50 protein-coding genes and 1 tRNA gene (1 of these 51 running past the window's edge) are annotated in these 57,671 nt (G+C 36.0%); 26 read left to right on the forward strand and 25 right to left on the reverse strand.

Annotation, left to right across the window (positions count from 1 at the left end; all coding sequences use genetic code 11):
- Positions 1 to 87 precede the first annotated feature (87 nt).
- Positions 88 to 1,302: a S41 family peptidase gene (locus IIF7_RS18135; RefSeq protein WP_084843101.1), complete on the reverse strand. Its 1,215-nt coding sequence runs from the start codon at positions 1,300 to 1,302 to the stop codon at positions 88 to 90.
- 233 nt (positions 1,303 to 1,535) lie between these two features.
- On the opposite strand from IIF7_RS18135, the gene IIF7_RS18140 reads away from it, so the two are divergent.
- Positions 1,536 to 1,928: a YkvA family protein gene (locus IIF7_RS18140; protein WP_084843102.1), complete on the forward strand. Its 393-nt coding sequence runs from the start codon at positions 1,536 to 1,538 to the stop codon at positions 1,926 to 1,928.
- 115 nt (positions 1,929 to 2,043) lie between these two features.
- Here IIF7_RS18140 and IIF7_RS18145 read toward each other — a convergent pair whose 3' ends face one another.
- The 4 genes from IIF7_RS18145 to IIF7_RS18160 all read right to left on the reverse strand — a co-directional run bounded on the left by IIF7_RS18145 (position 2,044) and on the right by IIF7_RS18160 (position 5,834).
- Entirely contained in the window at positions 2,044 to 3,048 is a 1,005-nt protein-coding gene (locus tag IIF7_RS18145) for an acyl-ACP desaturase (RefSeq protein WP_084843103.1), read from the reverse strand.
- Positions 3,049 to 3,213: 165 nt separating this feature from the next.
- Complete coding sequence (locus tag IIF7_RS18150) at positions 3,214 to 3,945, reverse strand: metallophosphoesterase (RefSeq protein WP_084843104.1); 732 nt, start codon at positions 3,943 to 3,945, stop codon at positions 3,214 to 3,216.
- A gap of 1 nt (position 3,946) precedes the next feature.
- Complete coding sequence (locus IIF7_RS18155) at positions 3,947 to 5,083, reverse strand: ATP-binding protein (protein WP_084843105.1); 1,137 nt, start codon at positions 5,081 to 5,083, stop codon at positions 3,947 to 3,949.
- Position 5,084: 1 nt separating this feature from the next.
- Entirely contained in the window at positions 5,085 to 5,834 is a 750-nt protein-coding gene (locus tag IIF7_RS18160; protein ID WP_084843106.1) for an SDR family NAD(P)-dependent oxidoreductase, read from the reverse strand.
- Positions 5,835 to 5,998: 164 nt separating this feature from the next.
- On the opposite strand from IIF7_RS18160, the gene IIF7_RS18165 reads away from it, so the two are divergent.
- The 12 genes from IIF7_RS18165 to can all read left to right on the forward strand — a co-directional run bounded on the left by IIF7_RS18165 (position 5,999) and on the right by can (position 19,052).
- Positions 5,999 to 6,808 carry a DUF4382 domain-containing protein gene (locus tag IIF7_RS18165; protein WP_084843107.1) on the forward strand — a complete coding sequence of 270 codons (810 nt, stop codon included), beginning with the start codon at positions 5,999 to 6,001 and terminating at the stop codon, positions 6,806 to 6,808.
- Between the two features lie 371 nt (positions 6,809 to 7,179).
- Positions 7,180 to 8,184, forward strand: a complete 1,005-nt coding sequence (locus IIF7_RS18170; RefSeq protein WP_084843108.1) for an AAA family ATPase — start codon at positions 7,180 to 7,182, stop codon at positions 8,182 to 8,184.
- A gap of 87 nt (positions 8,185 to 8,271) precedes the next feature.
- Positions 8,272 to 9,138, forward strand: a complete 867-nt coding sequence (locus IIF7_RS18175; protein ID WP_084843109.1) for a DUF58 domain-containing protein — start codon at positions 8,272 to 8,274, stop codon at positions 9,136 to 9,138.
- 10 nt (positions 9,139 to 9,148) lie between these two features.
- A complete protein-coding gene (locus tag IIF7_RS18180; protein WP_084843110.1) occupies positions 9,149 to 10,807 on the forward strand; it encodes a DUF4381 family protein in 1,659 nt (552 codons plus the stop codon).
- The gene (locus IIF7_RS18185) at positions 10,807 to 11,811 is read left to right on the forward strand and encodes a vWA domain-containing protein (RefSeq protein ID WP_084843111.1); all 1,005 of its coding nucleotides are present in this window, start codon (positions 10,807 to 10,809) and stop codon (positions 11,809 to 11,811) included. Before IIF7_RS18180 ends, IIF7_RS18185 begins: the two co-directional genes overlap by 1 nt.
- Positions 11,812 to 11,819: 8 nt before the next feature.
- Positions 11,820 to 12,863, forward strand: coding sequence for a VWA domain-containing protein (locus tag IIF7_RS18190; RefSeq protein ID WP_084843112.1), 1,044 nt, complete (start codon positions 11,820 to 11,822; stop codon positions 12,861 to 12,863).
- Position 12,864: 1 nt separating this feature from the next.
- Positions 12,865 to 13,779, forward strand: coding sequence for a tetratricopeptide repeat protein (locus tag IIF7_RS18195; RefSeq protein WP_084843113.1), 915 nt, complete (start codon positions 12,865 to 12,867; stop codon positions 13,777 to 13,779).
- A gap of 48 nt (positions 13,780 to 13,827) precedes the next feature.
- Positions 13,828 to 15,612: a BatD family protein gene (locus IIF7_RS18200; RefSeq protein ID WP_084843114.1), complete on the forward strand. Its 1,785-nt coding sequence runs from the start codon at positions 13,828 to 13,830 to the stop codon at positions 15,610 to 15,612.
- A 2-nt stretch (positions 15,613 to 15,614) separates the two neighbouring features.
- Complete coding sequence (locus tag IIF7_RS18205) at positions 15,615 to 16,364, forward strand: tetratricopeptide repeat protein (protein ID WP_084843115.1); 750 nt, start codon at positions 15,615 to 15,617, stop codon at positions 16,362 to 16,364.
- Positions 16,365 to 16,440: 76 nt separating this feature from the next.
- A complete protein-coding gene (locus tag IIF7_RS18210; RefSeq protein WP_084843116.1) occupies positions 16,441 to 16,728 on the forward strand; it encodes a hypothetical protein in 288 nt (95 codons plus the stop codon).
- Positions 16,729 to 16,829: 101 nt separating this feature from the next.
- Entirely contained in the window at positions 16,830 to 18,401 is a 1,572-nt protein-coding gene (locus tag IIF7_RS18215; protein ID WP_084843117.1) for a SulP family inorganic anion transporter, read from the forward strand.
- Between the two features lie 18 nt (positions 18,402 to 18,419).
- On the forward strand, positions 18,420 to 19,052 hold the full coding sequence (gene can, locus IIF7_RS18220; protein ID WP_084843118.1) for a carbonate dehydratase: 633 nt from the start codon (positions 18,420 to 18,422) through the stop codon (positions 19,050 to 19,052).
- A 53-nt stretch (positions 19,053 to 19,105) separates the two neighbouring features.
- Here the strand turns inward: can and IIF7_RS18225 are convergent, their stop codons facing one another.
- Both IIF7_RS18225 and IIF7_RS18230 read right to left on the reverse strand, forming a co-directional pair.
- Entirely contained in the window at positions 19,106 to 19,648 is a 543-nt protein-coding gene (locus tag IIF7_RS18225) for a CvpA family protein (RefSeq protein ID WP_084843119.1), read from the reverse strand.
- Positions 19,649 to 19,679: 31 nt separating this feature from the next.
- A complete protein-coding gene (locus IIF7_RS18230) occupies positions 19,680 to 20,117 on the reverse strand; it encodes an RDD family protein (protein WP_084843120.1) in 438 nt (145 codons plus the stop codon).
- 56 nt (positions 20,118 to 20,173) lie between these two features.
- Here IIF7_RS18230 and IIF7_RS18235 point away from each other — a divergent pair, with 56 nt between their 5' ends.
- The 5 genes from IIF7_RS18235 to IIF7_RS18255 all read left to right on the forward strand — a co-directional run bounded on the left by IIF7_RS18235 (position 20,174) and on the right by IIF7_RS18255 (position 23,002).
- Positions 20,174 to 20,530, forward strand: coding sequence for a hypothetical protein (locus IIF7_RS18235; RefSeq protein WP_084843121.1), 357 nt, complete (start codon positions 20,174 to 20,176; stop codon positions 20,528 to 20,530).
- Entirely contained in the window at positions 20,531 to 21,223 is a 693-nt protein-coding gene (locus IIF7_RS18240; protein WP_084843122.1) for a hypothetical protein, read from the forward strand. It begins immediately after the preceding gene.
- Positions 21,224 to 21,312: 89 nt separating this feature from the next.
- Positions 21,313 to 22,332 carry a phenylalanine--tRNA ligase subunit alpha gene (pheS, locus tag IIF7_RS18245; protein WP_084843123.1) on the forward strand — a complete coding sequence of 340 codons (1,020 nt, stop codon included), beginning with the start codon at positions 21,313 to 21,315 and terminating at the stop codon, positions 22,330 to 22,332.
- A 79-nt stretch (positions 22,333 to 22,411) separates the two neighbouring features.
- Complete coding sequence (locus IIF7_RS18250; RefSeq protein ID WP_084843124.1) at positions 22,412 to 22,594, forward strand: hypothetical protein; 183 nt, start codon at positions 22,412 to 22,414, stop codon at positions 22,592 to 22,594.
- A 12-nt stretch (positions 22,595 to 22,606) separates the two neighbouring features.
- Positions 22,607 to 23,002 carry a hypothetical protein gene (locus IIF7_RS18255; protein ID WP_084843125.1) on the forward strand — a complete coding sequence of 132 codons (396 nt, stop codon included), beginning with the start codon at positions 22,607 to 22,609 and terminating at the stop codon, positions 23,000 to 23,002.
- 156 nt (positions 23,003 to 23,158) lie between these two features.
- On the opposite strand, the gene IIF7_RS18260 is transcribed toward IIF7_RS18255, so the two are convergent.
- The 6 genes from IIF7_RS18260 to IIF7_RS18285 all read right to left on the reverse strand — a co-directional run bounded on the left by IIF7_RS18260 (position 23,159) and on the right by IIF7_RS18285 (position 29,363).
- A complete protein-coding gene (locus tag IIF7_RS18260; RefSeq protein ID WP_084843126.1) occupies positions 23,159 to 24,826 on the reverse strand; it encodes an LVIVD repeat-containing protein in 1,668 nt (555 codons plus the stop codon).
- Positions 24,827 to 24,935: 109 nt separating this feature from the next.
- Positions 24,936 to 25,931: an NAD(P)H-dependent glycerol-3-phosphate dehydrogenase gene (locus tag IIF7_RS18265; protein WP_084843127.1), complete on the reverse strand. Its 996-nt coding sequence runs from the start codon at positions 25,929 to 25,931 to the stop codon at positions 24,936 to 24,938.
- A 303-nt stretch (positions 25,932 to 26,234) separates the two neighbouring features.
- The gene (gene nadD / locus IIF7_RS18270) at positions 26,235 to 26,819 is read right to left on the reverse strand and encodes a nicotinate (nicotinamide) nucleotide adenylyltransferase (protein WP_084843128.1); all 585 of its coding nucleotides are present in this window, start codon (positions 26,817 to 26,819) and stop codon (positions 26,235 to 26,237) included.
- Between the two features lies 1 nt (position 26,820).
- On the reverse strand, positions 26,821 to 27,393 hold the full coding sequence (gmk, locus tag IIF7_RS18275) for a guanylate kinase (protein ID WP_084843129.1): 573 nt from the start codon (positions 27,391 to 27,393) through the stop codon (positions 26,821 to 26,823).
- Positions 27,394 to 27,422: 29 nt separating this feature from the next.
- Positions 27,423 to 28,295, reverse strand: a complete 873-nt coding sequence (locus IIF7_RS18280; RefSeq protein ID WP_084843130.1) for a YicC/YloC family endoribonuclease — start codon at positions 28,293 to 28,295, stop codon at positions 27,423 to 27,425.
- A 105-nt stretch (positions 28,296 to 28,400) separates the two neighbouring features.
- The gene (locus IIF7_RS18285) at positions 28,401 to 29,363 is read right to left on the reverse strand and encodes a YheT family hydrolase (protein ID WP_084843131.1); all 963 of its coding nucleotides are present in this window, start codon (positions 29,361 to 29,363) and stop codon (positions 28,401 to 28,403) included.
- A 165-nt stretch (positions 29,364 to 29,528) separates the two neighbouring features.
- Between IIF7_RS18285 and IIF7_RS18290 the strand changes: the two genes are divergently transcribed.
- A complete protein-coding gene (locus tag IIF7_RS18290; protein ID WP_084843132.1) occupies positions 29,529 to 30,020 on the forward strand; it encodes an acyl-CoA thioesterase in 492 nt (163 codons plus the stop codon).
- A gap of 46 nt (positions 30,021 to 30,066) precedes the next feature.
- Here IIF7_RS18290 and IIF7_RS18295 read toward each other — a convergent pair whose 3' ends face one another.
- The 3 genes from IIF7_RS18295 to IIF7_RS18305 form a co-directional block, all read right to left on the reverse strand.
- A complete protein-coding gene (locus IIF7_RS18295; RefSeq protein WP_084843133.1) occupies positions 30,067 to 30,963 on the reverse strand; it encodes a DMT family transporter in 897 nt (298 codons plus the stop codon).
- Positions 30,956 to 31,309, reverse strand: a complete 354-nt coding sequence (locus tag IIF7_RS18300) for an arsenate reductase family protein (RefSeq protein WP_084843134.1) — start codon at positions 31,307 to 31,309, stop codon at positions 30,956 to 30,958. The genes IIF7_RS18295 and IIF7_RS18300 overlap by 8 nt, the downstream gene beginning before the upstream one ends.
- A gap of 66 nt (positions 31,310 to 31,375) precedes the next feature.
- Positions 31,376 to 32,146 (reverse strand): DUF3298 and DUF4163 domain-containing protein, encoded by a 771-nt coding sequence (locus tag IIF7_RS18305; protein WP_084843135.1) that lies wholly within the window; start codon positions 32,144 to 32,146, stop codon positions 31,376 to 31,378.
- Between the two features lie 155 nt (positions 32,147 to 32,301).
- Here IIF7_RS18305 and IIF7_RS18310 point away from each other — a divergent pair, with 155 nt between their 5' ends.
- Positions 32,302 to 33,444 (forward strand): cystathionine gamma-synthase, encoded by a 1,143-nt coding sequence (locus IIF7_RS18310; RefSeq protein ID WP_084843136.1) that lies wholly within the window; start codon positions 32,302 to 32,304, stop codon positions 33,442 to 33,444.
- A 255-nt stretch (positions 33,445 to 33,699) separates the two neighbouring features.
- Here IIF7_RS18310 and IIF7_RS18315 read toward each other — a convergent pair whose 3' ends face one another.
- Positions 33,700 to 34,923: a cysteine desulfurase-like protein gene (locus tag IIF7_RS18315; protein WP_084843137.1), complete on the reverse strand. Its 1,224-nt coding sequence runs from the start codon at positions 34,921 to 34,923 to the stop codon at positions 33,700 to 33,702.
- A 5-nt stretch (positions 34,924 to 34,928) separates the two neighbouring features.
- Entirely contained in the window at positions 34,929 to 37,310 is a 2,382-nt protein-coding gene (locus tag IIF7_RS18320; RefSeq protein WP_084843138.1) for a S9 family peptidase, read from the reverse strand.
- A gap of 242 nt (positions 37,311 to 37,552) precedes the next feature.
- Here IIF7_RS18320 and IIF7_RS18325 point away from each other — a divergent pair, with 242 nt between their 5' ends.
- A complete protein-coding gene (locus IIF7_RS18325; RefSeq protein ID WP_084843139.1) occupies positions 37,553 to 39,106 on the forward strand; it encodes a M20/M25/M40 family metallo-hydrolase in 1,554 nt (517 codons plus the stop codon).
- Between the two features lie 109 nt (positions 39,107 to 39,215).
- Here IIF7_RS18325 and IIF7_RS18330 read toward each other — a convergent pair whose 3' ends face one another.
- From IIF7_RS18330 to IIF7_RS18340, 3 genes are all read right to left on the reverse strand, one after another.
- Positions 39,216 to 40,364 carry a DUF3095 family protein gene (locus IIF7_RS18330; RefSeq protein ID WP_084843140.1) on the reverse strand — a complete coding sequence of 383 codons (1,149 nt, stop codon included), beginning with the start codon at positions 40,362 to 40,364 and terminating at the stop codon, positions 39,216 to 39,218.
- 106 nt (positions 40,365 to 40,470) lie between these two features.
- Entirely contained in the window at positions 40,471 to 41,421 is a 951-nt protein-coding gene (locus tag IIF7_RS18335) for a DUF1028 domain-containing protein (RefSeq protein ID WP_245801673.1), read from the reverse strand.
- Between the two features lie 243 nt (positions 41,422 to 41,664).
- Complete coding sequence (locus tag IIF7_RS18340) at positions 41,665 to 41,964, reverse strand: hypothetical protein (protein ID WP_084843142.1); 300 nt, start codon at positions 41,962 to 41,964, stop codon at positions 41,665 to 41,667.
- Positions 41,965 to 42,093: 129 nt separating this feature from the next.
- Here IIF7_RS18340 and IIF7_RS18345 point away from each other — a divergent pair.
- Positions 42,094 to 42,165: transfer RNA gene (locus tag IIF7_RS18345), tRNA-Arg, on the forward strand.
- A 232-nt stretch (positions 42,166 to 42,397) separates the two neighbouring features.
- Positions 42,398 to 43,630 carry a site-specific integrase gene (locus IIF7_RS18350; protein WP_084843143.1) on the forward strand — a complete coding sequence of 411 codons (1,233 nt, stop codon included), beginning with the start codon at positions 42,398 to 42,400 and terminating at the stop codon, positions 43,628 to 43,630.
- Positions 43,631 to 44,255: 625 nt separating this feature from the next.
- Here the strand turns inward: IIF7_RS18350 and IIF7_RS18355 are convergent.
- The 4 genes from IIF7_RS18355 to IIF7_RS18375 all read right to left on the reverse strand — a co-directional run bounded on the left by IIF7_RS18355 (position 44,256) and on the right by IIF7_RS18375 (position 49,731).
- Complete coding sequence (locus IIF7_RS18355; protein ID WP_217806693.1) at positions 44,256 to 44,855, reverse strand: hypothetical protein; 600 nt, start codon at positions 44,853 to 44,855, stop codon at positions 44,256 to 44,258.
- Positions 44,845 to 47,907: an HsdM family class I SAM-dependent methyltransferase gene (locus IIF7_RS18360; RefSeq protein ID WP_084843145.1), complete on the reverse strand. Its 3,063-nt coding sequence runs from the start codon at positions 47,905 to 47,907 to the stop codon at positions 44,845 to 44,847. The genes IIF7_RS18355 and IIF7_RS18360 overlap by 11 nt, the downstream gene beginning before the upstream one ends.
- A 568-nt stretch (positions 47,908 to 48,475) precedes the next feature.
- Positions 48,476 to 48,691, reverse strand: a complete 216-nt coding sequence (locus tag IIF7_RS20905; RefSeq protein ID WP_176218998.1) for a hypothetical protein — start codon at positions 48,689 to 48,691, stop codon at positions 48,476 to 48,478.
- 443 nt (positions 48,692 to 49,134) lie between these two features.
- Positions 49,135 to 49,731, reverse strand: a complete 597-nt coding sequence (locus IIF7_RS18375) for a hypothetical protein (RefSeq protein WP_084843146.1) — start codon at positions 49,729 to 49,731, stop codon at positions 49,135 to 49,137.
- A gap of 951 nt (positions 49,732 to 50,682) precedes the next feature.
- Between IIF7_RS18375 and IIF7_RS18380 the strand changes: the two genes are divergently transcribed.
- The 3 genes from IIF7_RS18380 to IIF7_RS18390 all read left to right on the forward strand — a co-directional run.
- Complete coding sequence (locus IIF7_RS18380) at positions 50,683 to 53,712, forward strand: SusC/RagA family TonB-linked outer membrane protein (RefSeq protein WP_084843147.1); 3,030 nt, start codon at positions 50,683 to 50,685, stop codon at positions 53,710 to 53,712.
- Between the two features lie 9 nt (positions 53,713 to 53,721).
- On the forward strand, positions 53,722 to 55,110 hold the full coding sequence (locus IIF7_RS18385; RefSeq protein ID WP_084843148.1) for a RagB/SusD family nutrient uptake outer membrane protein: 1,389 nt from the start codon (positions 53,722 to 53,724) through the stop codon (positions 55,108 to 55,110).
- A gap of 169 nt (positions 55,111 to 55,279) precedes the next feature.
- A protein-coding gene (locus tag IIF7_RS18390; RefSeq protein WP_176218999.1) for a M16 family metallopeptidase crosses the window boundary here: on the forward strand, positions 55,280 to 57,671 show its 5' portion. The gene runs 287 nt beyond the window's last position; the window shows 2,392 of its 2,679 coding nt (coding positions 1–2,392); the start codon lies at positions 55,280 to 55,282; its stop codon lies beyond the right edge, outside the window.

Raw genomic sequence — 57,671 nt, forward strand, 5'->3', positions numbered from 1 at the left:
TGCTTTTCTCGATAATTGAGATTGTAAATTCTAAGCATTGCCTCGAATTATGGACTAATTTTCTAATGAATATTTCTTGGATTTGCTTTAAGGTAGTTTGTTAAATTCCACGATCTGGTCGATCCAATTCGAAGTGTTTTGCAAGTAAAGATCTGGCGTGATTCCCTTGGTTTCATATTCGTGTAAATTATTGTTTTCATGTTTGGTTGAAAAACTAACATTAAAGCCTAAACAGTCTGTTTTTGCTGAAAAAGATTTATTTCCATAGCCATATTCCAACATACCGCGAGAATTTTCGCCTGCAATGATGCTTCTTTTATCTTTTTTTAGCTGAAGAGCAACAAGCTCGGCTGCACTGGCAGTTTTAAAATTGATAAGCACAAATATATGTTTGATATTATCGTTTTTTTGAAGTGATTTTATAAGTGGTTCTGCCTGTTTTATAGCACCACCACCATTGTTTCTTAAATCGATGATCAGGTTTTCTTTGTTTAGATTTTTAAGATGATCTTCGTAAAAAACCTGTGCTTCTTTCATCAAATTTCGGGTTCTGCTTAGAGTTTTGATGCCTATATAATCAAAGTCGGTATTTATTGATCTAAAATTGAAATTCTGTTCGTGATTTACATGAAAAAAGTATTGATTTGCTCTGTTCCAAAAAGTACCCTGAATTCGTCCATTTTCGATTTTGATGTTATTTTGATACGAAAGAATTCCGTTTGCGAAAAACTCGAAGATTTCGAAGCTTCCATCTTCGGTTTTGTTGATTTTCAGCCTTATTTTTCCTTTTTTCCATCCTTCCGAAGCCGATTTTAAAGTGATGCCAAGCCATAAACTATCGCTTTCTTTTTTAAGGAAAATTTTATCGCTGCCGGCATGATAAATTCCGGAGATATTATCTTCAATTTTGGTAGTGTCGATGCTCTTTTTGTAAGTCGGGATATTTTCAGCAAGATCTTCTAGAAACTTATAAACCTGGTTGTGGCGATCTTTGATAAATGAGACATATTTTTGCAAATACCCGGCACAAAAGTATTCGCTAAGCTCATCTTGTTTAATTTTAGCTATAATTTTTTCTTTCCATTGCTGAAATTCTTGTTCTCTATCTTCTTTTTTAATCTGAATTTTATAGCTTTTTGAATGCTGAATTAATTCTGAAACCTCTTCTAATGCTGAAATACAGTTGCAAGCCGAGTTTTGCCCAAAAGCGCTAAAACTTCCGAAGAAAAATAGCATGAGAATTAAAGATTTTTGAATGTTTTTTGAAAAATGAATATTCTGGATATTGATTGATAATGCCATAATGATGTACTTAATAATGAAGTCTAAAAATATCGAATAATGACTTTTGGTTGGCGTAAATAAATCTAACGGGTGATTTTATAGGATGAAATTGGTGTTTTTTACAACCAATTTTTAAAAAGCCTGATTAAAAAGCTAGGATTTTAGATTTTACGGAGTCTTAAAACAATGATAACTTCTGTACTCATCTGCTATAATTTTTATAATTTGGAGCTTCAATTAAAAAATCAACAATGAGCATTTTCAGTAAAGATACTATCGAAGAAGAACATAAAAAGAAACAGGAAGATTTTCAGGAAGAGGATGTAGAAACGGTTCTTGAAGAAGAGGAGAAAATTAAATCGAAATTTGAGAGTAAAAATGCTTTAAGACGATATTTTGATGATGCGCAATTATTGTTTAATCTGGTAAGAGATTATGCAAGCGGTGAGTATCGTGACATTCCGTTTAATATTGTTGCGGCGGTAGGTGCTGCTTTATTGTATGTGTTGTCGCCAATCGATTTAATTCCAGATTTTATTCCAGTAATTGGATATTTAGATGATGCTGCGGTAATTGCTTTTTGCCTTAGTTTGATCGAGAGAGATCTTGCGGCCTATAAAGTGTGGAAAGATTCGAGATCCTAGAAAATAAAAAGTGTTCAAAAAATAAGAAAGTCCGCTGCGAAGCGGACTTTTATTTTTACTCGATTATCGAGATTAATTTCTAATGGTTTTTCCAAAGTTTGTTTTTGCTCTGTAATTAGATAATTCCGTTTGGTTCTACCCATTTAAATTGATATTCGTCTTTTGGGATTGCAATACGGTCTGCAACTCTCGTCATTCTATCTGGTAATTTCATCAAGTAATCACGAGCTTTTTCAGCTTCATCTGTAAGTGCTCTCATTTTATCGATCTCCCAGTATGCATTTAGTTTTTTAAGAATTTCGATATAATCGTAAGTGGTATAAACGCCAAGACGTTGCGCTGCATTCGAGAAATTCTCGAAAGCCTGAGCAATACCTTCTCCACTTTCTCTTAAGAACTGTGCTGGCATAACGATCTTTTTCTTCATCATATCGTGAAACGCCAACATCATTTCGCTAGGATCGTGCTCAAAAATAGTTTTCACGAATTCGCGATAAGCCATATAATGGCGCATCTCGTCTCCTGCGATGATATTGCACATTTTTCCCAGCATTTTATTTCCTTTTTTCTTAGCTAACTGTCCCACGCGCTTGTGAGAAATATTTGTTGCTAATTCCTGAAAACTGGTATAGACAAAGTTTTTATAAGGATCTCTACCGGTACCAATGTCAAAACCATCATTAATTAAGTGCTGAGTGGTTTTTTCGATCTCGCGCATATTTACACGGCCAGATAAGTAAAGATATTTGTTAAGTGTATCACCGTGACGGTTTTCTTCACCCGTCCAGTGTCTTACCCATTTAGACCAAGGGTTTTGTTCACCATCGGCACGGCGTTGCTGGTCTACACCTTCTACATCCATAAGCCAGCTTTCGTAAGTAGGCAGGGCTTCTTCAGTAACCATATCTGCAACCAACACTACCCAGAAATCATAACCTAATTCTTTCGCTTCTTCACGTATTTGTTTTACGTGCTCTAATCCTTCTTCCCCTTGTAGATTAGGCAAAAGATCTGTTGGTTGCCAAATATCATCGACGGGAATCAGATATTCGTCAATAAAACCATCTACTTTACTTTCGATAGTTTTCATCACTTCAAGTCTTATGTTTTCTAGGGCCATTATTTTTGTATGTTACTGTAAATTAAGAATTTTTATCTTATTTACAGAGTTGTTAGCAATATAAAATGCAATAATCATGCTAGTAATTAATCTACTAATACACGGTTTGCAAATTAAAGGGAAATACATTGAATTACAAAGTGCTAAATGTTTTGAGCTATTAGTTTAATTTCTACCGTTCTCATTTGGATATAAAGTATGCACAGGATCACTTTGCCAAACCTCTTTTGTATCTACTTCTAGAGCAGAGATGCATCCTTTAAAAGCTGCACCGGTATCTACATTCCAGATGCTGGCCTTATTTACCGGTAAAGTCTTACCAATCCTGGTAACCGGTGTGTGGCCAATAAAAATTTCATCAAAAATTTGTAGTCGTTTTGGGTAAAAATCACTGTCTTTTTTTATTGCAGGATCTAAAGCAATTACCATTTCCCACAACGTACGATCCCAGTAAAATCCGGTGTCATAATATTCATTTTCGGGTCCGTGTAAATTAGTAAAGCCCGCATGCACAAATAATCGATTTTGGTCATCTACGTAATAATTTTGCATTTCAGTAAAGAAAAGCATGTGTTGTTTTATTTCTTCAGAAGATAATTTTGCGTAGCCATCGATGCTGCTTTGCCCTCCGTGAATAATCCAGCGATCTGTCATCGTTCCGTTTTTAAGGTACTGATGCGTAAGATCGTCGTGATTGCCTCGCATAAAAATACAATTGAAATTTTTATTAAGTGCTATTAAATAGGAAACCACATTTGCTGAATCGCTCCAACCATCTACATAATCTCCCAGGAAAATGATTGTATCTTCTGCAGTTATTTTAACCTTTTCGTGTAGTAATTGTTTTAATGCTTTTAATCCCCCGTGTATATCGCCAATGGCTAGCGTTCTACCCATGCTAACTGTATTTTACTTTTCTTAAAATTCGTGTACTTTCTTTATAATAATGATAGGCCTCGCTACTGTATTTTTTTAGGAATGGTTTTGCCTCTTCTAATTTTTCCATCGCTTCGCCGAAGCCGTTAAGGTAACAAAGCAAATAGGTTGAAGGTAAGTTTTTAACATCCTTTCGCTGGTTTTTAGTAAGTGGTAACAGTTTTTTTAGACGCTCTAAAAGCATGTTATTACTATTGTAGATATGATAAAGCGTATTTTTATCAAATTGTGGCGGCTCGAATACTAATTCACTTTGGATCTCGTAAGTAGCGTTATCTTTAAAGTGAATGGTGACTTCTTCTAAAGGATAATAGCGATAGCTATTGGGAACACCAAGATGAACATACTCTAAGATTTTAAAACTGTTAGCATCTGAAGAGATACTTACTTCATCTAAATCTGAATAAAATAATTTTACCTGCTCGTTTATTAAAGCAATATCTACCCGGCTAAAATAAACCTCACCTTTTGCATATTTTTTCTTTCCTGCCCAGCAAACCACAAAATATTCTTTAAAAACCTGATAGGTTGGATTTAGTTTTTTGTGATGATTTATAAAATCGAAAACGCCGTTTAAGGTTAATTCGATGTTGTTTTGTGCGTGTTTTTCAATCGAGGCAACAACTTCAGAATTTTCATCTTCAATTTTAATATCAAAATCTTTGGGCATACTTATGCTGCCGTCTCTAAGAAAGATCGATCCCCCGTAATACTTCCATATATTTTTCCGCAGGGAACATATTTTTCCATTATTTGGGCGAATAGTAACTAACCCAACCACCAAATGATCTGGAAGATGAGGAAACGGAATATTCTCGTACATCACTTTGGGTGGATTGCTTAAATAGGCATTAATTAGATTTTGGATTTTGCTATCATCAAAAAAATCGATTCCAATAATCTGGTTATCCTCATCTTTAACCCCAATAACAATGTAGGAGTTGTTTTTGGGGTTAGAGTTTGCCAGTGCGCAGATATGCTTTAGAAACTTTGCCTTCCCTTCTTTTTCGCTAATGTTAAGTTGCAGCTTTTTATCATAAAAACTGTTTTCGTCATTATGCGCCAAAAGGTTTTTAATAAGAAGGCGTTTGTTAATCATATCATTGCTTATCTACAATAGTGCTGCTGGCCTGCGCGGTGCACATCACCATTAAATCTGCAATATTAACATGGTAAGGCCTTGTAACCACAAATCGAATAATATCTGCAATATCTTCTGGACGTAAAGCTTCAAAACCCTGATATACTTTTTTTGCTTTCTCGCTATCTCCTTTAAACCTAACTTCACTAAATTCGGTTTCTACCAATCCGGGGTTAATTGCGCCAACGCGAATTCCCTTTCCGTTAAGATCGATTCGCATCCCTTGGTTAATGGCATCTACGGCATGTTTGCTGGCGCAATACACATTTCCGTTAGGATACACTTCTTTACCAGCGGTAGAACCTATGTTTATAATATGTCCAGATTTTCTTTCGATCATTCCCGGGATTACCGCTTTGCTTACATATAGCAAGCCTTTTACATTAATGTCTATCATCGCTTCCCAATCTTCTATGGCTCCGTCTTGGATTGGATCTAAACCATGTGCATTTCCGGCATTGTTAATTAGAATATCGATATTAGAGAAATCTGGAGGTAAATTTTCGATCTTTTTAAAGACTTCTTCTTTGTCACGAACATCAAAGCTTAGGCATAATACTTCAGTTTTTTTACCAAGCTCTTCTTTAAGTTCATTTAAACGTCCTTCTCTTCTTCCGCAGAGAATTAAACGATAAGCTTCACCGGCTAAAGCTCTGGCCGTTTCTTTTCCTATTCCACTTGTTACTCCTGTTATTAAGGCAGTTTTCATTACAAAAATTTTTGAAGTCTAATTTAAGAAAGTATTTACAAGTTTGGGGGTAAAGTATAGCAATAAGACTTATAATCTTGTTAAAATGAGTTAAGGAATATTAAAGTTGAAAATGAAATAAAATTCGCGCCGTTATTTAGCCTGAATAAACCAAATCTATTTTTATGAGAAAGCAATTTTTTAATTTGAAATTTTTATGTCTGGCTGTTTTTACGGGGCTTACCTTAAGCTCGTGTAGTGATGATGAATCTGGAGCGGCCGAAGGGGATGCCAGAATTTCGGTAAGAATGGTAGATGCGCCAGGTGATTATGATGCTGTTTATATCGATGTTGAAGAAGTTAGAGTACAAACAGGTACTGAGGTTGAAGGCGACGAAGACGAAGGATGGGTAACTTTAGATACTGAAGCCGGAATTTATAACCTACTTGAACTTACTGGTGGAGTATCACAATTATTAGCAGACGAAGAAATTGAAGCCGGATACGCTGGGCAAATTCGTCTAATTTTAGGAAACGATAACAGTGTTGTTGTAGATGGTAACGAGTATCCACTGGCAACACCAAGCGCACAACAATCTGGTTTAAAACTAAATATTAACGAACAGCTAGAACCTGGAGAAGAGTATTTTTATATTCTAGATTTCGATGTAGATGAATCGATCGTGACTCAGGGTAATGGCGGGTTTAGTCTAAAACCTGTAATTAGATTATCTGTAGAAGACGATGCAGGAATGATCGTTGGAGAAGTTCATCCTTCAGAATTTAGAAGTTTAGTAACCGCAACAAATGCTTCTTATAGTATTTCTGCTTACACAAATGAGAATGGTGAATTTGCACTTTACGGAGTGCCAGAAGGAACTTACCAGATAACTGTTGTAGCAGATCCAATCTCTGGTTTAGATCCAATTACAATGGATAATGTGGTGGTAGACGACGATGAAACAACAGATATAGAGACTTTGTTTCTGGAATAATGAAACATCTTAGGTAAAAATGCTTATTAAAAAGGCGCTCTAAGAGCGCCTTTTTTTATTTTTTTTGAATTCATGTTATTTTGAAAGTTTCATAAAGAAGCACAGTGAGTGGTGTGCTTTTTGAATGATTTTGGTCGATTTTAGATGTTTTTTGAAAGAATTTTTAAAGAAAATAGAAATTTTACAAATTGGTAAAATTTTACTTTTAAAAAATATTAATCACTGATACACAATAGAATTTACTGCATTCCGTTAAATTTATGCTTAAAACAAATAACGTAGATTGTTGAATACCCGAAAGTTTAATAATATTGAATTTGCTACGACCGCAGTATGGTTGTATATTCACGTTTTAAAATCTAATTAGAATAATGACAGATAATCAATCTTCTTTAGATATCGCCAGTCTAAATGAAAAAATTGAAAGAGAAAGTGCTTTCATAGATGTGCTAACGGCAGAGATGAATAAGGTGATCGTAGGGCAAAAGCACATGGTAGAGCGTTTACTAATAGGTTTATTGGGGCAGGGACATATTTTATTAGAAGGTGTTCCCGGGCTTGCAAAAACCTTAGCAATTAATACGTTATCTCAGGCTGTTCATGGGTCTTTTAGTCGTGTTCAGTTTACACCAGATTTACTTCCCGCAGATGTTATAGGTACACTTATTTATAACATGAAGATAAATGACTTCAGTATAAAAAAGGGGCCTATTTTCGCTAATTTCGTCCTAGCAGATGAGATTAACCGTGCACCTGCAAAAGTACAATCGGCTTTACTGGAAGCCATGCAGGAAAAGCAGGTAACTATTGGTGACGAAACTTTTAAATTAGATAAGCCGTTTTTAGTAATGGCAACGCAAAACCCGGTAGAACAGGAAGGAACTTATCCTTTACCAGAAGCCCAGGTAGACCGTTTTATGCTAAAAACCGTGATCAAATATCCACAATTAGAGGAAGAGCAATTAATTATTCGTGCTAACCTTAAAGGAAGTTTTGAGAAGGTAAACCAGGTGGTTAATATAGAGCAAATCTTAAGAGCTCAACAAACGGTAAGAGAAGTTTATATGGACGAGAAGATCGAGAAGTATATTCTTGATATTATTTTCGCAACTCGTACTCCAGAGAAATACCGTTTAGAAGATTTAAAACCCTTAATTAGCTTTGGAGCTTCACCTCGTGGTAGTATTAACCTGGCAACTGCTGCAAAATGTTATGCATTTATAAAGCGTAGGGGATATGTGATTCCTGAAGACGTTAGAGCCGTTGTTTACGATGTTTTACGCCACAGGATAGGAATTACCTACGAAGCTGAAGCCGAGAATATAACTTCTGAAGATATTATTGGTAAGATTGTAAACGAGATCGAAGTGCCTTAAAGAAACACTCCCGCTTTTGCCGGGAATTTCTTTTTTAAAAGCCTGAAGTCTAATCCCGTTTTTGGTCATTTTTCAATACCATAATTAATGGATACCAAAGAGTTACTTAAGAAAGTTCGTAAGATCGAAATAAAAACCCGTCGCCTTAGTGATCATATCTTTGGCGGTGAGTATCATTCTACCTTTAAAGGAAGGGGAATGACCTTTAGCGAAGTGAGACAATACCAATTTGGCGACGATGTTCGTAATATCGATTGGAATGTTACGGCACGTTATAGCGAGCCTTTCGTTAAAGTTTTTGAAGAAGAGCGAGAGCTTACCATGATGTTGGTGGTAGACGTTTCAGGGTCTGAATTTTTCGGAACTCAAAGTCAGTTTAAAAAAGAAGTGATTACTGAAATTGCGGCGACCTTGGCATTTTCAGCAACGCAAAATAACGACAAGATTGGTTTGTTAATGTTTTCAGACCAGGTAGAGAATTATATTCCGCCTAAAAAAGGAAAATCTCACGTTCTTCGAATTATAAGAGAATTATTAGAGTTTCAGCCCAAAAGCAAAAAAACTGATATAGGATTAGGTTTAAAATACCTATCTAATGTAATGAAGAAGAAAGCCATTGTTTTTGTGCTTTCAGATTTTATGGGAGATGATTATCAGCAAACTTTAAAAATTACCGGGAATAAGCACGATCTTACAGGAATTAGAGTTTACGACCAACGAGAGAAGGAAATTCCTAATATTGGATTGGTACAAATGTTGGATGAAGAAACCAACGAATATATTACCGTAAATACAGGTAGCAAAGCGGTTAGAAGAAGTTATACTGAATATTATCTGGATCGAGTAAGATATTTTGAAGAAAGCTTTGCCCTTAGTGGAGCAGGAGTTATTAATACCAGGGTAGACGAAAGTTATGTAAAGAAACTTTTAGGGTATTTTAAAAGAAGAGGCTAAGCATTTAAAGATGAAGAAAAATCAATTGTTAGATTCTATTTATAAAAAACATACTTTAAAAAAGCAATTACAGGCAATAATGATTATTGCAGTGGCTTTTTTTGCTTTTCCTGTAATGGCACAGGAAGCTCAGGTTTCAGCAAGTATCGATACCGCCAGGATCAAAATTGGTGAGCAGATTCTATATAAAATTAATGTGGAAACAGATTCTATCAATCTGGTAGTTTTTCCTGAGGGGAATACTTTTTCACCATTAGAAGTTGTAGAATCATTAGGAGCAGATACTTCCAGAGTTCAAAATAGATTTCAGCTTTTTAAGGAATATACACTTACACAGTTCGATTCTGGTTCGTATACCATTCCGCAGCAAAGAATCATTATTAACAATAAGCCTTTTTTAACCGATTCTATGCGTGTTGAGGTGGCCGATGTTGCTGTAGATACTACCCAACAGGAAATGTATCCCATAAAACCATCTGTAGAAGTGCCAAAAAGTTTTGCTATCCCTGCCTGGGTTTGGTGGCTTTTACTCATTTTGGTGATATTGGGCATTTTAGCCTTCTTTTTTATAAAACGAAGAAAAGAAAAAGCGCTGGAAAATAAATTGCCGCCATACGAGCAGGCGATGAAAGATCTGGAAGACCTGGATAAAAGTACGCTAATTGAAAACCGAGAAGTTAAAGAATATTATTCAAGGTTAACCTATGCAGTTAGGCGTTATTTAGATGAAAAAGTTTATGATCGCGCTATGGAAAGTACCACAACCGAGTTGATAAGCTTTCTTGAAATGCAACAAAAATCTGGAGTGCTTCATCTACACGGTAAAACTTTAGAGAATTTAAAGCAAATATTGCAAAGAGCCGATTTGGCGAAATTTGCCGGTTCGCGCCCAGATGTGATCACCGCAAAAGAAGATCGTAACAAAACCCGAATGATTATTAACGATGTTAAATCGTCGATGCCAGAGCCTACCGAGGAAGAGCTAATGCTAGACGAAGAATATCGCCAAAATAAACTTTCTAAAAAGCGTAAGAAAAGATTGATTTTGGGTGTTTCAGGTGGTGTTTTAGTGATTTTTATTGCCTTAGCGGTTTTAATTAGTTCTAAAGGTTTGGATTATGTGATCGATACCTACTGGGGGCATCCAACTAAAGAATTATTAGAAGGTGAATGGATTAGAAGTGAATATGGCGCTCCCGCTGTAGCGATTACCACTCCAGAAGTTCTGATAAGACAGGAAATGGAGTTAAGCGAAGATGCTACCCAAACCTATGCAGATGCACAAATGTTTGCTTTTGGTAGTTTGGTGAGCAATTTTTACACCAGTTTAAGTACCAGAATTTTTACAAAGCAAGATCAATTTGATCTTAAGACGGGTGTAGATGGTGTGTATAAAGAATTAGAAAATCAGGGAGCTCAAAACATTGTGATGAAACAGGAAGAGTTTACCACCATAAATGGCGCTAAAGGGGTAAAGGTGTTTGGAACTTTAGAAATGAAGAATCCTGTAAATGATGAAATTCAGCCTAAAAAATATAGTATCCTGAATTTTGCTGAAAACGGTGGTTTCCAACAAATCACTGTAATTTACGATGCAGAAGATAGCTATGCTGAAGAAATCTCTGGAAGGATCATCAATTCAGTAGAACTTATAAAATTGACTAATTAATGTTTGCGAATTTCACTTTCGAAAATCCTGAGTTTTTCTGGTTGTTTATTTTACTTCCGGTGGTGATCGCATGGTATTTCTGGAAAAGAAATCTGCAAACTCCGGCATTAAGAATGTCGAGTATTCAGGGATTTAAAGCTAAATCCAGTATTTTAGCGAAGTTAAGGCCTGTTCTTTTTGTGTTAAGAGTTTTGGCGCTCGCTTTGCTTATTATAGCATTGGCAAGACCAAGAACAGTAGATGTTTCTACGCGTACAAATAGCACTCAGGGGATTGATATTGTTATGGCAATAGATGTTTCGGCCAGTATGTTGGCAAGAGACCTTCAGCCAAACCGTTTAGAAGCCTTAAAATCTGTAGGAGAAGAATTTATCGAAGATCGTCCTTCAGATCGTATAGGATTAGTGCTTTATTCAGGAGAAAGTTTTACCAAAACACCAATTACCAGTGATAAATCTGTGGTGTTACGTGCGCTTGGCGATATCGAGTTCAATGAGATTTTAGAAAGCGGTACGGCAATAGGTTCTGGTTTAGCGACTTCAGTTAACCGTTTAAAAGATAGTAAAGCTGAAAGTAAAGTGATCATTTTACTTACAGATGGGGTAAATAATTCGGGTTTTATCGATCCAAAAGTGGCTAGTGAACTGGCAAAAGAGTTTAATATTAAAGTTTATACCATTGGGGTTGGTACTAATGGAATGGCTTTAACTCCAGTTGGGATAGCGCCAAATGGAGGTTTTAGATTTGGTAACCGCCAGGTAGAGATCGATGAAGATTTGTTACAGCAAATTGCAGACGAAACAGGAGGTAAATACTTTAGAGCTACCGATAACGAGAAGCTTAAAGAAATTTATGATGAGATCGATCAATTAGAAAAAACCGAAATCGAAGAATTTAAGTATACCAATTACGACGAGAAGTTTCGCCCATTTGCATTATTAGCAGGTGCGTTGCTGTTATTTGAATTGTTATTAAGATATACCGTATTTAGAAGTTTTATATAAAGCTTAGGATGTTAGTATTTGAAGAAGAAATATATTTTTGGCTGTTTTTAGTCATTCCGGTAGTTTTACTACTTTTCGTTTTCCTATTATTCTGGAAACGAAAAGCGCGTAAGAGTTTTGCCAGCGATGAGCTTTTACAAAAATTAGCTCCAAATAAGTCGAATTTTAAGCCTATTCTTAAAGTTATTTTGGCTTGTATGGCTTTGGCCTGTTTAGTGGTTGCTTTGGTGAATCCCAAAATGGGAACTACGATGGAAACTGTAAAGCGTGAAGGTGTAGATATCGTTTTTGCGATCGACGTTTCTAAAAGTATGGATGCTGAAGATATTGCTCCAAGCCGAATTGAGAAGTCGAAACAGCTGGTAAGGCAGATCCTAAATGGATTGGGAAGCGATCGTGTTGGGATTATTGCTTATGCCGGTAGTGCTTTTCCGCAGTTACCAATTACTACAGATTATGCCGCTGCAAAAATGTTCCTTCAGGCTTTAAATACAGATATGATTAGTTCACAGGGAACCGCCATTAGTGATGCGATCGACCTGGCAACTACTTATTATGATGACGACAATCAAACAAACAGAGTGTTGTTTATTATAAGTGATGGTGAAGATCACGAAGGAAATGTAGAATCTATTGCAGATGAAGCTGCAGAGCAGGGAATTAGAATTTACACCATTGGAGTAGGAACCGAGAAAGGTGGCCCAATTCCTATAAAAAGAAATGGAGTAATTCAGAATTATAAAAAAGATCAAAACGGGGAAACTGTAATTACAAAACTTAATCCGGCTACACTTCAGGAAATAGCTTCAGAAGCTAATGGAGAATATATAGAGGGAAATGTAACTGCCAACGTAACTGAAACGGTACAGGATTTGTTACAGAACATAGAGAAAACAGAATTTGAAGCAAAACAATTTGCTGATTACCAATCACATTTTCAGTGGTTTTTGGCGCTTTGTTTTATCTTTTTGTTTTTAGATGTATTTCTATTAGAGAGAAGTACTGCATGGATTAAAAAGCTTAATTTGTTTAACGAAACAAAAAAGGATTAATATGAGGACTGCTAAATTGACATTTGCGCCAAGCTCGTTTTTCCTGATTTTAGCTTTGCTTTTTTCTGTTGCTATGAATGCGCAACAGGCAGATGAGGAAGAACGATTAAAGAAAGAAGCAAATGCTTACATGAATGAAGCCGAGGAAGCTTTAGGTGAAAACGATTTTGCAAGTGCAGAAGCTGCGTATAGAAAGGCCATTGCTAAAGATCCTTCAAATACCACGGCTAAATATAATATGGGAAATCTTTATTATAATCGTGAAAAATCTGGCGAATCGCAATCCAGATTTGTAGAAGCAAATAAGGTTTCTGAAAGTAAGGAAGATCGCCATAGGATAAATCATAATCTAGGTAATTCTTTTATGAAGCAAAAAAAGTATAAAGAAGCTGTAGAAGCTTATAAAAATGCTTTAAGAAACAATCCCACAGATGATGAGACACGTTATAACCTGGCCTTAGCCAAGAAAAAGCTGGAAGAAGAACAGCAACAAAACCAGGATAATCAGGATAATCAAGACAACCAAGATAATAAAGATCAAAACGAAGATCAGAAAGATCAGGATCAGGATAACCAGGGAGATAAAGGAGAAGATCAGGATCAGGATGGTAAGCCAGAAGATAAAGGCGATAACGAAAAGCAAGATCCAAAGGACGGAGAAGGAGATCAGGATAATGAAAAGCCCCAGGATCAAAATCCTAACGAACAAAATAAAGGAGAACAGGATCAAAAAGATCAAAAAGGAAACCCCGATCAGCAAAAACAGCAACAGCCTCAACCTGCACAAGGACAGCTTTCGCCACAACAGATTAAGAATCTGCTTGAAGCTATGAATAACCAGGAGGAAAAGACACAGGATAAAATGAATGCTGAAAAAGCTAAAGCGGTAAAAACCCGATCAGATAAGGACTGGTAGACTCCTAAATTTTACTAATTAGATCTAGATTAGAATTAAGGTTTACAAATGAAATTAAAGTTAATAGTATTAAGTCTGTTTCTATTTACTACCTCACTTCTTTCTGCGCAGGTAAAATTTACCGCAGAAGTTAGCCGGGAGCAGATTGGAATCAACGAGCGTTTACGTGTTGATTTCAACATGAATAAAGACGGTGACAATTTTACCCCACCATCTTTTACCGGTTTTAAAGTAGTTGGTGGTCCCAATCAGCAGGTTAGTAATAGTTGGGTAAATGGGAAAAGTACTTTTTCTAAAACCTATAGTTATTACCTGGAGCCAAGCGCTAAAGGAACAAAAACCATTGGTCAGGCCGAGGTTACTGTAGAGGGTACGGTTTATAAAACATCACCGGTTACGGTAGAAGTTGGGGATGCCGTAGAACGTCCCCAGGATGGTAATAATGCTGCTATAGTTCCAGAAGATAATCTTCACTTTGTAGCAGAAGTCTCTAAACCAAACCCGTATCTTAATGAAGCTGTAACAGTAACCTATAAGCTTTATGTAAGTGAGCGAATAGGGATAAGTAATTTTAGAATGTTGGATAATCCAACGTTTCCAGATTTTTGGAGTCAGGCTTTAAATATGAATAGTTATAGGTTCGAGCAGGGAACATATCGCGGGGAGCCTTATCGCTATGCAGTAGTCTATAAAACATTGTTATATCCTCAAAAGACAGGAAAGTTAGAGATAGATCCTGTTGCTATTTCAGTAGCTGTAGATGTTCCCAGCCAGCGAAGAAGCATTTTTGGAGGTGTTATTTATCAAACCGTCGAAAAACGCGTAACTTCTCCAAGTAGAGAAATCGATGTGAAGCCGTTACCAAGCCAGGGGAAACCTGCAAATTTCACCGGTGCTGTTGGTAGTTTTGAGTTTAGTGTAGATCCTAGTAAAACAACTTTGGATGCGGGCGAATCGCTTACAGCTTCAGTAAAAGTTAGAGGTCGCGGTAATTTGATGCTTTTTGATTTACCAGACCTTACTGTCCCAAGTTCTTTGGAGATTTATGAGCCAGAACGTAAAGAGAATTTCAGTTCAACATTAAATGGAACTCAGGGAAGTCTTACCGAAGATTATACGATAGTACCAACACGTAAAGGAAAATATCCAATACCGGGATTAAACTTCTCGTATTTTGATCCAAGATCTGAAACTTATAAAAGTATAAGTACAGATGATATTGTGATCGATGTAGAAAACGGTCCTGTAGGAACACCTGCAACATCTGGAAGTACTACTAATAGTGATAGCGGCGTAGTATCTAGTAATAAGCAGCCGGTAACACTTAGTGGTGACCAATTTAGATATATAAAGCTAGATGCTAATTTAAAGCCCATAAATTCGGCTTCATTTTTTGGTTCCTTGTTGTTTTGGGCGCTGTTAATTCTGCCGCTTTTAATTATTCCGTTAGTGATTATTTTTGGTAAAAAACGAGAAGCCAGAGCTAATGACGTTACAGGAAACCGAATTAGAAAAGCTGATAAACTTGCCAGAAAATATCTATCTGAAGCCAGAAAAAACCTTGGTGAGCAACAACAATTTTATATTGCTCTAGAGCGTGCAATGCATAATTACCTTAAAGCAAAATTGCATATCCAAACCGGGGAGATGAGTAAAGAAAGAATTAGTGAAATTCTTTCTGAAAAAGGAGTAGACCAGGAAACAACAGCTCAGTTTATCGAGATTCTAAAAAGTTGCGAATTTGCAAGATATACGCCGGCATCTATGGTAACCATGAAGCAGGATTATGATAAGGCAGCCAATGTAATATCAACCTTAGATAAACAATTGTAATTATGAAAAAGATCTTTTTAATCATACTGGTTTTTTGCACTACAATTGGTTTTGGGCAAAATGAAACACTTTTTGAAGATGCAAATAAAGCCTATGCAGATGGTAATTATGAAGAAGCTATTACCAGTTATGAGAACATACTGAATAAGGGTGAAGCTTCTGTTTCTTTATACTATAATTTAGCGAACGCTCATTATAAATTAAATCATATTGCGCCAAGTATTTATTATTACGAAAAAGCACTTCAGCTGGCACCAAACGATTCAGATGTAAAGAATAATATTCAGTTTGCCAGGAATATGGCGATGGATGATATACAAAGCGTAGAACGCACCGGGATTTCTAAAACTATAGACAATTTAATTGCAACCTTTAGTTTTGATACTTGGGCTATGTTCGCAATTGGTTTTATGTTAATATTCGTTATTTTATTCCTCTTTTATTACTACGGAAGAAGTACACTTGTAAAACGTATTTTCTTTATTGGATCCATGCTTTCAATTTTACTTTGTATAGCCTCAATAATATTTGCATTTAGCCAGCAAAACATTCAGTTAAATAATAATTATGCGATTGTTTTTGCTGAAGAAGCCGGTGTTAGAAGCGAGCCGAACTTACGGGGAGAACCTTCTTTTTTACTTCATGAAGGTACCAAAGCTAAACTTTTAGAGAACTATCAGGAATGGTATAAAATTGAAATTGCTGATGGTAAACAAGGCTGGACTTTAAAAGAAAACCTTAAAGAATTATAAGATTCGATCTTTTTGGGCTAATTTATTTTTTAACAAAGTAAATACAGCCAGTTGCAAAATTTCATACTTTTATAGTATGAAAGTGATCGCATATATCTTTGCCCTAGTATTCCTGGGGTTTATTGCTATACCTTCTATTGTAGCAATTGTGGACGATGATTTAAATTGTTCACAGGTTTATACCGTTAATGAGGAAGAGAATAAAAGCGAAATTAACTTTCAGCTTAAATTTACCCAGCACGAAGAATCAGATTTCTTAGTAGCAAATTTTCTGTTTGGCGTTGATGATACTGTGTATGATTCCCGCCAGAATTATCACAATATTTTTATTGATGTAACCTCCCCACCTCCCAAATACCTATAAATTTTGAGGTCGAATTTTATCGAAAATCGACAAATTAAAGGAAGATTTAAAAACGGTCTTTTCAAGAAAATTAGTTTCTAAGATCATCAAAATTAAGGTATATGTTCAAGAATTTAAATAAAGATTTACCGGCAAGTCTTGTGGTATTTTTTGTGGCTTTACCACTTTGTTTAGGTATTGCCTTAGCAAGTGGAGCACCAGCATTTTCTGGGCTTATTGCCGGGATTATAGGGGGAGTTGTTGTAGGATCTATTAGTGGATCGCAGCTTGGTGTAAGTGGGCCAGCAGCAGGTTTGGCTGTAATTGTATTGGGGGCAATTGCTTCGTTAGGTTTCGAGAGTTTTTTAGTAGCGGTAGTTATTGGTGGAGCAATCCAGATTCTATTAGGAATTTTAAGAGCCGGAGTTATTGGATATTATTTTCCATCTTCAGTAATTAAAGGAATGCTTGCCGGAATTGGAATTATTATTTTTCTCAAACAAATTCCGCATGCGTTTGGATATGATTCTGGGCGGGAAGGAGATTTTTCTTTTTTTCAGCCAGGAGGAGAAAATCTTTTATCAGAATTATTAAATATGTTAGATCATATTTCTCCAGGTGCGATTATAGTAACTTTGATTTCCTTGGCTATTTTGTTGGTATGGGAAAATGTACTGATAAATAAGAACAGAATGTTTACCATTGTTCCAGGACCTTTAGTTGCTGTACTGGTAGGAGTAGTATATTTTTTATTAACTCGTAATACAGAGATCGGGATTGCTGAAGCTCATTTGGTAAAAGTTCCGGTGCCAGAGAGTTTTATAGATTTTACCAGTCAGTTTAGCTTTCCAAAATTTAGCGCAATTACAAACCCACAGGTCTGGATAACCGGGATTACTATTGCAATTGTGGCTAGTTTAGAAACTTTGTTATGTGTAGAAGCATCAGATAAATTAGATCCTTTTAAACGGGTTACACCCACCAATAGGGAGCTTGTTGCGCAAGGAACTGGTAATATTATTTCAGGATTAATAGGTGGTTTGCCAATCACTCAGGTAATTGTAAGAAGTTCTGCTAATGTACAATCTGGAGCGGTAACTAAAATGTCTGCAATTTTGCATGGCTTCTTTTTATTACTTGCTGTGCTGGTTATTCCGGTGTTACTTAATATGGTTCCGCTTGCGGTACTTGCCGCTATTTTATTTCTGGTAGGGTATAAATTAGCAAAACCGGCTTTATTTGTAAAAATGTATCGACTTGGTAAAACCCAATTTTTACCATTTATAGTAACCATTATCGGAATTGTCTTTACAGATCTTCTAATAGGTATTGGTTTAGGTTTAGCGGTAGGAATAGTTACTATTTTACTGAATAGCTATCGTAATTCTCATTTTCTTCATAAAGAAGAAGTAGATTCAGATCTTCATATTTATAAAATGGTTCTTGCTGAAGAAGTTACTTTTTTGAATAAGGGAGCTATAAACAGAGAATTACATAGTTTGCCGAAGGATTCTCAATTAGAGATCAATATAAAAAACACAAAATTTCTGGATTATGATATTCTTGAAATCTTAGATGAATTCGCCGTTCATGCGACAGAGAAGAATATTACAATCACCATAGTAACAAAAAACGGGGAAGTTGTAAACCCTGAAAGTTATTCGAAATTTTTTATAACCAATGCTAATGCTTAATTTTAGATAAAAATAGAGATGGAATTTTATAAACAGATTTTAGAAAACAACAAGGAATGGGTTGGTAGTAAGCTAAGCTCAGATCCAGAATTCTTTAAACGTTTAGAGAACGGGCAGCAACCGCCATTACTTTGGATAGGTTGTGCAGATAGTCGTGTGCCTGCAAACGAAATTATTGGTACGCAGCCAGGAGAGGTTTTTGTACACCGTAATATCGCCAATATGGTAATTCATACAGATATGAATATGCTTAGCGTTTTAGATTATGCCGTAAATGCACTTAAAGTAGAGCATATTATTGTTTGTGGCCATTACGGATGTGGCGGAGTTAAAGCGGCTATGGGAAATCAATCTATTGGTTTAATCGATAATTGGATTCGCCACATAAAAGATGTTTACAAATTGCATACAGAAGAGCTTGAAGCTATCGAAGATGAAAAAGAACGTTGGGATCGTTTTGTAGAATTAAATGTAATAGAGCAGGTTTACGATCTTGCTGAAACATCAATTCTTCAGAATGCCTGGAAAAATGAGCAAAAAGTAGTGATCCATGGTTGGGCTTACGGTGTAGGTACCGGTCTTGTAAACGATCTTAATGTTCATTTAAGTGGAAATGAAAAATTAGATGAGGTTTATAGATTAAACTTCTAATTTTATATTTTTTGTGCGGAAAGAGAAGAAGCCTTAGGGCTTCTTTTTTTGTTTTATAAATCGTCGTTTTCTGGCTCTTCTGTGTTTTCAGGATTCCAGATATCGCGCTCTTTCGCTTCTTTTAGTATAGTAGGTAAAATTGTTGGGGCAATAATTGCAACGGGCCGGTAAAGTACAGATTCCTCTATAGTTTGGTCTTCAACGATATCAATTTGCTCTTCTGTAGCTTTAAAAAACATAATTACCACACTTGCTAAAAATGCAAGCTTTAAAAGGCCAAAAGCGCCTCCCAGTATTTTATTTACCATTCCTAATGCGGCAAGATTAGCCACTTTGGTAAGAAATTTTCCGGCTAAGGTGACTAAAAACAAAATGAGAATAAAGGTGATTGCAAATGCAAACAGATTGGTCGCACCTTCATCCCAGTTAACATACTTTGCTAAAAAATCACTTAAAATATGGCTAAAATAGATGGCGCCATAGATCCCCGCAATTAAACCAACAAGTGCGGCAATTTCAGCAAAAAGTCCGCGAAAAAAACCACGTATTAATCCGTATAATAAAACAATTCCCAGAATGATATCGATGGTGTTCATGTGCTTTTATTTGGTCTATTGGTAAATTGTTTTAATATTTTGTTACAGTTGTTTTCGCCCAAATATCACCCAGTCTTTGATTTTTATCTGAAGTTTTTATAACCACGATAGCAATTAACCCGAAAAAGAACATATCTATTGGGTCTAAGAGATGCCTTTTTAAAGACTGCCCAAAACTTATTTTATTAGCATAGCCAGACAATGTTATAGGTTTTAAACTAACAATAGAATTGCCAACGGTAGCACCAAACCAGTTTTCCAGGCAAACAATAAATAGGAACCAGAATAGTACGGGGATTAAAGCAGGCAAGCCGTTTAGATGATAAGTATAATCGTCATCTTGTGTGCCTAAAGTAAAAACAAGCAAAAAAGTAATTAAGTATACTATGCTATAATCGATAAAACCGGCTAAATATCTTCTGCCAATATATTTAGGTTTTGTTTCTTGAAGGGCTTCAAAATCTTGCATGTTAAGGATATCTAATCAAATATAAATAATTTGCTTGCAAAACCTATATTTGCAGCATGGCAAGAGACGAAAAATTAAAAGAGCGCTGGGAAGACCTTCAGCAAAAATTAGCAAATCAATTTGCTGATGGTGAGGTAATGGAATTAGATGCCGTGATCTATATGATTGGTGTGCAGGAATTGGGACAATTGCACCGAAGATTTAAAAAAGATCAAAAAGTAGATTTAATGCATATTGCTATTTGCAGGCTATTGGAGCCTTATGGTTATTATGAGTTCGATTATTTTGATGATGATGGCTGGCCACATTATAAAGTTTTAGAGCAGCTTCCTAATCTAAAAGCCGGTGAGCAAAGTGTTTTAATGAAAGAAGCTATTGTACAGTATTTTCTTGAAAAAGAATATATTTCTTAAATGAACGCATTGCTGTTTTTGGCTGAATTTCCCAATGATTCTGGGCCAGTTTATACTGAAACGGTACAGGGAAGATTTCCGGTAGAACCTTTTAATACCTTCAGTAATCTTTTCTTTTTAGCGATAGTGATTTACTTTTCTTATCGCGTTTATAAAAATTACAAAGCACAGTTGTTTTTAAGCTTTGCTTTACCCATATTATTTATAGGCTGGCTTGGCGGAACCATTTATCACGCCACCAGAAGTCACGAAATCTGGCTGTTAATGGATTGGGTTCCTATCGATATTTTATGTATAGTGGCTTCACTTTATTTTGCTTCTAAAGCCAGTGCTAAAAAAAGGCAGGTTGTTGGTTTAATGATTTTGGTGCTTTTGCTGGTTTTGGGCGTACGTTTTATTCCGTTTAGAACTCATGGGCAAACCTACTCGTACATCGCAACAGCTATAGGTTTGTTGCTGCCTATAGGTATTCATATCTATCAAACCAGATTTAAACATTCTAAATTTATGGCTTTTGCCGTGCTTAGTTTTGCGGTGGCGATAAGTTTTAGGGCTTTAGATAGGTATATTCATTTTTATATGGGAACACATTGGTTGTGGCATAGCTTTGGTGCTTTTTCAGTGTTCTTTTTAATGAAGTATATTTTTCATGATGCCAAAACTTCACAGCTTTTAAATCCAGACTTTAAATAAGTCTTTTTCTGCATTTGGTTTTATCGGTTTTTAATAAGGACTATGGGCGTAAATTTTTATAAATTTGCCTCCTTATAAGAATTGTATCTATGATTGATAAGATTAAGGAGCATATTGCTGATGTTAAAGCGTTTAAAGCTTCAACAAAAGAGGAGATCGAAAATTTCAGAATAAAATATCTTGGTAAAAAAGGTATTCTTAATGGCTTTTTTGCTGAATTTAAGAATGTTCCTAACGAACAAAAAAAAGATTTTGGGCAAACAATAAACGAACTTAAAACTTCTGCGCAGGTAAAAGTAGATGAGTTAAAAGAACAATTAGAAAGCCTGGAAGAGGAAAAAGGAATTTACGGAGATCTTTCGCGCCCATCTGAGCCGCTTGAGATTGGTTCTCGTCATCCTATTTCTATAGTTAAAAATCAAATCATAGAGATTTTCTCTAATATTGGCTTTAATGTTTCTGAAGGACCAGAAATCGAGGACGACTGGCATAACTTTACCGCATTAAACTTACCAGAATATCACCCGGCAAGAGATATGCAGGATACGTTTTTTATTCAAACAGATCCTGATATTTTGCTAAGAACCCACACGTCTTCTGTGCAGGTTAGATATATGGAAGGTAATAAGCCACCAATTAGAACAATTTCTCCTGGAAGAGTTTTTAGAAATGAAGCTATTTCTGCACGTTCTCACTGTATCTTTCATCAGGTAGAAGGTTTATATATCGATAAAGACGTTTCGTTTGCAGATCTTAAGCAAACACTTTTATATTTTACTAAACAGCTTTTTGGAAAGTCTAAGATTAGATTAAGACCATCTTATTTCCCGTTTACCGAGCCAAGTGCCGAGGTTGATATTTATTGGGGATTAGAAACAGAAACCGATTATCGAATTACCAAAGGAACGGGTTGGTTAGAGATTATGGGCTGCGGAATGGTAGATCCTAACGTGCTTAAAAATTGCGGTATCGATCCAAAAGAATATTCTGGTTTTGCATTTGGGATGGGAATAGAACGTATTGCCATGTTGCTTTACCAAATTGGTGATATTCGTATGTTTTATGAAAACGACGTGCGATTCTTAGAGCAGTTTAAATCTTCCATTTAATCCTGAATAAGGATTTTATGAATTTGTTGAGAGAAGTCTAGCGGTAAAACTACGATCTTAACAACAAAAAGAATAGGTTATGAAAAAATCTGGTTTCATTATTCTGGCTGTTGTAATTTTAGGTGTTGCGGCTTATCTGGCAATTGCTGTTTTAAAAATTACCATTGGTTTAATTGTATTGGCCATTGCAGCCGTTGTGCTGTTTGTACTTTGGCATATGATTAAACATAAATGGGAGAAAAAGTTTGAAAACGAATCTTAAAAAGATCGAATTTTGAGAAAGGATATAGAAGTTCCTAAGGTTGAAAAAGTTCACGTAGCTGCCGTTAGAGAGTTTAATAAAGATTTTAGGGTAGACGAGTGGAACACGTATATTATCAACAATAAAAATGTTTCTATAGAAATGATACTTATCGTAGCTAAAGGTTATGATGGAACAAAAGAAACATCGGTAATGCGCCACAAGTTGGAGAAATTACCACCACATTCTTTCGCGAAGATCGAGTTTATTCAGGATGAAGTTCTTGGGCTTAATAACGAATATCAGGTAACTTTTTTTGCTGAAAACAAGATGTTCGAGAAAGCATTTGTATTTAAGAAGAATAGCGTTAACGAAGCAAATAAAAAAGAACTGCCTATTATTCCCAAATTGGGCATTTTAGCCGAATAATTTTAAATAAACTACCTCGGGGCAAGCCATCGAGGCATTCGTTGGAAACAAATTTTTAATTTCGAGGCAAGCCTCTGGGTATTATACCCTTTGGCGATGCCAATAAAAAAGCCTCTGGAAACAGAGGCTTTTTTGATATTATATTTTCAGTATAACTTACTGAAGTTTATTAGAGGTATCGTTATAAGTTCCAATAACGGTACTCCCACTATTTTGTCTAACAGTTCCAAAAACATGGATGCTGGAATCTTCTCCAACAAATTCTAAAGTAGCACCGCTATTCAGGTTCAGGTTACCATAAACAGTAAGGCTTCCTTCAATTCTTAGTACAGAACCACTGTTAATGTTTAAATCATGATTTCTGCCATAGGTTCCTACGGCCATTGCGCCTCTCATATTAAATTCTCCCTGGCTGTTGATGTTTGCACCGTTCTGAATGTTTATCGATCCACAGAAAGTGAAATCTCCACCAACGTTTAGGTTCTTAAGTGTTGCAGAACCACGATAAGCTAAAACTTCGTTGCTGTTTACATTTAGATTAGAACGCCCGGTATAAACATCGTAAGATTCACATTCGGCAAAGTTTTCGTTTACTTCTGGTTGGCTTATTTTTATGATTCTTAATCCGCCAGTTCCAGAGGCAACAAATATATATTCACCATCAGATTGAATGTAATTAGAAGATCCTTCTAAATCTACAACACCTTCTTCAACTAAAGTATTGTTCTCATCTAGTTTAGCGATACCAAAACCAGCTCCACCATTAGCCATTAAAATAAAATCTCCGGCAATAGAAACTGCATTCGTTACAACATCTTCATCATCATATTCTGCTTCAGGAAGAATCTGAATGTCTAACTGCTGCAATGCATTTCCAGAATTACTATCATAAATTCCTACACCATTACTACCTTCAGAAACCAAAATCGCCTGATCTTTAAAGGCAATAGTACGTTTCGATTCGCTCGCTAAATTAGGAGTGCTAATATTGTTTAAAACCGAAAGATCGTTAGGATTATACATTGCAAGACCTTCACTACCACTTAGTACGGCAATTTTATTGTCTCCATAAGCGATCGATCTAAGATCTGGTATAGTTTGCTCCTGGATAGTTTCTAAACTAGCTGCGTCGTAAAGACCTAAAACACCTGTCGCGCCACTTACTCCAATAATTCTGTCATTAAAACCTGCAATATCAACAGCTACATTTCCTTCAATAGATTTTAATTGAAAGTCCTGTAAAAAATTTCCTTCAGAAACACTAACGTAACCTATGTTCGCGCGATATTCAAGATTTAAAAGTTCATCGGTATTTACTGCGGAAGCAAAATATAATCTCCCATTATTAAAATAAGCTGAAGTAAAATCTACGATATCTGAAGTTACTCGGCTTTCAACAAAAGGATTGGTTTTATCTGTAATATTAATAATATCGATACCGCCAAGATAAGCTTCACCTTCCATCATGTAAGTTACATAGGCATAATTCCCGTCGATCTTTACGTGGCTTGCTCTAAGTGTAGTTCCATCTACAACCGGAGGATCTACGGTTGCGATCTGCTCTAAAGCAATATCACTTACTTGTGGATCTTCGTCTTCTACAGCTTGTCTGGTAAGACTGGCTCTATTGCTGGCGGTGATCGAAGAAATACTTAGAACACCGGCTCCGTTTCTGCTTAAAACGCTTTCTAATTCGCTTTCGTCATTGTTAATTTCGAAGTTTTGCTGAGTGTATTCGTTCTCATCAAAATCGTCGTTACTGTCACTACATGCGATTGCAAGGAAAGACAAGATTATCGATCCTGCTAGTAATTTTTTGCTCATAGGGGCTTGTTAAATTTTGGGCAAAAGTAATCAAAATCAGAGTTTATACATTTTAAACCTCGATTATTTCAGGTTAGACTTTTGTTAAAAAAAGGAGATTTTTGCCTCCTTAATCTAACTTATCTGCAAGTTTTTTGAATGTTTTCTTAGGGTTTTTTCCTTCATAAAGAATCGCGTAAACCGCATTGATAATGGGTGTTTTTGCCTTACGTTCTTTATTGATCTTGTAAGCACTGTCTGTAGCATAATAACCTTCAGCGATCATACTCATTTCCATTTGTGCACTCTTTACGGTGTAACCTTTCCCAATCATATTCCCAAACATTCTATTTCTACTAAACACAGAATATCCGGTAACTAAAAGGTCACCTAAATAAGCAGAATCGTTGATGTTTCGTTTCATTTTGTGTACTTTTTTAATGAATTTTTTCATCTCGCGAATCGCGTTACTCATTAATACACTCTGAAAGTTATCACCATAACCAAGACCATGTGCAATTCCGGCAGCAATAGCATAAATATTTTTAAGAACCGCAGCATATTCGGTTCCTACGATGTCATCACTGGTTTTGGTTTTTATATAATCGCTGGATAGAAAACCGGCTAGCATTTTAGCTTTTTCCTCGTCGCTACAAGCAATCGTTAAATACGAAAGGCGCTCTAGCGCTACCTCTTCGGCATGACAAGGCCCGGTAATTACACCAATATTTTCAAAATCGATATTGTAGAATTTATTGAAGTGTTCTCCAACAATCAAACTACTTTCTGGAACGATACCTTTTATTGCTGAAAAGATCGTTTTGCCTTCCAGAGATTCGGTAAGATTATCTAATTCAGATTTTAAAAAGGCAGATGGAATTGCAAAGATCAGAATATCTGCAGCGCTAACAATTTCATTAATGTCATTGCTAAGATGTAGCTGATTAATGTCAAATTCTACATCACTAAGATAATTAGGATTATGCTCGTGCCTTTTTAAATGCTCTACAGCATAAACACTTCTCATGTACCAATGTACCTTTTCGATATTTTCGGTAAGCATTTTTACGATAGCAGTTGCCCAGCTACCGCCGCCAATAACAGCTATATTAGGAGTTGTACTCATTTGTTTGGTTTGTTATGCGTACTACAAAAATAAAGATTAAATAGGGCTTTAAAATTTCTAGGGAAGTTAACCGTCTAAGTATGGCAAAAATTTAACACAAAATAGCTATCCTTAAAGACAATCTTAATAGAAAAACTCACGTTATCCATTTATTCTTCTCCTAACCAGGGAAGATTTTCTTAGTTTTTTTGGTTGGTTATTTAGTTTGAAAACCGCTTTGTTTTAGAGATACAGGGCGGTTTTTTAATTGAAACAATAGTATATTCCAGTAGCGAATCGCTTCTAAATTTTAATTTCTTTTGGCTATTTATAAAAATTGTTATGAAGAACGTAATCCCAAACTTTAGGTGGTAACATAGGTTTTATAAACTTGCCTTCTTTTATCGAATCTCGAATAAATGTTGCTGAAATTTCTATAACCGGAGCGTCTACTCTAGTGATCTTTGGATGATCTTTAAATTGATTTTCTACCCTTCCGCCAGATTTCCTTGGATATACATACAACGAATGATTTTCTAAAATTACCTCATAATTTTTCCATTTATGAAAGCTCTTTAGATTGTCTTCACCCATGATAAGACAAAATTCGTTGGTTGGAAATTTTTCCTGAAGATGGGCCAAGGTTTTTATTGTGTAATTTGGTTGCTCTAATCTAAACTCTACATCGCTGGGTTGTAAATGTTCAAATTCTTCACAGGCCATAAACACCATATCCAGGCGATGATGGTTATTTAAAAGCGTACTTTTCTTTTTATGTGGGTTATGCGGAGTAACCACCAGCCAAACTTCATCAAGATCTGAAAATTCAGCCATGTGATTCGCAATAATCAAATGCCCAATATGGATAGGGTTAAACGTTCCAAAAAAAAGTCCGATCTTTTTATTCATCTTACGTTTTTATAAAATCTGAAACTAGATTATAAGCTTCTTCTAAAGCAACGTCCAGATCGTTATTTTCAATAATAAAATCAAATTGCGGTGCGGTGGCAAGTTCGATACTCGCTTTAGCAACACGCATATTAATTTTATCCATCGATTCGGTTTTGCGCTTTTTTAACCTAATCTTTAGTTCTTCGATACTTGGTGGTTTTACAAAAACAGCAAGTGTCTTTTCAGGATAGATTTTTTTAATATCTAATCCGCCAACCACGTCGATATCAAAAATAACATGCTTTCCTTCTGCCCAAATTCGCTCTACTTCAGCTTTTAAAGTTCCGTAGAAATTATCACGATAAACTTCTTCCCATTCCAGAAATTCGTCGTTTTTGATCTTCTTTTTAAAATCTTCTAAAGACAAAAAGTAATAATCCTTTCCATCAACTTCGTTAGGGCGAGGATCACGAGACGTTGCCGAAATCGAAAAATCCAGCTTTAATTCGTCCTGTTTTAAAAGATGTCTTACAATAGTGGTTTTCCCTGAACCAGACGGAGCTGAAAATACGATTAGCTTCCCTTCTTTCATGGTGCTTTGCTTTAATTTGGGTTAAATTCTTATAGTACGTTTAAGACCTGCTCTTTAATTTTTTCCAGCTCATCCTTCATCTGCACTACAAGCTGCTGCATTGGTGCATAGTTACTTTTGCTACCAATGGTGTTTATTTCACGCCCCATTTCCTGGCCAATAAAGCCTAATTTTCTACCGTTGCTGTCTTCAGTATTTAGGGTTTCAGTAAAATAAGAAAGGTGATTTTTTAATCGCACTTCTTCTTCTGTGATATCGTATTTTTCGATGTAGTAAACCAGTTCCTGCTCAAAGCGATTCTCATCTACATTTTCCTTAAGATCTTCGATTCCTTTGCGAAGGCGCTCACGTACATTCTCTACACGCTCTGGATTAATTTGCATAATTTCATCTAACAAATTACCAATATTGCTAACGCGAAGTTTAAGATCTTTCTCTAAAGCAGCACCTTCTGCTGTTCTAAACTCGTTAATTTCAGCAAGGGCTTCCAATAATGTTTTCTCGATTTCAGCAAATTCATTTTCGTCGATCTCGTCACGCTCGGTTTTTAAGGCATCAGGCAAGCGCATCGCGATTTCTAAAAGTTTAGAATCATGATTGCTGGCAATACCGCCCAGATCCAAATCTTTTAATTGCTTGATGTAATTTTTTACCGCTTCAGCATTTACAGAGGCAGATGTTTCGTCTCCTGTTTGCTCTACATACAGTGAGAAATCTACTTTCCCTCTTTTTAAAGCTGAAGATATCGTGTTACGCATCACCAATTCTTTCTCACGATATTGCGAAGGGATCCTGGCATTTAGATCCAGATTTTTACTGTTTAAAGATTTAATCTCTATAGTAATCTTTTTATTGGGAAGTTGTAGTACACTTTTCCCAAAACCTGTCATTGATTGAATCATGCTTCATTTTTACGGTTGGACAAAGATAATCAATTCTTAGGCAGCGCAAAGGCTATAGAATAATTTAGCTGAATAATGGACTTTCCTGAAATTTTAACTGAAATCTTAGAGCTGATTTTGGATAAATTGCAGCGCTCTTTCTTCCTGGTAATACATTTTTTTATGCTGAATAAAACCTACGTGACCGCCATGTTTGGGAATTTCCAGATGTAAGAATGATGATTTTTCGGCTATTTTCTTCGGAAATGATGCTGAAGTCAGAAAACTATCATTTTCAGCATTCAATAAAAGTGTTGGAATCTTAATATTGGGTAAAAACTGAAGACAACTGCACTTTTCATAATATTCTGCCGCTGAAGCATAGCCATGCGCCCGGCTGGTATACAATTCATCGATCGCTAATAGTGAATTACAAGCCGATATTTGTTGTTTTTCGAGTTCTTTTGGAAAAGCCAATTGTCGCTCGAAAAGTTGGTCTTTCAGGTTTTTTTCGAATCTGTTTGTATATAGTTTGTTTTTTGGCAGGTTTAGCGCTCCCAGGCTGGCGCCTAGATCACAAGGTGTAGAAACGGCAACAGCTGCTTTTATTTGCGACGGTAGTTCTTGGCGTTCCCCAAGATATTTCAGCAAAAGATTTCCGCCAAGGCTAAAACCAATTAAAGCGATTTGATCGTATTTATTTTTGCTGAAAATATGGGCCAAAACTTCTTCCAGATCTTCAGTGGCACCAGCGTTGTAACTGCGATATAATCGGTTAATTTCTCCACTGCAACTTCTAAAGTTCATTCCGCAGTAATCCCAGCCATTTTCGGTAAAAATCTTTGCCATTCCCAGCATATAAGGTCTATTGGCATTGCCGGCCAAACCATGCATAGCGATAATTAATTTTTTGGAGTTGGTTTTAGAAAATGCCCAATCTAAATCTAAAAAATCACCATCGTTCAGCTCCAAACGTTCTCGTTTTTCAGACTTAAAATTTACCTTTCTAAGCGTTGCTGCATAGATGGTGGCGATATGAGCGTTTTTAAAAAGAGATGGGGCGGTATAATTACTTTCAATTACTGGCATAGGGCAAATTTCAGAAAAAATTAGGTAAAGAAACTTATAATTTGGGATAAGAATACAGGCAACTTCATATCAAATTTTCGATGATTCGATGGAATAATTAAACAAGTTATGCGTGCATAGCAAATATTCGTAATTTAGCTATTCTTAAAAATGAAAAGGAGAATTATGTATACTAAAGAATTTGAAATACGCTGGAGTGATATCGACGCAAATAGGCATTTAGCCAACACGGCTTACATCAATTTTATGAGCCACACCCGAATGGGTTTTTTAATGGAAAATGGTTTTGGCCAAAAAGACCTGGCAAAGCACAATCTTGGTCCGGTGGTTTTTTATGAGCACGTATATTATTTTAGAGAGGTTTTTGCAGGAGAACCGGTAAAAGTGAGCCTGCAGTTAAAAGGACTTTCTGAAGACGGAATGTATTTTGAATTTGTACATAATTTTTATGACAGCAAAGGAAGGAATTTTGCAAGTTGTGAAATGATGGGCGGTTGGATAGATCTTAAAGCAAGAAAGCTAACAGGTTTACCTTCAGATTTAATTAATAATTTTGATAGCCTGCCACATACCGAAGATTTTAAGGTGCTTACAAAAGAAGATACCAGGAAACACGGTAGAAAACCAAAGGACATTGATCCAGAATTGCTAAAATAAAGCAAGCTGAAATTATCGATTTTCGACTTATATTTTTAAAACCCGGCTACGCCCGGGTTTTTGTTTTCTTAAAACTTACCAGATAAACGCCTACAAAAACCATTAATCCGGCAGCAACTTTTATGGTCGTTAAATGATCTGCACCTACTAAAACAGCATAAATAATAGCGATTAAAGGCTGTAGATAAATAAAAACACTTATCGTAGATGCCGATAATTGTTTTAATGCGTAAATATTAAGCAGGTAAGTAGAAAATGTTGTTCCTGCAACAACAAAGGCCATACGCCAAATCGCATCGAATGGTAAATTAAGCCAATCTACCGCTGTAAATTCAGAATAAGTAACGGGTAAATTCAAAATAACACCCATTAGGAAAAGCCATTTCATAAGCGTAATGGCGTGGTATTTTTTGGTAAGTGGTTTTACGATCACCAGGTAAAATCCGTAAGAAAAAGCATTGATAATAAACATCAAATTCCCAAGCGGAATATTTGGTGCATTAGATACACTATCTGCACTAAAAAGCACTAAAGCCAAAGCTCCAGAAAGTCCCAAAGCAATACCAATTCCTTTAATAAGTGTGATCTTTTCTTTAAGAATAAATGAAGCTAAGATCAAAACCATTACGGGAGAAAGTGTAATAATAACCGAGCTGTTAATTGGTGTACTAAGGCTTAATCCTTTAAAAAAGAAAAGCATATTGATACACATTCCAAAGACAGCGCAGCCCAGCATTCTTGGGTAATCTTTTTTGTCGATCTTTTCTTTTGGAGCAAACGGACTTAATAGCCAAAACAAAATAGAGGCACCCAAAACCCGAAGCATAATAAAACCAAAAGCTTCGATATGTGCAGGCATCACTCCTTTGGCAATGGTGTGGTTTAATCCATAGATTGCACTGGCACCTATTGCGGCGAGGATTGCCAGCAAACGCTTATCCATGGATAGATTCTTTAGCGGCCGCTACATTCTTTTTAGCATTACCAATAAAGATCTCATTATCGTTAATTATTACCGGACGTTTTAAAAAAGTATAATGTTCCAGGATCAAAGCTTTGTAATCTTCTTCGCTAAGATTCTTGTTTTTTAGATCACGTTCTTTATAAAGTCGTGCTCTTTTGCTGAAAAGCGACTCATAGCTACCCGAAAGTTTTTGCATTTCTTCTATTTGCGCAGTGGTAATTGCATCGGTTTTGATATCCTGAAGTTCAAACTCTGCCGGAGCGTCGATCTCGTTTAAAATTCGTTTACAGGTATCGCAGGTAGACAGGTAGTAGATCTTTTTCATTTTATTTCGATTTAAGAATGCATAAGAAAGACTGCAAAGGAAAAACTTTATAAGAGCTTCTGCAATTTATTCGGTTGCTGAAAAATCTATTTTTAAATATTCTGAAATTTCTTCCAGCCCATATTCGTAAGTTTTTTGTCCTTCAGCATAAGCCGCGATCTCGTATGGATTATAGGTTAAGATCAATTTATCATCTCTAAAACCAATATTTGCCGGAAGGTGAAATTCGTCGTTTTCGAAGAACATTCCTGTGCTGTTGATGTTTTCGTCCTGCGGGATATCTTCTTTATTTCTGAAGTCTTTTTCTACAAAGTCTTTAAATTCCGCAGTAAAGAGATCCTTGTGCGTGTAAACTTCGCCGGTTTCAGGATTAAAATTCATATAAGTATTACTTCCGTAACCATGTGCGCCACCGGTAAATGTATAAGAGTTGAAATCTATACTTAATAATTTGGGGCTTCCTGAAGTAATTTCTGCAAAAACAGTCGCTTCCCAAGGGATATCGGTATCAGGGAAATCTTCTCGGTAAGACGCATAATTTGCGATAAAACCATCTACCATTTCTTCCATAGTTTTAGGATTATCATCTGGATTAAAACCTGCGACAATCTGAATAATATGTTGTTCTACAGAATCGTTAATCTTTTTTGCGACAGCCTCATTACCTTTGGCTACCGGGAAATTAATGTTTACAAAAGTGCAGTTTCCGGTTTCAGGATCACACTTTTCGTAAGCCTTTTCTATGTTATAATTGGTGAAATTAAGGTCTTCTTTTTTCTCTTCTTCACAAGCATACAGCATCAGGCTGGCAAGCAGCACTAAAAGAAATTTTTTCAAAATGGTTTTCGGATTTTAGGTTATTGTTTTGCTAAAGTACGCAGCAATTTTGGCATTGCCAATGCGAAGCTTATTTTTGCTAATAAGATTTTTAAAATTGCTAAAATTCAGCTTCTAAGCTACATTTTGGTCTTGTAATCTACTAAAACATTGTTATGAAATTTAATACCAAAACCATACACGGCGGGCAGGAAAATACAGATCCTGCATACAATTCTGTAATGCCGCCAATCTATCAAACCAGTACCTATTCACAAAGCACCCCGGGAGGTCATAAAGGCTTTGAATATTCCAGAAGTGGAAACCCAACTCGTGCCGCTTTAGAGCGTTCCTTGGCCAGTATCGAAAATGGAGAATTTGGGATGGCTTTTGGATCTGGACTTGCTGCCATCGATGCTGTAATGAAGCTTTTTAAACCAGGAGACGAAATTGTAAGTACCAACGATCTTTACGGTGGTTCTTACCGCTTGTTTACCTCGATATTTGAAAATTTAGGCATTAAATTTCACTTTATTGGGATGCAGGAAGCTGAAAATATTGAAGCTTATATTAACGAAAATACAAAGCTTATTTGGGTAGAAACACCAACCAACCCAATGATGAATATTATCGATATCGAAGCTGCAGCTAAAATTGCCAAAAAGCACAACGTCTTATTAGCAGTTGATAATACTTTTGCGACACCATATTTACAGCAACCTTTGGATTTGGGAGCAGATATTGTAATGCATAGCGCTACAAAATATCTTGGCGGGCATAGTGATGTTGTGATGGGCGGACTTATCGTGAAAGATAAAGCTCTGGCAGATAAATTATATTTTATCCAAAATGCGAGTGGCGGAGTCTGTGGACCGCAGGATAGTTTTTTGGTGTTACGCGGAATCAAAACTTTGCATCTTAGAATGCAGCGCCATTGCGAAAATGGAGAAAAAGTAGCCCGATTTTTAAAAGAACATGCCGGAGTTGCGAAAGTGAACTGGCCAGGTTTCGATGATCATCCAAACCACGATATCGCTAAAAAGCAAATGAATGGTTTTGGCGGAATGATCTCTTTTTCTACTACGGAAGGAACCGCAGAAAGTGCAATAAAAATCCTTGAAAATCTGAAGGTTTTCACCTTAGCTGAATCTCTAGGCGGAGTAGAATCTTTAGCCGGGCATCCAGCAAGTATGACGCATGCATCGATCCCAAAAGAAGAACGTGAAAAAACCGGTGTTGTAGATAGTTTGATACGATTAAGTGTAGGAATTGAAGATGGAGACGATCTTGTTGAAGATTTAAAACAAGCGTTGGGATAATAGTAGTTAGATTTTAGATCGCTGTGCTGTTAGAGATTAGAAAATAGAAGAGTAAGTGATCGAGGTTATTTTTTCTGAAATTTTGCAGAAGTATTAATTTGATAAGGAAACAAATTTTCATGCTGAACCTGTCCGTCCGGCGGACTTGATTTAGCATCTCATGATTTAATAAAAAAAACGAGGGCTGAAATTCGATAATTTCAGCCCTCGTTTTTTAATCTATATTCAAGGTCTAAAAGCGAAGCGGTCTAGATTTTAAATTACTTTGCTAAGCGCCCAGATAAGTCGTTTTACTTCTTCTTCGGTGTTGTAATGCACCAGACTGATGCGAACTACGCCATTTTTTTCGGTTAGCCCGAAATCTTCAACCAGTTTTTTAGCGTAAAAATCACCAAAACGAATGCCGATTCGATATTCGTCGATTTGCCCAACAATGGCGTCGCTATCAAGTTCATCATGCACAAAAGAAATCGTAGGCACTCTTTTAGAAGCATCGGCTTCAGGATTTCCTATGATCTTCACTTTTGGATTTTCATTTAAAAAATTAAGAAGCTTTTGTGCCAGTTGCTGTTCATGTTGCGCAATAACTTCATAAGATTTTTTCAGCATTAAAACTGAAGACTCTTTGTCATTTGGAAAGTGTTGTTTATAGAATTCCTGAAAATATTCAGTGATTCCTAAAAGGCTATACGTTAGTTCAAAATTGAAATTTCCCGGTTGAAATTTATACGGAATATCATCTTTTTTGAAGAAATAGTGATTTATACCATCCATTTCTAAAAGTAGATCATACTTACCGTACATTAAAGCTAAATGTGGGCCATAGGTTTTATACCAGCTAAAGGTGTAAAAATCGGCATCCAGTTCTTGCACGTCAATTTGGCGATGAGGTGCGTAAGCAACGCCATCTACGCAAATAAGCGAGTCGTTTTGGTGTACAATCTCTGTAATCTCCTTGATAGGATTTATGCTCCCCAAAATATTAGAGCAATGTGTAACCGCAACAAGTTTGGTCTTTTCTGAAAGTAATTTTTTCAGCTCAGAAAGCTCTAATTCCATAGTATTTGGATTGGCTTTCCAGATCTTAACTTTTATGCCTTTTTCTTCTAAGTCTGTCCAGGGAGAAACGTTTGCTTCATGATCTGTATTTGTTACAATCACCTCGTCACCTTCCTGCCATTGTTTGCTAATGGATAAACTTAATATTCTAAAAAGCATACTCGAAGAAGGACCTATAATTACTTCTTCGGTTCTATTAGCATTAATAAATTTTGCTACCTGTTTGGTTGCCCATGCTAATTTTTCTCCTGCTTCTTTACTGTTGCGGTAAGAAGCGCCTAGTTGTACATTGTGATGAATTAAGTATCCGGTAATGCGCTGAATGACTTTCCCTAAAACCTGAGAGCCACCGGCGTTATCCATAAATACAAAATCTTTATCTAGTGCCGGAAATTGCTTTCTAACATATTCAATATCCATAAGCTTTACTTTTCTAAGAGACTTTCATTAAAAAGTTTAAGAATTCTACTATACTCATCTGTCCAGCTGCTAGGTTCCACAAAACCGTGATCTTCTACAGGGTAAACTGCCATCTCCCAGTTATCCTTACCTAACTCGATAAGACGTTGCGAAAGTCTTACCACATCCTGAAAATGTACATTTACATCTACCATTCCGTGGGCGATAAGTAAATCTCCTTCTAGGCCTTCAGCAAAATAAATTGGTGAAGATCTGCGATAGGCAATAGGGTCGTTTACGGGTTCATTAAGAATGTTTGCGGTATAACCGTGATTATAGTGAGCCCAATCTGTTACAGATCTTAGCGCCGCACCGGCAGCAAAAGTATCTGGTTCGTTAAACATTGCCATTAAAGTAATAAATCCGCCATAACTACCACCATAAATTCCGATTTTTTCAGGATTTATTCCGTGGTTTTCAACTAAATATTTTACACCATCTACCTGGTCTGAAAGGTCTTTGCCTCCCATGTGGCGGTAAATACCGGTTCTCCAGTCGCGGCCGTAACCAGCGCTTCCACGGTAATCGATATCTATAACGGTGTAGCCTAAATCTGTTAATAGATTATGAAACATATATTCTCTAAAATACGACGACCACCATTGGTGTACGTTTTGTAAATATCCTGCACCGTGCACAAATACAACCGCAGCATCATTTTTAGTTTCTTCACTTGGCGTGTATAATCTTGCCGGAACCATCGCCCCGTCTTCGGCTTCAAACTTAATAAGTTCAGGCGTTCTCCAATCGTAACTTGCAAATGCTTCAGATTGGCCGCTGGTTAATTGTTTTGCTTCAGCTTTTCCGGTTTTCTTAAGATAGAGTTCCCATGGCTTATTACTGAAAGAATAATAGATGGCCATATATTTTTCATCTGGAGAAAGATAAACCTGATTATTTCCGGTCATATTAGTCAGTTTCTCCATTTTACCACCCATCACCGGCATTTTATAGAAATGGCGAACATCTGGACCTTCTTCAGAAGTGGTTAAATACCAGTACTTTTTATTATTCGATAATTCTGGATCAAAAACTTCATATTCCCCTGGAGTAAGATCTTTTTTATCTCCGTTATCAACATTCAGAAGATATAAATGAGAATAGCCGGTCGCTTCAGACTGAAAATAAATATGTTTATTATCTGGTAACCAACCAATGGTTCCGCCTCCAAAAGACCAGCCAAGACCCGGTCCAGCAATCCATGCTTCGTCACGTTGGCGATCGATGGTGGTAAGGCTACCATTTTCAAGGTCTAATTGGGCGATCCAACGGTCTTTGTTGTCTTTAGATCGAATGCTTACGATAGCTTTCTCTCCATTTTCTGAAAAATAAGCAGGCGAAGTAATCACTTCACGAACTTTTTCTTCCCATTCTTTATCTGGATAATCTTTTACGTAATCTGGCAAGTCTTTAATACCTTCAAGCTCTGCAGTACTTACCATAAAAACGGTGTCTTTTTCGATATTATAAAGTGCTAATTCTACTTCGGTTTTATCGTCGCCTACTTTAGAGCGTGCAGGCAGATCTTTAGTGTATCCAGATTGATCTACATAATTTGGAACATCGGTATTCTCTCCACGTTCTCTTTTAATTAAGTTGAAACTAACATACTTTCCGTTAGGAGAAATGCTAAGTCCGGATATTTGCTTGTCGCCGGCGTAAAAGGCATAATCTTCTTTTGGCGCAACACTTTCACGATAGGTTTTAGAAGCTTCAGATTTTTCTTTACGTTCATTAACTACTTCTAAGAGATCAAGATTTTCATCCTGTATCCATTGGTTTTTGTCTGAAAGTTTCTCATCTCTTCCTTCACGCTTTTTGCCGCTATTGATATTGGTTAATTTAGAGATCGTTCCTTTATCAAGGTCGTAGATAAATGCATTGTTATTTAAAACGAACGAAATTTTAGATTCGTTTGCCATAAACTGAGGATCTACAATACGCTCTCCTAAATCTATTAGTTCGGTTTTATAGGCTTTGCTGATATTGTATAAAAAAAGCTTTCCATTTTCAGTAAAAAGCATTTCAGTTTTTTTGTTGTTATAATCACCATAACGCGGAATCATTTTATCCTGTTCTTTTTGAGGAACTTTTACAATTTTTGATTGGTTGGATAGGTTGATCTTATATAATGAATCATCTGGATCATTTTCCAGGTTATACTGCAAGTAAATATTTTCACTTTCGATTCCCCACTGTATTCTGGAAGGGAAAGTTCCCATCCATTTTGGGTCTTGCATAATTTTTTCAACCGAAAGATCACTTTGCTGTGCCTGAAGGCTAATGGCGCTTAAAGCAATAAATGCCAGGATTGCGAAATTGCTAAAACGAAGCGTAAATTTTGTCATTTAGGTAAATATTGGATTTTAATTAGGGTTGAGATTTCGATTAATCGAAAAATAAAGATTTCGAAGGCAAAATTCTCAAAAACATAATCTTCAGCTTCTTGTGAAAAAAGCTTAAAAATTAGCCCACAATATACTTAAAATCACGTTTGAATTCAAGAATAATAGGCCATAAGCTATGATTTCAGTAAAGAATATATTTATATTTGAGAGCAATATTTCACCAATTTTTTAATCAAAATCCAATGAAAAACAAACTACATCTAGCTGTTGCATCGATTGCACTTGCGGCGACCACCACGTTTGCACAGCAACAGGATCCTGTTGTAGAGAAGATCGTAACAGAAGCTACCGAAAATTCTCAACTTAAAAAGTTAGGCCACGAACTTTTAGACGTTATAGGGCCACGTCTTGTAGGCTCACCACAAATGGAACAGGCAAATAACTGGGCTGTTAAAACCTATGCCGATTGGGGAATCTCTGCTGAAAATCAGCAATGGGGAACCTGGAAAGGCTGGGAGCGTGGTATCACACATATCGATCTTGTAGAACCTCGCCTAAGAACTTTAGAAGGAAGACAATTGGCGTGGAGCCCATCTACTTCTAAGAAAGGAGTTACTGCTGAGGCTATAATTTTACCAGAAGCTAAAGATTCGGCAGATTTTCAATCTAAATTAAGTGCTGTAAAAGGAAAGTTTGTGTTACTTTCTTTTAATGAACCAACTGGTCGTCCAGATTATAACTGGGAAGAATGGGCAACAGATCAATCTTTCGAAAAGATGAAAAAAGAACGTTCTGCAGCAGAGAATGCCTGGAGAGAGCGTATTAGAGCAACGGGATATTCTTCTAGAGAATTACCTAAAATTTTAGAAAAAGCAGGAGCAGAGGGGATTATTACTTTAAACTGGTCTAGCGGTTTTGGTGTAAACAAAGTATTCTCTGCTTATACTGAAGAAATTCCTACTGTAGACCTTTCTTTAGAAGATTACGGGTTAGTTTTCCGTATGGCTGAAAATGGAGATAAGCCAGAGCTTAGTATTACAGCAACTTCTGAAGATCATGGAGAAGTTCCAACTTTTAATACCATCGCAACTATTGAAGGTTCAGAAAAACCTGAAGAATATATTGTGCTTTCAGCGCATTTCGACAGCTGGGATGGAGGGACTGGTGCCACAGATAATGGTACTGGTACTTTAGTAATGATGGAAGCTATGCGTATTCTTAAAGAAGTATATCCAAATCCAAAGCGAACAATTATTGCAGGTCACTGGGGAAGTGAAGAGCAGGGATTAAATGGTTCTCGCGCTTTTGTAAAAGATCACCCTGAAATTGTTGAAAATATCCAGGCTGTATTTAACCAGGATAATGGAACTGGCCGTGTTGTAAATCTTTCTGGAAACGGATTGGTACAGGCTTACGATTATTTAGGCGATTGGTTATCTGCAGTGCCAGATAGTATTTCAAGACAAATTGAAACTAGTTTCCCAGGTATGCCTGGTAGAGGAGGGTCAGATTATGCTTCTTTCCTTGCAGCAGGAGCACCAGCCTTTAACTTAAGCTCTTTAAGCTGGTCTTATTGGAACTACACATGGCACACTAACCGTGATACTTACGATAAAATCGTTTGGGACGATGTACAAAGTAATGCTATTCTTACTGCAATTTTAGCTTATAAAGCCAGTGAAGATGCAGATAAAGCATCAAGAGAGCAAAGAGTACTTCCTGTAAATGGTAGAACTGGTGAGCAAATGACCTGGCCAGAGCCAAGAGACGGGAATCGTAGAGGTGGCTTAGATTAAGCACTGAAATTCGATAAATTGAGATATAATTTTTTTAAAAACCCTTATTCTTTATTAGAATAAGGGTTTTGTTTTATACCGAATCTTAAGTTATTGATAGAATAAATTCTTAAAACTTCTTCTTTAAACTTTTAGCGGCTTTTGTATATCCACCATTTCCGCCATCTACAAAATGAATATGTTCGTGCGTACTAATATCTCGCACATAGCAAGACATTATACTTTCTTCGCTTATATGAATTCCGTATGCGATTTTTCCTGAATTTTCCAGGTTGTCTAAATAGCCAATAAGCGCTTCTCTTTGCTGAGGTGTCCCTGAAATTACGGTGTTTATTCGTCCGTCAATGGTTAAGGTGTCTGTGAGTGCAACCAGCTTTTTCAAATAGTTTTTGCCGTTTTCTTTTTTAAGCCAGATATGTTTTCCATACTTGCCGGTCAGCCAGCTTTTAACTAAATAAGGAAGGTTAAATTTGCCCAATTTCGCCTTCATTTCAGAGTTAATTTTACGAAGATTTGCCTTTAATTTTAGTCGGTTTACAGAGATTGGTTTTCTTCGGCTTGGCGAACCATAAATATCGTCGATCGCTTTAAGAACTTCAGCAAAGGTTTTATGCGATTTAGCGTCGTTTCTAGAAATTACGATAAGACTAACCACTTCCTGCCCATTTTTAGGCGGTTTTATCTTGTCCCATTTACACTCCATCCCCTCCAGATTTAGTGGTTTTTCATCTGGAACAGTTTTCTGATCTTCAAGCGTGTTTTTAATAAGATCTTCAGCATAATGCAAAGCATCACCCAACACGATAGGAATATTTAGATCTTCATTTACCCTAAGTTTAGCGATTTTAAGTTGAATATTTTCCTGGTAGATATTCTTAACCGGAAAAGATCCCATTTTAAGCTCTAATTGGAAGTTTTTAAGCGTATTTCTTTTATGTTTCTGAAGTGCGTTTAGCGTTTCTTCTAAAATTTTATGCGGAATAATTGCAATGGCACCATCGCCACCAAAAAAGAACGGAATATTGATCTTTGCCTTATAAGCAATATTGATCATGGCGATTACCGCACCCGTAGCGATAAGATTAACCGAGTTATGCTGGCCTTTTGCAATCGCTTCAGTCGAATTTTTGATATCTGCCGCTACAATATGCCAATTTTCAGGAACATTCTTAAAATGACCAATATCGCCTACCAGTTTACTTACCGGCATATCCAAAGCCGGTAAATTTTCATAAAAATTAGTATCGATATTGTTCATTTTCGGGTTTAATTTTAGTCAAGGATTGGTTTATAAGGTGTTGACTCGAAATTAAATAAGATTTTCCTATTCATACCTCGCCGGTTTGCCACGAGGTTTTTGATTTTTAAAGATCTGTAATTTGGTCTATTTCGTCTTCGGTAAGATCTAATAAACCTGCTTTAGGAAGCCTGGTGATCATTTCTCGCCAGTTATCGTCCTGTTCAAAAATTTCAGAAAAAACAGGTAAAGCTTCGTCCAGGCGATTGCTGTTTGCCAAGGCTACTGCTTTCCAGAATTTCATTTCCAGGTTATCGGGAAACATTTCTTCAGCAGTGCCATATTCTTCTAATGCCATGTCGATATCACCTGTTTCTACGGCAAGATCTCCTTTGTTCATATGTTCGTAAGCACGAGCAGTTTTAAGTAATCGTTCTAACTCTTGTATTGGATTTTGGTGATCGTCTACTCTTAAATCGATCTTTTTCTCTTCCCAGGGATTTTCAACTTTTTTAGGTCCTACAACGATAAGCGCAGCCGATTGTTTACCACGAATATCACCACCGGCGTTTTGTGCCGCCTTTAAAACTTCGACCATTCGTTCAGCTAACGGAAGATCTTCATTCGCTTTAAAAGCTTCGGCCATGGCAGGAACAACTTTGTTATTCAGCATCATATTCGCCTGTACCGAAAAATTTTCTCCTTCGATATGAGCAGCAGATTCTACACAAAGTTTCCCAGTGTAAGCAGCCACATTACCTTTTACATCAAGGAAAGCAATTTGGCGATAATCTCGACCTCCGTCTTGTTCCACCAATTCTTCTAAAGCATCTTTAGCAGACATACCGCCGCCCATTAACTTGAGTCCGTTTGGCCCGTAAGCAGGATTTACAAAAGACTGGGTTACCACAACACCCACACCAGATTTTCCCCAGCTTACCAAAGAACCTACAGAAAACCAATGGCTTTGTACGGCAACAGCCATTTCTCCAGTTCTGGGATCCTTAGCAACGACAGAGAAGGTATGGGCAAACGCTTCTTTATCGATATTGGCGTTTTGAGCCTTTGCAGTTACCATAAAAAAACTAATTAAAACGAGTGATAAAATTTTCTTCATTGGATTGTGTATAAATAAAAACCAGTTTAAATATATACAATCTTAGCAGAAAGCTTGATGTGATTTTTTTAGATTTTCAAGAATATTGAGGCTAAAAAAGCATGATTTTTTATTGGCACCGCCAAAGGCTATAATATCCCGAGGCTTGCCTCGAGATCAAAATTTGTTTCCAACGAATACCTGGAGGGCTTGCCCCGAGGTAGTTTACTCTTCGACTTCAAGAACTTTTATATATTCTGGTCCGCCTTCAACTGGATAACCATCAATTTTTTCAGCAATAATAGTGATTGTTTGTCCCTCTAATTCGGTTAGATCTATTTTTCCTGATGTTAATGCATAAGTTTTATCATCGGTTCGTAAAACATGGCTTCCGTATTGATAAGACGTAATGCCTGCTGCTTCGATTAATCCGGTAAGTTTCATATTGCTGGTTACTTTTTGATTATTACAGGTTGCAGTAATAATTAATAAAAAGAAAGAAGAAAGTAGCACGCCTAGTTTCATAATTATAAAAATTAAGTTCTCTTGAAATTACATTTTCTAAGTGAGCTAAAGCCTATTCTTAGGGAAGTTTTAACGAGTTGAAAGTTTACATAATAAAAACATTTTTATTTTTGTATTTGCTGAAAAATTGGCCTCGTAGTTCAACGGATAGAATAGAAGTTTCCTAAACTTTAGATCCAGGTTCGATTCCTGGCGAGGTCACTGAACCAATAATAGATAAATTCTATTGTTGTTATTTGATTGATGTTTAGTGTTTTGTATTTTTCATGATGCCATCTGCATTCATTTAAAAGTGTTAAAATTGCTTATTTTTGTTCGCAGATCGTCAACATAAAATTATTACTTTTATGTTATAGTGGATTGACTTTTTGAACGTTACAATTGGAGATTTGACTTTCGCCAAAATGTTTTAACAATTAAAAATGTCAAAATTATGCGAGATTCTTCAACTTTTTCAATCTTATTTTGGTTGTATGCTAAACGGGAAAAGTCTGGGAAAGCCCCTATTTATGTGAGAATTACCATTAATGGAAAACGACTAAACCTTAGTTTAAAAAGGTCTATTAGTTCAAAGCGCTGGGGGATACGAACCCAAAGATCCATAGGGAATACTGATAGTGATAAAGAACTCAATTTGTACCTGGATCAGGAATATGCTAAACTATTTCAATGCTATCAGGACTTACGCCTTGAAGAAGAAATAATTACACCTGAAGCAGTAAAAGATCGGTACACTGGAAATTTTAAGCGGTTTTATACGGTAGAAGATATGTTTCAATATCACAACCGTAATTTGTTTCATAAGCTAAAGCCCAATACTCGAAAAGGGTACATAACCAGCCAATATTATCTCAGAAAATATATTGAAAAAGAGTTTCGCTCCAATTCAGAGAAATTTTATGTGAAACAGATGGATTATGGCTTTTTACTGCAGTTCGAGAGTTTTTTAAGATGTACTAAGCCAAAAAGACATTCACAACCTTATATTGGAAATAATGCTGTAATGAAACATATACAGCGTTTAAGAAAAATGACTACTCTTTGTTTTCACTTAGAATGGATTGATCGCGATCCATTTGTGAAATTTAAGCAACATTTGACCAAAACTGAACGAGGCTTTTTAAGTGAATATGAGTTGGAAGAAATTGAAAGCAAGCAATTTGAAATTAATCGGTTGAAGGTCGTAAGAGATCTATTTGTTTTCAGCTGTTATACAGGCGTTGCTCATGTAGATCTTTTACAACTATCAAAAAGAAATTTAGTTACTGGAGAGGATGGATCAACCTGGTTAGTAACAAAGAGAGAAAAAACAGGTAGTCCCGTGAGAGTTCCGCTTTTGAAAAAACCTAAAGCAATTATTGATCGTTATAAAGAACTGAAAGTTTGTCGAAAGTCTGATACGTTATTTCCTGTTATTTCCAATCAAAAAGTTAATGTCTATTTAAAGGAAGTAGCGGAAGCCTGTGAAATTGAAAAGAACCTTACTTTTCATATGGCGAGACATACTTTTGCTACAACTGTAACTTTATCTAATGGAGTTCCTATCGAAACGGTATCTAAAATGTTGGGTCACAATAAACTATCCACCACACAAATCTATGCGAAAGTAATAGAGCGCAAAATTAGTGAGGACATGAATATTTTAAGAAGAAAACTTGAAGGATAAATTATATGAAAGAATAATGATGCTAGAGAATGAATATGTATTCAACAAAGAATTACAATGTGGGTAATTACGTATGCCCCCTTGTTTTTAATTATCTAGATTATGGAAACGGAAATCAATTAGATATAGCTATGATCTTAGAAGTTAGGTTTATCCATTTAGTATCTTAACCTTTCAAAAGTACTTGAAGAGCATCAGGATGGTATTCTTACATTTATTTACAGTACATCATAACGTTTAATTGGAACGATTGCTTTCAAATTTTGGAGATAGTGGATATCTAAGATCGATTTGTGTCAGTGATTTTAGTCGGTAAGCGTCAGGAATTTCGCTTCAAATTGTAACACTTTATTTAGCGTGGCAAACTCATAATGTTTCATTGTGTGCCACTTTGAAAAATCAAGTAACCAATATTTTGTTGTTTAAAATAAGTGATATGGCCAATACGACTTAACTCAATAGACTTAAACAAATTATTTCCTTACATCTAGCTGGATTTGGTAAGTGCAAAACAGAGACCAGTCTTGAAATTTCAGAAATACGGGGGCTAAGTAACCAAAAAATCTCTTTACAATGTATGACTCTCAGCTCTAGTTATAACAAATTTGTCTTGATAATTTTTATTTCAAAATTCAGTGAAATCAAATATTAAATGCTTCATTATACCTATCTCAGAATGATTTGATTCGTAATAATTTTCTAATAGTTTATTCTGCTTATGATTCAATATTTCTGTTTCTCTTTTGTCTTTCTTCAACATTATATTTATTCCTTTTATAGTTTCACTTGATTGGCCTTCAAGTAAATAACCCAGCATACAACCAATAGGGTATTTCTTCGAAATATACCTTTGCATACCCTCATTTATATATGACCTTTTGAGGTTGGAATTCTTTTGTTTTAATCTTTTGGCTTCCATATAACAATGAAATCTGTTTTCTTTCCAAATTTTAAAATAGACAAAGTCAATTCTTGGAAGCTTATCGGCAAATCCTTTCTTTTTATTTTCTAATTCAGATAAAAGTTTATTTTCAGTTTTGCAAGTAATTCTTTTTTTTAAAGAGAGTGGGCTTTCATTTACGTAATATCCTAATAATTCAGAAAAGTCATTTTCAAGCCAATCAATTTTATATTTCTTGTCTGTAATGGCAGTATTGTAAGCATTAACAACCAATTCAATACAATCTTTTTCCAAAGCCTTTAAGTATTCTTGTCTATAATTCATTCTCACCATTTAAAATTTCGAGAATCAACTCGGAGGCATCTTCTATTGCCATTGATTTGGACCAAAACCTACGCTGATTTGGACGAATTATAAAAATATCATCGCTTGTTTTGTAGTTCACTTTTTTTCTGAAATAGATACTGTTTGCTTTCTCTTCCCACAAGTGCTGGTCAATTTTTTTCAATTCTTCATCAAGATGTTCAGTAGAAGTTGAAACATCTTTTTTTACTTTTTCGTGGGAAAGTTTTATCATCATTAATGGCGAAAACCTATTAATATCTTCATAAACCGTAGCATTAACAAACAAATTTTGACCATCAAGAAATTCATTAAGCTCTTTGCTTATTATTTTACTATATTCTTTTATGTGATTTTGCAATACAGGGTATAATGCAATTGATTTTTCCTTTCTATGGAATAACTCAATATTGCTTAACAAGTTTTGAATAGTAAACCTATCGCCTTCGGAAAAAACGCTAAAGATAATTTCATTAATCTCTTTCTCAACTGATTTGTTAATAGTACGAAATTCTTTGTCGTAAAGACTATCATTAAATAACGTAATAATATTTTCTATTTGTTTTTTATCTATATTTTTCAATAAAACAGGAGCTTCAAACAATTCTTTATGCTTAACCACATCTCTTTCAATTCCCCAACTAGATGTTGTTAAAAAAGCGAAATATCGAATAAATTCTGAATTGAGATAAACGGTTAGTAATTTTAATAATGATTCATCATTATTTTTTGAGTAAATGCCAACTATTCCTTTTGTATATGCACTTTTGTAGTCAACAAATGTAGCTAGTAACGAAAGATGATTTTCATTTACTTTTATACCCTCATTAAGTAAAATATGAGAAACTTTGTAAGCCTCAATTTTTCCTAATCTTCTAAATTTCTCTGCATCAATTCTTTTTTTTGGTTTTGGAGTATAATATTTTAAAATATTAGTAGGAGTATGAATTGGCAGCTTTTTTATTTCAGTATCTGGTTTATTAGATGGCTTGCTAAGCTCAAAGCCAACACCGTATTCTATACTCTCTTCCTTAAAAAATTTTTTGATTGAGGTATTTGAAAAATTTAATTTTTGTAACAACTCCCAATCATTCATTCCGCCCCACATTGCAACCTTCCAAATTTTTGTATCTGGTTTTTGACATTCTTCTCTTGGCAGATATTTTAAGTCGGTAAAATCAATGCTTAAGCCATCAATAATATTTGATTTTATAAATGTTTTTGGAGCATAATATGCAATTTTATCACTTGGCTTTATAGGTAACTCCTTTTGATAATATACAATACTGATGGGGCCTGTAGCATCACTGAATAACTGACCTCCAAAATTTTTATGGGCATTCCGAAGAATTGAAAAGTTAAAAACCTTTTCCACATAACATCCATTGAACAACCATTTTCTAAAATTCTGATAAGTGCCACCTGTGTTGGTTAAAACTTTTGTATTAAAAATCAACGCAATTTCACCATTGGGAGCAAGTTTGGTGGCTTTATGTAAAAATGGTAACACCATTTCTTTGGCAAAGTCTTCTTTTTCACAATAATTGCGAATAGATACTGACAATTCCTTGGTGCCAAAAGGCGGATTCCCAATAACTAAATTATATTCTTTAGTATCTATTTTTTCATTATCTGCAATAGTATCCCGACAAAAAAGGTTTTCCCCTTGCTCTTTTAGTGATTTGTCATTTGGGTTATTGATAAGATTAGGCAAACGGTGCCTTTTCTTTTGCCATAAAGTCTTCGGATCTAAACAATCAACCAAGGCCAAATATAAACTGAAAGCGGCTACTTTTATCGCTTGCGCGTGTAATTCAACTCCAAAGATATTATCAGTCAGTAATTTTTTGAGTTTATAAAAATCAGTTAGTTTTTCGCCGTGATCATTTTCATAACGTCTTACCAAACGTTTAAAACCCTCGACTAGAAAAATTCCCGAACCACAACTTGGATCTAAGATTTTGATATTGTAGTTTTTCTCTGTTTCGTTAACAGGTAACTTTTCATTCAGAATAAATTCAACTAATGATGGAGGGGTATAATAAGTTCCCGTTTTTTTCTTTAGATCAGGGTCGGTTTCAAATAGAAAGTTTTCGTAAATCTCGCTTAATAATTCAATTTGAATAATGCTGAAATTAAACAAACGCCAATTTTCAAAAAGGTCTATTTGTGGAGTATTATCATTACCACTTATAAAACATTTTTTTATCAACCGAAGTTGTTGACTTGTTATTTTCTCGGCTTCTTCTACCGTAAAAAGGTTTCCATTAAAATCTTCCTCCAATCTTCTATATAATTGATATGTAGCTTTTGGACTATCTAAAATATCAAAATATGATGTTGCATTTTCTTTAAAACGAGAATATAATTTCTTGTCTGTAGCACCTCTGTCCTCAAGATATAACAGAAATAAGGAACGAAGTATGATTTTGTGTATTAATTCTTTATTTAACCCCTGCCTACTTAGCTGATTAGCAGTATTAACCAAACTAGAAACCAAGTATTTATCAACTCTGCGCTGAAGCTTTATTTTGTCCCGTATAAACTGTGCTTCTTCCAATGTCCAAAGAATCCCTGAATCGATGGCAATTCTTGAAAATAGCTTATTTAGTTCTTCGAGTTGCTGTTTGTCTGAAAATTGATATGTTTTTATTTCAACTTTTTTGAGTTCTTTTTCAAAATCAAAATCTTCCTTATTTTTAATTAGTGGTTTCTCAGAGCAATTATAAATCCTAACTTCTGTGTCTGAATATACATAAAGAAAGAGTACTTTTTTATAATTCCATACTTTTTTATGTGCACCTGCTATTTCTTGCAATGTTTTTTCGTCAAAGCATTCTACTTTTTTCAAAAAAACGGCAGGGAAGCTATTTCCATTGTTATCGGTATTGAAGTAAACCGAATCAATGTTAAACGATTTTTCATTAACTTCATTTAGGATAATCGCCTCACTTTCCAAAAGATTATCCCTTTTGGATTTTACAGATTTTGCTCTGTCTAAGCCAATTAGCGTTATTGCTTGCTTACCTGTCATTTTACCCGTCTGTCCTTACAAATTTCTTGCCTAAAATACAAATTTCAGCCGGCAACGATAATTATTGTTACCTTTTTTTTAAGATAAACCTAATAGCATTTCTGCATTTATCAAATCTTTTTTAATAGAGTTCAACTATTCATACTCGCATTCAATGGAATCCTTTCCACTATGATTGTTGTAATAATAAACTTGTTTCCGGACCCCTCCAAGCTTGTCATATGCATCCTTAAATGTTTGATACGATCCATTGAACATCCTGGAGCCCTATTATTTTCCTCTATAGTAGAAGCACCTATAAAATCTTTCAAAGCATTGTTATAACCTTTATTAAAGAGCCTATACTTCCATTGGTTTTCTCCCAGTGGGACCTATCACCTTCTGATTATTGATCATCAGATTATACAGTGTAATATTTATAATTTAACCTATTGTTCAATATTACAGCATTTTAAAAATGTTAGCAGTATATTAGTCGTATAGTATATGTTTATTGTTATGAAGAGGTGACCGGTTTGTGAATCACGGATTATTGGTAGGTCTGATAAGAAATTTTGTTCGACCAAATTTAAATCCGTTCACCAGTATGGAACAAGACAACAAACAGGGGATTTTTATCTCGAGATCGATCGTCAACTAAAAATAAACCGAAAGATTTTAAAAACCTATAATTACAAAGGTAAACTACGGTAAGAAAATCAGCACTCGTAAACGACGGTTTAATCCCGGTTTTTTCACTCATTATTGGAAAAATTCCAAAGGGGATGTGTAATTCTTTGTTCATGATTATGTTTTTTAGATTTAAAAAAATCAGGTCAAGATAAATACCGATTTAGGAATGGCAGGAATATATCAGGAAATATTATAACCTAATCATTATACTATTGGATTTGGCTTAATCTTAGAAAATCTTGCTAAGAATACCAGATATTAAAATTCTTTATTAATTGACTTTTAATTGACTTTTAATTAAGAAGGTTTTGGCGCTTTACGAATATAAACTATCATCCAGTCGCGAAGAATACGATATATTATTTACCCAGGTGATTTTTTGGATACGGTGATTATTGCCAATTCCCGATTCGCTGTTTACGCACTTTTCAAATTTTTTGTAGAATATAATAATGAGGAAAATAAAACAATTGGTCTTAAAAGTTTTTTGACTGGTGAAATTATGGATAAGTATGTTCAATTTAAAATTTGTAATAAGTAACAAGAATAATTTAATTATTCGTTTTTCCTAGATAACCATTTTTCTCCTACTTTTTCTATAGCCTTTGCTACCATTTTTGAAGGTAACCTCTTTTTTAATCTGTATTTATACTCAGGTACACCGTTATTATTAATTTTTTTTCCGGTTTTTATGATATAGTTTTTGAGCCTAGTTTTATTCCATTCGATTGAATAAGTAGCAAATTTTTTTGGTAATGAATTTATTAATTCTTTATTGGTAAACTCATCTTCTAGATTGTATACGTTAGATAGCAACACAATAATATATGAAATTGGTTTTCCAGTGTATTGATTTGTAGAAATATTTCTAACTAGTTTTACATTTATAGTCCTTTTAGCTAGCTCATCAATTTCATTTTCATTAAGTGCTTTGGTCAAAAGGTCAGCTGTAGTAAGCCCTAGAAATTCTCTTACACATTTGAGATCTTTTAACAGAGGTTCTTGTTTATAAGCTAAAATATTAGATAATTTATTGGTAGGCCAGTTCATTTTCCTGTTAAACTTGAATTTGCTCAAATGTAATCGATGAATGATATTGGAAAGATTATTTATAAATAATTCCTTTTCATCTATTTCCGAATAATTTTCCATTAACTCGATTAATAAAATTTGTTTATATCGATTTGTTGTTTATATTTGTCATATACTAATAGCGACACGGAAATAGGGGAAGCCCTATTGTAACGATGTTGACTCGTTCGAAATCCGCCAGATTGCCACGAGTTGACCGAGTGATCGCCTATTGCTGGAATTGATTATCTTCGCGATATATTCCAGTATGGCGTTACTCGTTAACTTTTGGGGCAAACTTGAATCTTAGGATGAAAGATGGTTTCTGGCGGAACCACGAACTTAAGTTACGAGGACGCTTACTGGTTTTATTAATCCTCTTCAGCTTTCCGGGTACATCATCGTTTACATAATAAATATTAATATGAAAACGAGAACCACATATCCTACTAAACACCTTTGCGGCATATTGCTGCATGAGAGTTTATTCTCTTTTCATAAAAGCGAACCACAGCCCCGATCCTTACAATCTATTTCAAAAAACAAAATTTGCGCCCCAGAATAATACAGATTAGCCGGTAGTAAAAGCCCTAACTTTTGCCCGGTATAACCGGCCTGGTACCTGTGTAAACCACATAGGCGTAGTCATAGGATTAACCAATGTATTATCTAGTACTCGCAATGCTAAAAATACAGGGTTTTCCTTAGTTACGCAAATCCAATATTTGCTATTACAGGCAAGCTGGGTCGGTTTTAATAAGCTAAGTCAAGCTTCAATAAAAAAATACCGCTGATAGGTTAAAACTTTTGGCTATTAGTTGAAAGCTTTACGGAAAGTAAACAGTAAAACTGTAGAATCGTTAATCCTAAATTATAAACTATAAGATTGAACAAACAAAACCACACACATTTGAATTGGCGTGGCCTTCAAAGGCTAAAAGCTAAAGCCTTCCTGCGATTAAGATTGCTGTCTAGTGCAGGAAGGCTATGGTTTAATTAACTAATAAAGTAACACAAAACCACAGCTAAATTATGAAAAATAATTACAGGTGCTGCAATCTTGTAGTGCTAATACCCCTTTTATGTTCATTTTTCATCTTAGGAAGAATGAATGCTGCTCCTTATTTATTGATGTCGAGTAGCGAAATATTAAAATTTGAATCTTTTTTTCAACAACAAATATCCGGAACCGTAAGGGATCAGAATGGTGTTCCTATTCCCGGAGTGAATGTAATCGTTCAGGGATCTTCTAACGGAACCATGACCAACCTTGATGGTGAATATACCATTGTTGCTAGTGTGGGGGATACGCTCGTATTTTCTTATATAGGCTTTAAAGAATTTAAAGTTCAGGTGAATGATACCTTTACTGGAGAGGTTACCCTGGAAAGCTCTGTTGATGCGCTAGAAGAGGTCGTCATTAATGCCGGTTATTATAATACTACACAGCGGGAGCGCACGGGGAATATCGTAAAAGTAAGTGCTGCAGAAATTGAAATTCAACCTTTAACAAGTCCTCTTTTATCCTTGCAGGGGCGTATGCCGGGTGTAGAGTTATCACAGGCTGGTGGAGTTGTCGGCCAGGCGCCTACTATTCGTATTCGGGGTAGGAATAGTCTTAGAATGCAAGGGGACTATCCTTTAATTATTTTAGATGGTGTACCATTAGACGCTAGCCCGATTAATAGTGTTGGAGAGTTTGGGAGAAGTTCTGGAATGGATCCCCTAAGTACGCTTAATCTCACCAATATTGAAAGTATAGAAATCCTTAAGGATGCCGATGCTACTGCTATCTATGGATCTCGTGGCGCTAATGGAGTAGTGCTTATTACCACTAAAAGAAATATTCAAACTAAAGTGGAAACTGCCGTGCAAGCCAGAATATATATCGGTGTTTCACAGGTGTCCCATAAGATGGATCTCATGAATACCAGAGAATACTTAAGTATACGACGACAGGCCTTTGAAAACGATGGGGTGACCCCATCGGAAACCAATGCACCTGAGCTGCTACTTTGGGATCAGAACAAGGATACCGATTGGCAGGAGGTGTTTATGGGACATTCATCCCCCATTACAGATATAAATCTGTCCCTTTCTGAATCAAACGAGAACACCTCTTTTTTGATTGGTGGATCTTATCACACCGAAGGATCTGTATTTCCCGGAGACTTTAATTATCAAAAAGCAACCGCAAACCTCAATCTTAACCATAGTTCCAACGATAAAAAGTTCAAGCTTCAATTCACCTCTAATTATGGAACAGATCAAAATCATCTTTTTAGCGGAACCAATTTTGTGAATTATGCTCGTAGGCTTCCCCCTAATGCCCCTGCAATCTATACGGAAGATGGTAGCTTAAATTGGGAAGGATGGACCATATCAGATAACCCTTTGGCAGTACTGAATCAACCAGTGGAAATTGAAACCAATAACCTCATTGCTAATCTACAACTAAACTACGAAGTACTGGAAGGTTTGAGCCTTAGGGCCAATTTTGGATATACCCATATGACCAGTCAGGAAGTGACCAGAAATTTACAGGAGTCTTTTAATCCGGATGATTGGGATTGGATTGAACTCAACTCTTTTCATTCAGATACCAAAAGGAATTCCTGGATTATCGAACCACAAGTGGATTTTTCAAAAGACTTTGGGCAACTGGAATTGAATATGCTCGGAGGCGCGACCTTTCAGGAGAATACTACTACAAATCTTTTTCTGGAAGGTATTGGTTATAGCGATGATAATCTGGTGGGTAACCTGAATGCTGCTGAAGAGATTAGAGTGTCTACGGATCGTAAGATCACCTATCGTTATGCCGCCCTTTTTGGACGCCTAGGAATAAACTGGTACAAAAAGTATTTTCTTAATCTTACCGGAAGGCGAGATGGATCTTCCCGTTTTGGGCCTAACAGGCGTTTTTCTGAGTTCTGGGCAGTAGGGGGTGCCTGGATTTTTTCTGAGGAGCTTTTTCTGAGCAAACTTCCTTTTTTAAGTTTTGGTAAATTACGAGCGAGTTACGGAACAACAGGGAGTGATCAAATCCCGGATTATGGCTTTTTAGATACTTACGAGGTTACTGCTGGTCCCGGTGGACTTTTTCCTACGAGCCCTTTTAATCCTAATTATTCCTGGGAAATTAATAAGAAACTCGAAGCCGCTTTACAACTAGGGTTTTTAGAAGATAAAATTAACCTTGAAGTGGCATGGTATCGCAACCGTTCATCGAATCAACTAACAGGATATCCTTTACCTGCGATGACTGGATTTACCTCGGTACAGGCTAATCTTCCAGCAACGATTGAAAATAAAGGATGGGAGTTTATTGTATCAATTGCACCTATTCAAAATAAGAAATTTTATTGGCAGACTTCCGTCAACTTTACGGTTCCTGAGAATAAACTGGTGAAATTTGAAAACCTTGAAATGTCTTCTTATCGCCAAACCTATAAGATTGGAGAGCCACTTAATATCGCTATGCTCTATAAATTTGACGGAATAGATCCTGAAACAGGACGTTATCGCATTTTGGATGCCAATGGAGATGGGCGTTATGATTTTGAAGATCGGATCATTACTCAGCCATTGGGTAGGCAGTATTATGGCGGAATTCATAATAATTTCAGATGTGGAAACTTTAATCTGGAGTTCCTAGTGCAGTATATCCGGCAGGATGGGTATTCCATCAGCCAAATAACCACCCCTCCCGGCCTTTATGGAAATACAACAAGGGATGTTCTCAATGCATGGCAACAGCAAGGAGACCCCGAAGATATCCAAAAACTTTCTCAATCGGTGTATTCTCTTTTATCCTACAACGAGGCCATGAATAGTGATCTTGTTGTTCAGGATAACTCATTTTTACGCCTAAAAACCCTTTCTGTTGGATATCGTTTTCCTACAGGCTTTTTAGATCACCTGGGGGTACGGGAATTAAACCTGTTTGCGCATGCACAAAACCTGTTTACCCTAACAGATTATAAAGGTTTGGATCCCGAAACCGGTAATAATATCCCTCCATTAAGAACATTCACCGCCGGTTTACAACTTAATCTCTAAAATCAGAAAATGAAAAATTATAGCATTTATTTAGTAATGTGGATAGGTCTATTCTTTTCTTCTTGCGAAGAATTTGTGGAGGTATCCATTCCAGATGATAGAATCACCAGTGAAACCGTTTTTAATAGTGAGGTGACCGCAAATAGCGCCGTACAGGGGATCTATAATCAGCTTTTTAGTCTAGCATTTTCAAGTGGGCGCCAAAATTCTGTTACCGTACTTTCCGGATTATCTGCCGATAACCTGGAAGCTACAGTTACCACCGAAAGTTTAGTGGAGTTTGAACAGAATGAAATATTCGTCGGTAATAGTAGTAATTTAAGTCTATGGTCCAGTGCTTACAATGTCATTTATATGGCGAATGCTGTATTGGAGGGGTTGGAAAACAGTAGCGATAATATCAGTAATGCTAGTAGAGCGCAATTACGGGGAGAGGCTTTATTTATACGGTCTTTTTCCTATTTCTATCTTGTTAATTTATATGGAGCTGTACCTCTGGTTTTAACGACCGCCTATAGTAGTAATGCCGATCTGGAAAGAACGAACCGTAATGAAGTGTATGAGCATATGATCATAGATTTGAATGAAGCTGCCGATTTATTGGAAGAAGAATACCAGAATGAAGAGCGCCTGCGCGCCAATAGGTTTGCAGTCCTTTCTTTACTGGCTCGCGTTTATCTCTATACTGAAAATTGGGAAATGGCAGAACAGATAAGTACTCGGGTTATAGAGGCTCCCGTATACCGTCTTAATAGTAATCTCAATGATGTTTTTCTCAGCAATAATGAGGAAGCAATATGGCAAATCTCACCATTAAATGGTGGTTCGACTCGGTCGAATACCAATGAAGGGGATTACTTTATTATGCTTAGTAACCGGGCGAATGTTGCTTTAACACAGGATTTGTTAGATATATTCAAACCTACAGATTCCCGGTTATCCCAATGGATAGGAAGCTTTTCTTCGAACGAAACTACCTATTATTTCCCATATAAGTATAAGATTAAAAACGCTGTAGGTGAAGCTTCTGAATATTCTACAGTACTCCGCCTGGCAGAGCAGTACCTGATAAGATCTGAAGCCAGAGCGCACCAAAACCGCATTTCCCAGGCAATAGCTGATCTTAATAGGATAAGACAACGAGCGAATTTGGGGGCTATACAAGAGACAGAATTAGATGGCGGGCAAATGCAACTTTTGGACTCGATAAAGTTAGAGCGTAGAAGAGAGCTTTTTACAGAGTGGGGACATCGTTGGCTCGATTTAAAAAGATGGGAACTTGCTTCACAACTATTATCCGATAAAAAAGAAGCCTGGCAGCCTGGCGATGTATTATATCCTATTCCCGAAGAAGAAATCAGAAAAAATTATAATCTCACTCAAAATGATGGCTACTAGGATGAAAACATACTGTTCTCTTTTTAAGAAATCATGCATGGTTAACAAAAAAATAGGCTTAGTAACAATATTCTGCCTTGTCATCTGTTCCTTTGCAGCAGCACAAATAAAACAAGAGGGGATACCTGGTCTTCGAAGTGGTCGGTTAGCAAATGGTCTATCTTATTATATGAAACATTTAGACGATAAACCGGCAGGGATACAACTTAGTCTTATTGTAAAGGTAGGTAATGACCAGGAAAAAAAGGGACAAAGTGAATTTGCTCATATCATCGAGCATCTTGGATTTACTGCTGCTAAAGACCCTGTAAATGGAATAACGGAAAGTTTATATAAAAAGCTAGATATTAATATTGGTCAAATCAATGGGCATACTAAAAATGAATATACAGAATATCGTATACTATTAAAAAACGGACAGGAAGAGAAGTTGGGTGTGCTGATGAATTATATCCACAATATGATATGGAACCTCAATATTGATAATACAAATCTTGATGTGGAACGAAAAGCAGTAATTAATGAAGCTAATTCCGGTAATTTTGGTCTCCCTCTTCTCCCGCTGAGTATGGAACGGGAAATAACTGGATGGGGTACCCCTATTCCGAGCGATTACCTCGAGCATATGCAGCGTTTTACGTTAAAGGAAGTTACCGAGTTCTATAGATTATGGTATCGTACCGATAAAATGGCGCTTATGGTTATAGGGGATATACCAGATATGGATGAAGTAGAAAATAAAATTAAAAGTAATTTCAATAAGCTACTTTTTGATAGGGAAGTGATGGGAGATTCTTTAAATAAACGGGCGTACCTGAATCGATTACCGCAGTTTATAAAAAAAGATATTGCACAACCTGTCAATCAAAGACCTGATCCAACAGTTAAACTAAATTTATATTACCGGATGAATCCTTCTGAAATTAAAATAACCGGTTCCTCTTTAACCGATCGTTATATACGAGAATTATTTGTTCGATTATTAAATGAAAGGTACCAGCAACAGCTAAAACACTATAACAAGTTTTACTTTATACGGAGTCAGTTTTTAGATCCACCCTATGCCTTGCGTTTAAATATTAGTATTAATGAACAATTTGGACAGGGTGTGATAGAAGATTTATTGAGTGTTGTCGCGCAAGTGAGAAACTATGGTTTCTTACCAGAAGAATTCAATAAGGTTCAAAAGGAAACCCTTGCCTCTGCGAATAAGGATACTACCAAAATATCTTTTTGGAGAAATAAATTCTTATCCAATTATATGGAGAAGGAAGCCCTGGAAATTGATCATATAAAATTAATACAGGAATTTTCTGAAAATCTTACGTTTCAGGAATTCAATGAAATGATTCAGGAATTTTTGAAGAGTGAACCGGATGATATCAGTTTAGCAGCAGTAGAGGGAAATAGTGCCCTTCAGACTTCTGAAGATCAAGTACGAAACTGGATACAGGAAATCAATACTAAAGAGGTTACACCATATAACTATCCGGTTACCCCACAATATTTAATTTCACCTAAAAGATTAGAGCATCTTAATGGAAAGGGGATGACTAAGCTTAAAACGTTAATCCCCAGAGCCGAAAAATATAGATTGGATAACGGATTGGTTATGCTATTAAAACCTCAAAAAGATTCATCAAAAAGGGGTGCTATAAAATTTCATGGATTTAGTAACTCGTCAAAATTACAGTTGGAGGAAGATGAGTATGCGGGCCATTTTCTGTCTCAAGTACTCAAAAACTCGGGTCTTGGAGAGCTGGATAAATTTCAGTTGGAAAGATTTTTAAATGATATTAATTTTAGAGGGAATGTAGATGTGTATACTAATCTCCAGGAGGTAGGTATCAACGGGAAGACCTCTAAAAAGGATTTAGAAATAGCGCTGCAGTTAGTTTATAGCTACTTTAATAGCCCTAATTTTAGTATGCAATCTTTTCAGGACTGGAAGAAACGAAAGGAATTGGAACCGCAGTCATATGTGGAACGTTATGATGAATTTATGTCAGAAATAAGGAAAGTGTTGCCGGATGATAATTTTTTACCAGAAGGCGATCAAAAGCTGCGAAATATCGAAACTATAGAATTAGAGCAGGTTAAGCGTATTCACAAAAAATTATTCGGTAATCCTGGCGATTTTACGTTTCTTTTTTCAGGAGATTTTGATTCGGAGGATATCCTGCAACTTTTAAATAAGTATCTGGGGAATTTATTAGCATTCGACTCCAATAAGCGGTCTAAGGATGTACCATACATGAATCAAAATACTTCTAATCCTTCTTCTTATAAATATGATTTTTATTCCGATAGAATAGAGGATGCGGTAATGGTGAGAATTGCTTATGCGACTCCTACTGATGCTATAGCAATGGATTGGCGAGCAAAAATTAAACTGGAATTTTTACGTAGGATCACGTCGCAACTGATGATGGATAAACTGCGTTTCAAATCAGATGAGGGAGGGATCTATCAGGTAAGTGTAGGGACAGATTATGTGGAAGCACCTAAACGACTGGAAATATTTACCCAGTATGACTGCCTTGCCGAGGATGCAGATCGGT

Source organism: Zunongwangia atlantica 22II14-10F7 (assembly GCF_002094855.1).
GTDB lineage: Bacteria > Bacteroidota > Bacteroidia > Flavobacteriales > Flavobacteriaceae > Zunongwangia > Zunongwangia atlantica.

Excerpts from the sequence above, each read along its gene's own strand:
- IIF7_RS18135 (WP_084843101.1), bottom strand. The coding sequence starts at position 1,302 with ATGGCATTATCAATCAATATCCAGAATATTCATTTTTCAAAAAACATT.
- IIF7_RS18140 (WP_084843102.1), top strand. The coding sequence starts at position 1,536 with ATGAGCATTTTCAGTAAAGATACTATCGAAGAAGAACATAAAAAGAAA.
- IIF7_RS18145 (WP_084843103.1), bottom strand. The coding sequence starts at position 3,048 with ATGGCCCTAGAAAACATAAGACTTGAAGTGATGAAAACTATCGAAAGT.
- IIF7_RS18150 (WP_084843104.1), bottom strand. The coding sequence starts at position 3,945 with ATGGGTAGAACGCTAGCCATTGGCGATATACACGGGGGATTAAAAGCA.
- IIF7_RS18155 (WP_084843105.1), bottom strand. The coding sequence starts at position 5,083 with ATGATTAACAAACGCCTTCTTATTAAAAACCTTTTGGCGCATAATGAC.
- IIF7_RS18160 (WP_084843106.1), bottom strand. The coding sequence starts at position 5,834 with ATGAAAACTGCCTTAATAACAGGAGTAACAAGTGGAATAGGAAAAGAA.
- IIF7_RS18165 (WP_084843107.1), top strand. The coding sequence starts at position 5,999 with ATGAGAAAGCAATTTTTTAATTTGAAATTTTTATGTCTGGCTGTTTTT.
- IIF7_RS18170 (WP_084843108.1), top strand. The coding sequence starts at position 7,180 with ATGACAGATAATCAATCTTCTTTAGATATCGCCAGTCTAAATGAAAAA.
- IIF7_RS18175 (WP_084843109.1), top strand. The coding sequence starts at position 8,272 with ATGGATACCAAAGAGTTACTTAAGAAAGTTCGTAAGATCGAAATAAAA.
- IIF7_RS18180 (WP_084843110.1), top strand. The coding sequence starts at position 9,149 with ATGAAGAAAAATCAATTGTTAGATTCTATTTATAAAAAACATACTTTA.
- IIF7_RS18185 (WP_084843111.1), top strand. The coding sequence starts at position 10,807 with ATGTTTGCGAATTTCACTTTCGAAAATCCTGAGTTTTTCTGGTTGTTT.
- IIF7_RS18190 (WP_084843112.1), top strand. The coding sequence starts at position 11,820 with ATGTTAGTATTTGAAGAAGAAATATATTTTTGGCTGTTTTTAGTCATT.
- IIF7_RS18195 (WP_084843113.1), top strand. The coding sequence starts at position 12,865 with ATGAGGACTGCTAAATTGACATTTGCGCCAAGCTCGTTTTTCCTGATT.
- IIF7_RS18200 (WP_084843114.1), top strand. The coding sequence starts at position 13,828 with ATGAAATTAAAGTTAATAGTATTAAGTCTGTTTCTATTTACTACCTCA.
- IIF7_RS18205 (WP_084843115.1), top strand. The coding sequence starts at position 15,615 with ATGAAAAAGATCTTTTTAATCATACTGGTTTTTTGCACTACAATTGGT.
- IIF7_RS18210 (WP_084843116.1), top strand. The coding sequence starts at position 16,441 with ATGAAAGTGATCGCATATATCTTTGCCCTAGTATTCCTGGGGTTTATT.
- IIF7_RS18215 (WP_084843117.1), top strand. The coding sequence starts at position 16,830 with ATGTTCAAGAATTTAAATAAAGATTTACCGGCAAGTCTTGTGGTATTT.
- can (WP_084843118.1), top strand. The coding sequence starts at position 18,420 with ATGGAATTTTATAAACAGATTTTAGAAAACAACAAGGAATGGGTTGGT.
- IIF7_RS18225 (WP_084843119.1), bottom strand. The coding sequence starts at position 19,648 with ATGAACACCATCGATATCATTCTGGGAATTGTTTTATTATACGGATTA.
- IIF7_RS18230 (WP_084843120.1), bottom strand. The coding sequence starts at position 20,117 with ATGCAAGATTTTGAAGCCCTTCAAGAAACAAAACCTAAATATATTGGC.
- IIF7_RS18235 (WP_084843121.1), top strand. The coding sequence starts at position 20,174 with ATGGCAAGAGACGAAAAATTAAAAGAGCGCTGGGAAGACCTTCAGCAA.
- IIF7_RS18240 (WP_084843122.1), top strand. The coding sequence starts at position 20,531 with ATGAACGCATTGCTGTTTTTGGCTGAATTTCCCAATGATTCTGGGCCA.
- pheS (WP_084843123.1), top strand. The coding sequence starts at position 21,313 with ATGATTGATAAGATTAAGGAGCATATTGCTGATGTTAAAGCGTTTAAA.
- IIF7_RS18250 (WP_084843124.1), top strand. The coding sequence starts at position 22,412 with ATGAAAAAATCTGGTTTCATTATTCTGGCTGTTGTAATTTTAGGTGTT.
- IIF7_RS18260 (WP_084843126.1), bottom strand. The coding sequence starts at position 24,826 with ATGAGCAAAAAATTACTAGCAGGATCGATAATCTTGTCTTTCCTTGCA.
- IIF7_RS18265 (WP_084843127.1), bottom strand. The coding sequence starts at position 25,931 with ATGAGTACAACTCCTAATATAGCTGTTATTGGCGGCGGTAGCTGGGCA.
- nadD (WP_084843128.1), bottom strand. The coding sequence starts at position 26,819 with ATGAATAAAAAGATCGGACTTTTTTTTGGAACGTTTAACCCTATCCAT.
- gmk (WP_084843129.1), bottom strand. The coding sequence starts at position 27,393 with ATGAAAGAAGGGAAGCTAATCGTATTTTCAGCTCCGTCTGGTTCAGGG.
- IIF7_RS18280 (WP_084843130.1), bottom strand. The coding sequence starts at position 28,295 with ATGATTCAATCAATGACAGGTTTTGGGAAAAGTGTACTACAACTTCCC.
- IIF7_RS18285 (WP_084843131.1), bottom strand. The coding sequence starts at position 29,363 with ATGCCAGTAATTGAAAGTAATTATACCGCCCCATCTCTTTTTAAAAAC.
- IIF7_RS18290 (WP_084843132.1), top strand. The coding sequence starts at position 29,529 with ATGTATACTAAAGAATTTGAAATACGCTGGAGTGATATCGACGCAAAT.
- IIF7_RS18295 (WP_084843133.1), bottom strand. The coding sequence starts at position 30,963 with ATGGATAAGCGTTTGCTGGCAATCCTCGCCGCAATAGGTGCCAGTGCA.
- IIF7_RS18300 (WP_084843134.1), bottom strand. The coding sequence starts at position 31,309 with ATGAAAAAGATCTACTACCTGTCTACCTGCGATACCTGTAAACGAATT.
- IIF7_RS18310 (WP_084843136.1), top strand. The coding sequence starts at position 32,302 with ATGAAATTTAATACCAAAACCATACACGGCGGGCAGGAAAATACAGAT.
- IIF7_RS18315 (WP_084843137.1), bottom strand. The coding sequence starts at position 34,923 with ATGGATATTGAATATGTTAGAAAGCAATTTCCGGCACTAGATAAAGAT.
- IIF7_RS18320 (WP_084843138.1), bottom strand. The coding sequence starts at position 37,310 with ATGACAAAATTTACGCTTCGTTTTAGCAATTTCGCAATCCTGGCATTT.
- IIF7_RS18325 (WP_084843139.1), top strand. The coding sequence starts at position 37,553 with ATGAAAAACAAACTACATCTAGCTGTTGCATCGATTGCACTTGCGGCG.
- IIF7_RS18330 (WP_084843140.1), bottom strand. The coding sequence starts at position 40,364 with ATGAACAATATCGATACTAATTTTTATGAAAATTTACCGGCTTTGGAT.
- IIF7_RS18335 (WP_245801673.1), bottom strand. The coding sequence starts at position 41,421 with ATGGTAACTGCAAAGGCTCAAAACGCCAATATCGATAAAGAAGCGTTT.
- IIF7_RS18340 (WP_084843142.1), bottom strand. The coding sequence starts at position 41,964 with ATGAAACTAGGCGTGCTACTTTCTTCTTTCTTTTTATTAATTATTACT.
- IIF7_RS18350 (WP_084843143.1), top strand. The coding sequence starts at position 42,398 with ATGCGAGATTCTTCAACTTTTTCAATCTTATTTTGGTTGTATGCTAAA.
- IIF7_RS18355 (WP_217806693.1), bottom strand. The coding sequence starts at position 44,855 with ATGAATTATAGACAAGAATACTTAAAGGCTTTGGAAAAAGATTGTATT.
- IIF7_RS18360 (WP_084843145.1), bottom strand. The coding sequence starts at position 47,907 with ATGACAGGTAAGCAAGCAATAACGCTAATTGGCTTAGACAGAGCAAAA.
- IIF7_RS20905 (WP_176218998.1), bottom strand. The coding sequence starts at position 48,691 with ATGAACAAAGAATTACACATCCCCTTTGGAATTTTTCCAATAATGAGT.
- IIF7_RS18375 (WP_084843146.1), bottom strand. The coding sequence starts at position 49,731 with ATGGAAAATTATTCGGAAATAGATGAAAAGGAATTATTTATAAATAAT.
- IIF7_RS18380 (WP_084843147.1), top strand. The coding sequence starts at position 50,683 with ATGAAAAATAATTACAGGTGCTGCAATCTTGTAGTGCTAATACCCCTT.
- IIF7_RS18385 (WP_084843148.1), top strand. The coding sequence starts at position 53,722 with ATGAAAAATTATAGCATTTATTTAGTAATGTGGATAGGTCTATTCTTT.